The organism is Streptomyces sp. DH41, from assembly GCF_029813785.1.
Lineage (GTDB): Bacteria > Actinomycetota > Actinomycetes > Streptomycetales > Streptomycetaceae > Streptomyces.
The window spans coordinates 57,128-112,441 of sequence record NZ_JARVKY010000027.1 but is presented as its reverse complement, the minus strand read 5'-3'; the positions used below and the strand labels follow the sequence as shown (position 1 = coordinate 112,441).

The 55,314-nt window shown below is 70.4% G+C and carries 44 protein-coding genes, 1 tRNA gene and 2 pseudogenes (1 of these 47 running past the window's edge); 21 read left to right on the top strand and 26 right to left on the bottom strand.

The features are described from left to right. From QC283_RS33175 to QC283_RS33165, 3 genes and pseudogenes are all read left to right on the top strand, one after another. A pseudogene (locus tag QC283_RS33175) lies at nt 1–233 on the top strand (IS630 family transposase); the annotation flags it as partial. A gap of 10 nt (nt 234–243) precedes the next feature. Then, a pseudogene (locus QC283_RS33170) lies at nt 244–1,183 on the top strand (helix-turn-helix domain-containing protein). Nucleotides 1,184–1,200: 17 nt separating this feature from the next. Further along, on the top strand, nt 1,201–2,085 hold the full coding sequence (locus tag QC283_RS33165) for a hypothetical protein (RefSeq protein WP_279565452.1): 885 nt from the start codon (nt 1,201–1,203) through the stop codon (nt 2,083–2,085). Nucleotides 2,086–2,215: 130 nt separating this feature from the next. Here the strand turns inward: QC283_RS33165 and QC283_RS33160 are convergent, their stop codons facing one another. Next, entirely contained in the window at nt 2,216–3,064 is an 849-nt protein-coding gene (locus tag QC283_RS33160; protein ID WP_279565451.1) for a hypothetical protein, read from the bottom strand. Between the two features lie 257 nt (nt 3,065–3,321). Here QC283_RS33160 and QC283_RS33155 point away from each other — a divergent pair, with 257 nt between their 5' ends. Next, the gene (locus QC283_RS33155; protein WP_279565458.1) at nt 3,322–3,459 is read left to right on the top strand and encodes a hypothetical protein; all 138 of its coding nucleotides are present in this window, start codon (nt 3,322–3,324) and stop codon (nt 3,457–3,459) included. A 31-nt stretch (nt 3,460–3,490) separates the two neighbouring features. Here the strand turns inward: QC283_RS33155 and QC283_RS33150 are convergent, their stop codons facing one another. After that, nucleotides 3,491–3,880, bottom strand: coding sequence for a VOC family protein (locus tag QC283_RS33150; RefSeq protein WP_279565450.1), 390 nt, complete (start codon nt 3,878–3,880; stop codon nt 3,491–3,493). A 128-nt stretch (nt 3,881–4,008) separates the two neighbouring features. Between QC283_RS33150 and QC283_RS33145 the strand changes: the two genes are divergently transcribed. The 10 genes from QC283_RS33145 (at nt 4,009) to QC283_RS33100 (ending at nt 14,402) form a co-directional block, all read left to right on the top strand. Then, nucleotides 4,009–4,974 carry a helix-turn-helix transcriptional regulator gene (locus QC283_RS33145; RefSeq protein ID WP_279565449.1) on the top strand — a complete coding sequence of 322 codons (966 nt, stop codon included), beginning with the start codon at nt 4,009–4,011 and terminating at the stop codon, nt 4,972–4,974. A gap of 117 nt (nt 4,975–5,091) precedes the next feature. Beyond that, a complete protein-coding gene (locus tag QC283_RS33140) occupies nt 5,092–5,367 on the top strand; it encodes a hypothetical protein (RefSeq protein WP_279565448.1) in 276 nt (91 codons plus the stop codon). A gap of 447 nt (nt 5,368–5,814) precedes the next feature. Then, complete coding sequence (locus QC283_RS33135) at nt 5,815–6,873, top strand: ADP-ribosylglycohydrolase family protein (RefSeq protein WP_279565457.1); 1,059 nt, start codon at nt 5,815–5,817, stop codon at nt 6,871–6,873. Between the two features lie 185 nt (nt 6,874–7,058). Next, nucleotides 7,059–7,640: a hypothetical protein gene (locus QC283_RS33130; RefSeq protein WP_279565447.1), complete on the top strand. Its 582-nt coding sequence runs from the start codon at nt 7,059–7,061 to the stop codon at nt 7,638–7,640. Then, entirely contained in the window at nt 7,634–8,302 is a 669-nt protein-coding gene (locus tag QC283_RS33125) for a hypothetical protein (protein ID WP_279565446.1), read from the top strand. Before QC283_RS33130 ends, QC283_RS33125 begins: the two co-directional genes overlap by 7 nt. Next, the gene (locus QC283_RS33120; protein ID WP_279565445.1) at nt 8,302–10,041 is read left to right on the top strand and encodes a putative T7SS-secreted protein; all 1,740 of its coding nucleotides are present in this window, start codon (nt 8,302–8,304) and stop codon (nt 10,039–10,041) included. The genes QC283_RS33125 and QC283_RS33120 overlap by 1 nt, the downstream gene beginning before the upstream one ends. Further along, nucleotides 10,042–10,362 (top strand): YrhB domain-containing protein, encoded by a 321-nt coding sequence (locus QC283_RS33115; RefSeq protein ID WP_279565444.1) that lies wholly within the window; start codon nt 10,042–10,044, stop codon nt 10,360–10,362. Further along, the gene (locus QC283_RS33110; protein WP_279565443.1) at nt 10,349–11,647 is read left to right on the top strand and encodes a YrhB domain-containing protein; all 1,299 of its coding nucleotides are present in this window, start codon (nt 10,349–10,351) and stop codon (nt 11,645–11,647) included. Before QC283_RS33115 ends, QC283_RS33110 begins: the two co-directional genes overlap by 14 nt. A 153-nt stretch (nt 11,648–11,800) precedes the next feature. Continuing rightward, complete coding sequence (locus tag QC283_RS33105) at nt 11,801–12,748, top strand: LysR family transcriptional regulator (protein WP_279565442.1); 948 nt, start codon at nt 11,801–11,803, stop codon at nt 12,746–12,748. Between the two features lie 280 nt (nt 12,749–13,028). Then, nucleotides 13,029–14,402, top strand: a complete 1,374-nt coding sequence (locus QC283_RS33100; RefSeq protein ID WP_279565441.1) for a carbohydrate-binding protein — start codon at nt 13,029–13,031, stop codon at nt 14,400–14,402. Nucleotides 14,403–14,605: 203 nt separating this feature from the next. Here the strand turns inward: QC283_RS33100 and QC283_RS33095 are convergent, their stop codons facing one another. After that, nucleotides 14,606–15,838: a hypothetical protein gene (locus QC283_RS33095; protein ID WP_279565440.1), complete on the bottom strand. Its 1,233-nt coding sequence runs from the start codon at nt 15,836–15,838 to the stop codon at nt 14,606–14,608. 603 nt (nt 15,839–16,441) lie between these two features. Here QC283_RS33095 and QC283_RS33090 point away from each other — a divergent pair. Beyond that, on the top strand, nt 16,442–19,294 hold the full coding sequence (locus QC283_RS33090) for an AfsR/SARP family transcriptional regulator (protein ID WP_279565439.1): 2,853 nt from the start codon (nt 16,442–16,444) through the stop codon (nt 19,292–19,294). Nucleotides 19,295–19,693: 399 nt separating this feature from the next. On the opposite strand, the gene QC283_RS33085 is transcribed toward QC283_RS33090, so the two are convergent. Together QC283_RS33085 and QC283_RS33080 are read right to left on the bottom strand one after the other, a co-directional pair. Next, nucleotides 19,694–20,965, bottom strand: coding sequence for a trypsin-like serine protease (locus QC283_RS33085; RefSeq protein ID WP_279565438.1), 1,272 nt, complete (start codon nt 20,963–20,965; stop codon nt 19,694–19,696). Between the two features lie 74 nt (nt 20,966–21,039). Further along, nucleotides 21,040–21,582 (bottom strand): hypothetical protein, encoded by a 543-nt coding sequence (locus QC283_RS33080; protein ID WP_279565437.1) that lies wholly within the window; start codon nt 21,580–21,582, stop codon nt 21,040–21,042. Nucleotides 21,583–22,030: 448 nt separating this feature from the next. Between QC283_RS33080 and QC283_RS33075 the strand changes: the two genes are divergently transcribed. Next, nucleotides 22,031–25,411 (top strand): ALF repeat-containing protein, encoded by a 3,381-nt coding sequence (locus QC283_RS33075; protein WP_279565436.1) that lies wholly within the window; start codon nt 22,031–22,033, stop codon nt 25,409–25,411. Between the two features lie 39 nt (nt 25,412–25,450). Further along, entirely contained in the window at nt 25,451–25,849 is a 399-nt protein-coding gene (locus QC283_RS33070; protein ID WP_279565435.1) for a nuclear transport factor 2 family protein, read from the top strand. Between the two features lie 94 nt (nt 25,850–25,943). Here QC283_RS33070 and tuf read toward each other — a convergent pair whose 3' ends face one another. The 5 genes from tuf to QC283_RS33045 form a co-directional block, all read right to left on the bottom strand. Then, complete coding sequence (tuf, locus tag QC283_RS33065; protein ID WP_279565434.1) at nt 25,944–27,137, bottom strand: elongation factor Tu; 1,194 nt, start codon at nt 27,135–27,137, stop codon at nt 25,944–25,946. A 169-nt stretch (nt 27,138–27,306) separates the two neighbouring features. Beyond that, nucleotides 27,307–29,433: an elongation factor G gene (gene fusA / locus QC283_RS33060; RefSeq protein WP_279565433.1), complete on the bottom strand. Its 2,127-nt coding sequence runs from the start codon at nt 29,431–29,433 to the stop codon at nt 27,307–27,309. A gap of 39 nt (nt 29,434–29,472) precedes the next feature. Further along, entirely contained in the window at nt 29,473–29,943 is a 471-nt protein-coding gene (gene rpsG, locus QC283_RS33055; RefSeq protein ID WP_003974303.1) for a 30S ribosomal protein S7, read from the bottom strand. 2 nt (nt 29,944–29,945) lie between these two features. Beyond that, the gene (gene rpsL, locus QC283_RS33050; RefSeq protein ID WP_003948652.1) at nt 29,946–30,317 is read right to left on the bottom strand and encodes a 30S ribosomal protein S12; all 372 of its coding nucleotides are present in this window, start codon (nt 30,315–30,317) and stop codon (nt 29,946–29,948) included. A 336-nt stretch (nt 30,318–30,653) separates the two neighbouring features. Beyond that, on the bottom strand, nt 30,654–31,736 hold the full coding sequence (locus QC283_RS33045; protein ID WP_279565432.1) for a glycosyltransferase family 2 protein: 1,083 nt from the start codon (nt 31,734–31,736) through the stop codon (nt 30,654–30,656). 101 nt (nt 31,737–31,837) lie between these two features. Between QC283_RS33045 and QC283_RS33040 the strand changes: the two genes are divergently transcribed. Further along, nucleotides 31,838–33,130, top strand: a complete 1,293-nt coding sequence (locus QC283_RS33040) for a hypothetical protein (protein ID WP_279565456.1) — start codon at nt 31,838–31,840, stop codon at nt 33,128–33,130. A gap of 120 nt (nt 33,131–33,250) precedes the next feature. Here the strand turns inward: QC283_RS33040 and QC283_RS33035 are convergent, their stop codons facing one another. From QC283_RS33035 to QC283_RS32985, 11 genes are all read right to left on the bottom strand, one after another. Then, the gene (locus tag QC283_RS33035; protein WP_279565431.1) at nt 33,251–37,150 is read right to left on the bottom strand and encodes a DNA-directed RNA polymerase subunit beta'; all 3,900 of its coding nucleotides are present in this window, start codon (nt 37,148–37,150) and stop codon (nt 33,251–33,253) included. A 110-nt stretch (nt 37,151–37,260) separates the two neighbouring features. After that, entirely contained in the window at nt 37,261–40,746 is a 3,486-nt protein-coding gene (gene rpoB, locus QC283_RS33030; RefSeq protein WP_279565430.1) for a DNA-directed RNA polymerase subunit beta, read from the bottom strand. Nucleotides 40,747–41,383: 637 nt separating this feature from the next. Next, on the bottom strand, nt 41,384–41,773 hold the full coding sequence (gene rplL, locus QC283_RS33025; protein ID WP_189728713.1) for a 50S ribosomal protein L7/L12: 390 nt from the start codon (nt 41,771–41,773) through the stop codon (nt 41,384–41,386). 122 nt (nt 41,774–41,895) lie between these two features. Then, a complete protein-coding gene (gene rplJ / locus QC283_RS33020) occupies nt 41,896–42,426 on the bottom strand; it encodes a 50S ribosomal protein L10 (RefSeq protein WP_073725156.1) in 531 nt (176 codons plus the stop codon). A 329-nt stretch (nt 42,427–42,755) separates the two neighbouring features. Beyond that, complete coding sequence (locus QC283_RS33015) at nt 42,756–43,727, bottom strand: hypothetical protein (RefSeq protein ID WP_279565429.1); 972 nt, start codon at nt 43,725–43,727, stop codon at nt 42,756–42,758. An 89-nt stretch (nt 43,728–43,816) separates the two neighbouring features. After that, nucleotides 43,817–44,599 (bottom strand): hypothetical protein, encoded by a 783-nt coding sequence (locus tag QC283_RS33010; RefSeq protein ID WP_279565428.1) that lies wholly within the window; start codon nt 44,597–44,599, stop codon nt 43,817–43,819. Nucleotides 44,600–44,754: 155 nt separating this feature from the next. Next, nucleotides 44,755–45,480 (bottom strand): 50S ribosomal protein L1, encoded by a 726-nt coding sequence (gene rplA, locus QC283_RS33005; RefSeq protein ID WP_279565427.1) that lies wholly within the window; start codon nt 45,478–45,480, stop codon nt 44,755–44,757. Between the two features lie 84 nt (nt 45,481–45,564). Next, entirely contained in the window at nt 45,565–45,999 is a 435-nt protein-coding gene (gene rplK / locus QC283_RS33000; protein ID WP_003974315.1) for a 50S ribosomal protein L11, read from the bottom strand. A 182-nt stretch (nt 46,000–46,181) separates the two neighbouring features. Beyond that, complete coding sequence (gene nusG, locus QC283_RS32995) at nt 46,182–47,057, bottom strand: transcription termination/antitermination protein NusG (RefSeq protein WP_279565426.1); 876 nt, start codon at nt 47,055–47,057, stop codon at nt 46,182–46,184. An 80-nt stretch (nt 47,058–47,137) separates the two neighbouring features. After that, nucleotides 47,138–47,425, bottom strand: a complete 288-nt coding sequence (secE, locus tag QC283_RS32990) for a preprotein translocase subunit SecE (RefSeq protein WP_279565425.1) — start codon at nt 47,423–47,425, stop codon at nt 47,138–47,140. Between the two features lie 108 nt (nt 47,426–47,533). Beyond that, nucleotides 47,534–47,606, bottom strand: a tRNA-Trp gene (locus tag QC283_RS32985). Between the two features lie 315 nt (nt 47,607–47,921). Between QC283_RS32985 and QC283_RS32980 the strand changes: the two genes are divergently transcribed. Both QC283_RS32980 and QC283_RS32975 read left to right on the top strand, forming a co-directional pair. Continuing rightward, on the top strand, nt 47,922–49,148 hold the full coding sequence (locus tag QC283_RS32980; protein ID WP_279565424.1) for a pyridoxal phosphate-dependent aminotransferase: 1,227 nt from the start codon (nt 47,922–47,924) through the stop codon (nt 49,146–49,148). A 135-nt stretch (nt 49,149–49,283) separates the two neighbouring features. Beyond that, nucleotides 49,284–50,348 (top strand): adenosine deaminase, encoded by a 1,065-nt coding sequence (locus tag QC283_RS32975; protein ID WP_279565423.1) that lies wholly within the window; start codon nt 49,284–49,286, stop codon nt 50,346–50,348. 88 nt (nt 50,349–50,436) lie between these two features. Here QC283_RS32975 and QC283_RS32970 read toward each other — a convergent pair whose 3' ends face one another. After that, nucleotides 50,437–51,030, bottom strand: coding sequence for a TetR/AcrR family transcriptional regulator (locus QC283_RS32970; RefSeq protein ID WP_279565422.1), 594 nt, complete (start codon nt 51,028–51,030; stop codon nt 50,437–50,439). Between the two features lie 146 nt (nt 51,031–51,176). Here QC283_RS32970 and QC283_RS32965 point away from each other — a divergent pair, with 146 nt between their 5' ends. Continuing rightward, a complete protein-coding gene (locus tag QC283_RS32965; RefSeq protein WP_279565421.1) occupies nt 51,177–51,809 on the top strand; it encodes an NAD(P)-dependent oxidoreductase in 633 nt (210 codons plus the stop codon). A gap of 98 nt (nt 51,810–51,907) precedes the next feature. Here QC283_RS32965 and QC283_RS32960 read toward each other — a convergent pair whose 3' ends face one another. The 4 genes from QC283_RS32960 to QC283_RS32945 all read right to left on the bottom strand — a co-directional run. Beyond that, nucleotides 51,908–52,963 carry a UDP-N-acetylmuramate dehydrogenase gene (locus QC283_RS32960; protein ID WP_279565420.1) on the bottom strand — a complete coding sequence of 352 codons (1,056 nt, stop codon included), beginning with the start codon at nt 52,961–52,963 and terminating at the stop codon, nt 51,908–51,910. A gap of 104 nt (nt 52,964–53,067) precedes the next feature. Further along, nucleotides 53,068–53,241 carry a hypothetical protein gene (locus QC283_RS32955; protein ID WP_279565419.1) on the bottom strand — a complete coding sequence of 58 codons (174 nt, stop codon included), beginning with the start codon at nt 53,239–53,241 and terminating at the stop codon, nt 53,068–53,070. Between the two features lie 107 nt (nt 53,242–53,348). After that, entirely contained in the window at nt 53,349–54,812 is a 1,464-nt protein-coding gene (locus QC283_RS32950) for an MFS transporter (protein ID WP_279565418.1), read from the bottom strand. A 163-nt stretch (nt 54,813–54,975) separates the two neighbouring features. Then, nucleotides 54,976–55,314 carry the 3' portion of a TetR/AcrR family transcriptional regulator gene (locus QC283_RS32945; protein ID WP_279565417.1) on the bottom strand. The gene runs 234 nt beyond the window's last position, so the window shows 339 of its 573 coding nt (coding positions 235–573); the start codon falls outside the window, past its right edge; it ends in the stop codon at nt 54,976–54,978.

Here is a 55,314-nt window from a genome sequence, read left to right as displayed (position 1 = left end):
CGCCAACCAGCGCGTCCTGGCTGAACCTGGTCGAGCGGTGGTTCGCCGAGCTGACACAGAAGAAACTCAAGCGCGGCGTCCACCGCTCCGTCCAGGCCCTCGAACGCGACATCAGGTCCTGGCTCGCGGACTGGAACGAACACCCCAGGCCCTTCGTCTGGACGAAGACTGCCGACGAGATCCTCGACAAAGTCGCCGCCTACTGCCGACGAATCTCTGACTCAGGTCACTAGGAACTTCCCGATGGATACCCAAAACCCTAGCGCGCCCTCGCGCGCCCAGTCAGCCCCTGCCGCCGAATCCGACCCGTCCGCGCCGCCACGGCGGCGGCGTCATCCACGAGAACACCCGCCACACCACCCGCTTCCTGGTGATCGGCAACCACCTGGTCCAGCACCCGGACCTGTCGCTGCTCGCGATCGGCCTCGCCTGCCACATCCAGTCGCTGCCCACCGGCGCGGGCGCCGACATCAAGACGCTCACCGCCCGTTTCAAAGAGGGCCCCACCCGCATCGCGTCCGCCCTGCGCGAGCTGGAGACCCACGGCTACCTGCGCCGCGAGCGCGTACGCACGTCCACCGGCCGCATCGTCACCCGCACGGTCTCCTGCAACCAGCCGAAGACGCCCCGCCGCGAGCCGGCTGCCGACACCGGCTGCCCGGACCGCCCGACGCCCCGGCCCACCCGCCCGGCGGGACGGCCCCCGAAGCAACCGGAGCACTCAGCCCCTCCCCGCCCGCGCCACACCGGCACCGAAACGCGCCCCCGCAAGGCCCTCCCCGTACCCCAGCCCAGCTGCACGGCCCCGGCCCTCCTCAAGCAGGCCACCGACCTCCTCACCACCCTGCGCCGACACGACCCCCGCCTCCTCCTCTCCGCGACGGACACCGCCCACCTGGCCCCCGGCGTCGCCGCGTGGCTGGAACGGGACGTCACCCCCACCGCCGTACGCCACGCCCTGACCACCGACCTGCCGGACGACCCCCTGCGACGCCCCGCAGCCCTCCTCGCCCACCGTCTCGCAGCTCAGCTGCCGCCCCCGCCGCCGTACAGGCCCTCCGTCGGTCCGCCACCGCCCCGCTACGAGGTACGCAACTGCGACGGCTGCGACCGCGGCTTCCGCGCCTCCGAGACCGAAGACCGGTGCCGGGAGTGCCGGGCGTCAAACGCCACCCACCCCTGACCCACGAAAGAAGCCACATGGTCAGCTCGTCCCACGAGGCGATGCACCGCATCTTCCAGGACTACCCGGGGCTCTTCTCCCGCGTCTCCGAAGCGCTCAGAATCCCGTTTCCTCAGGCCACCGCGGTCAGCGTGCTACCCAACGACGTCACTGAGACAAAGCCTGTCGACCGTCGGATCGACACCCTGCTGCGGATCGACACGGAGGAGCACGGCCCCTTTCTCCTCGCGGTCGAGGCACAGAAGAGAAAGGACCCGGAGAAACCGGCCAGCTGGGGCTACTACCTCGCGTACCTGCGCAGCAAGTACCGCCTGCCGCCGCTGCTGCTCGTGGTCTGCCAGGACCGCGCCACGGCCGAGTGGGCGACCCGGCCGGAGCCCATCGGATTCTGTTCGTGGCCTTCTCTGACCGTACGGCCGATCGTCGCCGGGCCGCACAACATGCCGGTGATCACCGACCCCGTCGAGGCGCGTGCCGACCTGGCTCTCTCCGCCTTGGCTGCTATCACGCACGCCGCGGACCCGGATATCGGTGCCATACTGAAAGCCCTGTCCACCGCACTGCGGGACGTTCCCGAAGACGTAGCAGACCCCCTCGTCGAATTCACCGCTCAAGGCCTGGGAAACCGCCCGGCCCGATATCTCTGGAGGAATCTGGTGGCCGTGGACCTCTCGTTCTACAAGTCCTACATCTCCGAAGAGATCCGCGACGAAGGCCGCGAGCAGGGGCGCGCCCAGGGCCGGGCCGAGGACGTGCTGCTCGTCCTGGAGCAGCGCGGACTCGACGTCTCCGACGCTGTCAGCGAGCGCGTCACGGGCTGCGACGATCCCGAGGTCCTGCGCCGCTGGCTCGCCCGCGCCGTCACCGTGCCGAAGGCTGAAGAGATCTTCGAAGAGGAGTGAGCCCACGCGGCGGTCCCGAGCAGACCCCGGACGCCCTGCGAACCGCGCTCCGCGTCGTCGCCCCGGGGCTCCTGCCGCAGACGCAGCCGACCAAGGACGAGGTGTTCGCCCACGTCGGGAGCCGGACGGCTCAGGGCCGCGGCCGCTCGTCGGCCAGTCGTACGGCATCGGCACGGCACACCTCCACGCGCCGCGAGGTGCCTCCGCGCGGGCTCCATTCGACACTGACCACGGCCGGGCCGTGGCGGTGGTCGAAGAAGCAGCCGGATCCCGGGTGGACCGTGTCCAGTCCCATCCGGGCGTCGAGCCGGGCCAACGCCGCCCTCCCCTCGGCGAGGATGCCGCGCACCTCACCCGCGGAGGCGTCCTTGGCACGGTCGTAGGCGTCCAGCGCGAGCGAATGGTCCGCCACCTCCGGGTACGCCACCCCCGGCAGGCTCGCGTCGAAGGGGTGGGCACTGAGCAGCGCGCAGAACTCGGTGGTCGCCTGTTCCTCCCGCGCCGACCGGGGCGCGGACGAAACCGGGACGGCGGGGGCCGTACGCGGCGACGGGGCGTGCCGATTGGTCCGGCCGGCAGCACGTGCGGGCAGTTCCGTGCTGACATGGGTGGCCCAGAAGGCGCAGTAGCCGCCGTTGAGCAGCCAAATGACGAGAAGAGGCCAGAACGGCGAGCCGGACTGCGCGACGAGAGAGATGACGATGCTGAACGGTGCGGCCCACACCACTTGCCCCACCACCGATATCAGGCCCTGCCCGACGGCCCGTACCGGGCGGCGTCCGGCCACCGGTCTGCTGAAGAGCAGCGTGGCCAGGGCGGGCCCCGCCGCGAGGAGCAGGACCCAGGTCAGGGCCAGAGCCCAGGACAAGCCGTCGAAGCACAGCAGCGAGAAGGTCGCACCGAACGCCGTGACCAGGCCCGCCAGCGCGCCGTATCCGATCGCCACCCGGTGCGAGACCTCACCCGGCCACCCCCTCACCCGGCCACCCCCTCACCTCGCCGCGCGGGACCTCCCACCGCTTTCGTCCGGCATCCCCGTTCACGAACGCCCCCCTTGATCCGGCTGGCCCCCCAGCGGTTCGGACAGCAGCATGCCCCATACCTGCGCCGCTCGGGCACCCCGGGCCCGCTCGGGCGGCGAGGACAGGTCGATGACAGGGCCCGGGACCGATCGATGGAACAGGCGCGTCCGATTCGTTCGAGAGACCGTGCCGACGGCCCACTACCGTCACTGCCTTGAACAGCATGGGCAAGGAGTCACGCCACCTCGGCATCCACATCGACCGCACGGCCACCGACGCCGACTTCGAGCGCGGCGCCGGCACGGTCGCCGCCGACCTGGCCCGGCTCAAGGAACTGATGGAGTCCGGCTGACAGGAGGGCGCGCCGCCCGTGCCACTCGGTCTCACGCCACCGTGGACACGCAGAACGGATGCCCTGCGGGATCCAGCAGCACCCGCCAGCGGTCTGGGGCGGGCTGGACGTCGGGCTTGGTGGCGCCCAGGGCGATGAGGCGGGCCTCCGCCGCGTCCAGGTCGTCGGCGCCCAGGTCGATGTGGGCCTGCTTCTCCTGGGCGGGGTCCGGCCAGGTGGGGCGGCGGTAGTCGGCGAGGCGGTTGAAGCCCAGGCCGGCCGCGCCGTCCTGACCGCCGAGCAGGACGAAGTCGTCGGTGGAGAAGGCGACGGGCAGGCCGAGGGCCTCGCCGTAGAAGGTGGCCAGTTCGGCGGGGTCGGGGCAGTCGAAGGTGACGGCCGCATAGCGGAACGTGGGTGCCGGGCTGTTCTCCGTGGTCATGGGGAGCACGCTAGGACGTGACCAGGACAGGAGCGGTCCTGGTCACGCCCCGGGTCTGGTCGTGCCTGGCGAGCGGACTCGTGTGGAGGACCGCGTGTGGAAGACCTCGTGTGGAAGACTCCGAGAACATGCTCAGTACCTCCGCCCGGCTGCTGCGGCTCGTCTCCCTGCTCGCCGTCCGGCCCGCCTGGACCTGCGGTGAGCTGGCCGAGCGGATGGAGGTAACCGAGCGCACGGTGCGCCGGGACGTCGCCCGGCTGCGGGAGATCGGATACGCCGTCGAATCCGACCCCGGCCCGTGGGGCGGCTACCGACTGCGCCCCGGCACGCGGACGCCACCACTGGTCCTCGACGACGAGGAGGCCCTCGCCGTGGCCGTCGGGCTGCGGGAGGCCGCGCTGAGCGGAGCGCTCGGCGGGGACCAGGCCGCCCTGTCGGCGTTGCTGAAGCTGCGGCAGGTGCTGCCCCGGCGGGTCGCGGACCGGCTGGGTGACATGGACGCCGCCTTCGTGCAGACGCCGAGGGCCGGCGAGGCGCAGATCGGGCCCGGCATGCTGCTGGAGCTGGCCGCCGCCTGCCGAAAGGCCGAACGCGCCAGGATGGCGTACCGCGACTGGCAGGGGCGGGCCAGTGTCCGGGACGTCGACCCGTACCGCCTCGTACACACCGGGCAGCGCTGGTACTTCGTCGCACGCGACGTCGAGCGAGGCGCGTGGCGGACCTTCCGGGCCGACCGGGTGGAGCGACTCCAGCCCACGGGCCGGCCAGTGGACCTCACCGACCCGCCGCCCGACCCCGCGCTCCTCGTCTCCCGCGCCACCGCCACCGGGCCGTACGCGCTGTGTGCGACGATCCGCCTTCCGATGCCCATGGATCAGGCACTGCGGCTGATCCCTTCGTCCGTGGGGGTCCACCGTCCCGACGGCCCCGAGGCCACGATCGTCGACGTCGGCGGCCCGGACGCCGAAAGGCTCGCCACGTATCTCCTCGGCCTGGACGCGCCCCTGCGCGTGCTCTCCCCGGACTCCGTACGCGAGGCCCTGCTGCGCCGTGCGCGGGCGGTGATCGAGAGCAACGAGGGCCAGGAGTCCTGACGTACGGCCAGGAGGACGTGCTCCGGCGTGAGTTCCCGGCGTTGCGGTCGTGTGCGTAACATCGTCGCTCGAAAAGGCTGTTGACCAGCCGAAGCAGTTCAGTGTCAGGGTTGGGAAATGACGGACAACGGGGGTGGCGCCGGGGCGCCGGTACGGCGCTCCCGGCTCGCCGACTACGCGGAGATGCCCCGGCTGCCCGAACCACCGGAGACAGCCCCGGAGCCGCCTGAGCCCGACACCGCCGAGACGGCCGAGGCCGCCGGGGCACCCAGCTCGGGAGAGCCGGGCGAGAGCGTCGGGCCGTCCGCCGAGGAGGTAGCGGCCCGGCGTCGCGAGTTCGCCGGGCCGCTGGCGACATTCACGGGAATTGCCGTAGCAACCAGCCGGAAGTAGCAGACCTGCATGAGTTCCGAACACTCCGACCGCCGGATCAACCCCCGCTTCGCCCAAGACCTGGGCGGCTACATCGTGCCGGGAGGGCCGCCTCGCTACGCCCGTCACACCGGCCGACCCGTGCAGTACGTGGCGATCGCCGACTCCGACGATCAGGTGATCGGTTACGTGTGGGTGAACGACGAGGACGAAGCCGGGTCGGTGCGATCACGCAACGCTGCGGGGCCTGCCGCCAGCAACGAAGTGGGTATCTGGGGGAAACGCCTGCACAACGCCAAGGAACGCGGGCTCCGGCCCACTGAGGCACTGGCCGAGTTGCTGGCGACGCCGTCCACCAGCCCGAGGAGTCACATCCTGCCGGACACTCTCACCCAGGCCGAGAGCCTCGCCGTCCTGGACGACCTCACCGGGCGGACGTGGGGCAGGGACACCATCAAGGGCGGCGCCATGGCGGCGATCTACGGTCTCGCCATCGGTGACGCCCTGGGCTACCCCGCCGAATTCCTCGACATCACTCAGCTCACCAGCCGCTACGGCTCCTGGCGGCAGCTGGAGCTGCCCATCCGTTCCGGCATGGCCCGGGTCTCGGACGACACCCAGATGACACTGGCGGTGATCGAGGCGCTGGCGGACGTCGTGGACGGCGGCGGGGTGGCCTCGCTGACCGCCGCGACCGCCGAGCCGGCGCTGCGCGCGCGCTTCGTGGCCTGGCTTCGCTCGCCCGACAACAACCGCGCACCAGGGCGGACCTGCCTGGACGCGTGCGCGGCCCTGGAGCGCGGTGTGCCGTGGCAGGAGGCCACCGTGATGGCTTCGAAGGGCTGCGGAGCGAACATGCGTGTGACGCCCGTCGGACTGCTGCCGGGGCTGACGGCGGAGCAGCGCGCGGGGACGGCCCAGTTGCAGGCCGCGCTGACCCACGGCCACCCCACCGCGCTCGCGGCCAGCGACCTCACCGCACACGCCGTATGGCTGCTGACGCACAACTGCCACCCTTCCGAGCTGCTGCCGCGCCTGCGCCACTACGGCCGCTCCGCACGCCGGACGTACCACGGCGACTGGCTCGGCGACCTGGCGCGGCGGGCGGGCGCGGCCGACCCCGCCGACTTCATCGCACACGGCTGGGACGAGACCCTCGCGGCTCTCGACACCGTCTCGGCCGCCCTCGACCACCCGGACCCGGAGCGCGACCCCTGCGAGGTGGCCGGCGCGGGCTGGATCGCCGAGGAAGCGCTGGCCGCGGCCCTGTACTGCTTCCTGCTCTTCCCCGAAGAGCCCGTGGCGGTCGTCCAGCGAGCGGCGTTCTCCTCCGGCGACTCCGACTCCGTCGCCGCGCTGGCTGGGGCGTTCGCGGGGGCGTCGGTCGGCGGCTCGTCCTGGCCGGGCGACTGGCTAAGCGCTCTTGAACACCACGCTCAGATGCGTCCTCTCGTCGTCCCGTGGGACTCGGGAAACCCGCAGAGCTACCGGGGCACGCCTCCACCGCCGCCGGGACGCCGCGCATGAGCCGGCCCGTGCGGTACGAGGCCCCACCGCATGGTTGCTCAACTGCCGCTGCGTGGCGGCGGTCCTGAGGTACGGCCAGGAGGACGTGCTCCGGCGGGAGTACCCGGCGTTGCGGTCGTGTGCGTAACATCGTCGCTCGAAAAGGCTGTTGACCAGCCGAAGCAGTTCAGTGTCAGGGTTGGGAAATGACGGACAACGGGGGTGGCGCCGGGGCGCCGGTACGGCGCTCCCGGCTCGCCGACTACGCGGAGATGACCCGGCTGCCCGAACCACCGGAGACAGCCCCGGAGCCGCCTGAGCCCGAGGCCGCCGAGGTGGTCGGCGTGGCCGAGGTGGGCGGGACAGCGAGCCCGGGAGAGCCGGACGAGGTCGTCGAACCGTCCGCCGAGGAAGTCGCGGCCCGGCGTCGTGAGTTCATCTCGCTGCTGGAAGCCTTCCGGGACACCGCGGTGCTGGTTCCGCTCCGGAGTGACGGGTGGCTCACCGCCGACTTCGGTGGCGTGCGCTGGATCCTTGCCTTCTCCGACGAGTCGGCGTTGGCCCGGTACGCGGTCGCTCGCGACGAGGCGCACCTGGAGTGGACGTACCAGACGGTGCTCGGGGCGAAGCTGCTGGACGTGGCGGTGCCCGCGGCCGGTGTGCCGTGCGGGGTGGCGCTGGACGCCGCCGACGGTACCGAGCACGCGGTGCTCCTGCCGCCGGTTTCGGGCGTGGTGCCCGACGCTTTCGCCGTGGATCGAGGACAACGAGGGAGTGAGACGTGGTGACCGGGGGCGGCAACGGGAAGGACCTGGCGGCGATCGGTCTCGGCGAGATCGCCAACGGACTGACTCTGGCACTGGACGAGTTGCGGGAACTGGGCATGGTCGGGGAGGCCGGTGCGGGCCGGGGCTTCGGCGACATCGGCCTGTCGGGGCTCGAACTGGGCGCGGAGGGGCTCACGAGCACCTTCGGCTCCTTCTGCGAGCGCTGGGAGTGGGGAGTGCGCTCGCTGATCTACGAAGGCAACGGGTTCGCGCTCAAGACTGGGCTGGCTGCCGGGACCTACTACGAGACCGACCAGTACGTGGAAGGCGCTCTGAAGGTCGGCGTGAACTCCCTGATGGGCAATCCGCACGCCTCCGAGGACGAGATCACCGGCAAGGACTGGGGCGAGGTCTGGTCGAACAACCCGGTCACCCAGATAAGAGACGCCGACTACAGCAAGGAGTCCTTCGAGCGGGCCTGGGAGAACAGCGCCCAGGGCTGGCGGGACGCGGGCCGGGACGTCATGACCTCCGAGAACCTGGTCGGCATGGGAGTGGGGCCCGAGAGCCTTCGCGAGCGCTCGGGGGTCTCGGAAGAGACGTGGGAACGGATGCTGGACGAGCAGTTCGGTCCCTCGCCCGAGGAACGTGCCCGCACGCAGGGCGGCGGAGGTGAGGGCTGATGGGCGTCCTCGACGACATCGGCAGTGGCCTGGGCAAGCTGGAGGACGGCGTCAACCACGGCCTGAACCTCCTCGAGGACGGTGTCGACGCCGGTAAGAAGATCGTCGGTGAAGGCATCGACTGGGGCACCGACCGGCTCGGCGAGGGGCTCGACAAGGTCGGCCTGGAGGGCGCCGCGGACACGGTGGAGGACTGGGGCGACGAGGTCGCCTCCGACCTCGGGGCCACCCCCGGTGAGCAGCAGCTCGGGCAGACCGAAGAGGCGAACGAGCTCCTGCACGGCAATCCGGAGAAGATCCGGAGCAGCGCGAAACACCTGAGGGACTTCTCGACCGCGTTCGACAAGGTCGGCACCGGCATGAAGAAGGTGGACTCCACCAGCTGGCGGGGGGAGGGCGGTGACACCTTCCGCGAGAAGTTCGGCGTCCACCCTGCGAAGTGGCTGCACGCGGCCGACGCCTGCGAGACGGCGGCGACAGCGCTGGACTCCTACGCGGGCACCGTCAAGTGGGCGCAGCAGCAGGCTCAGGAAGCGATCGAGCTGTACAGGCGGGGCAAGCGGGCCTCGGAAAAGGCCATCGAGGACTACAACAAGCAGGTCGACGCGTACAACGCCAAGCTCAAGGCGGACCAGGACCCCGGGCCGGTGCCGCAGCCGTTCCACGATCCCGGCAAGGAGACCATCAAGCAGGCACGGGACAAGCTCGCCCAGGCCCGCAAGCAGCGCAACTCAGCCGCCTCGGAGGCCGAAGGAAGCATCAAGAAGGCGCTGGAGCACGCCCCGGCGGAACCGCCGCCGCTGGACCGCATCGGCAACAACCTGGTCGACGGCTTCGTGGCGACCGGCGTGGAGCTCAACCACGTCGCGGGCGGCGTGATCAAGGGCACCGCCGGCCTGGTCAGCTTCGCCCGTGGCCTCAACCCCGCCGACCCCTACAACCTCACCCACCCCGCCGAGTACCTGCAGAACGTCTCGATGACGCTCTCCGGCCTGGTGTCCACCGCGGCTCACCCGGAGCGAGCGCTGAACGCCGCGGTGGAGGGCTTCAAGAAGGACCCCTCCGAGTTCATCGGCCGCCTCCTGCCCGAGCTGATCGGCACCAAGGGCGCCGGCCTGGCGCGGGGCGGGCTGCGCATGGCGGTGAAGGAGGGGGTGGAGACCGGTGCCGGGAAAGCCGCCTCCGGCACGAAGCTCGCCGACGACGTCGCCGGTGCGGCCCCCAAGGACTGGAGTGACCTTGCGCGGTCCACGGACCACGTCAAGGAAAAGGCTGTTCACGCCGAATCGGTAGACCCTAAAAAGGCTCAGGAATTCCTGGACGATCAGTTTCCGTGGCTCAAGGACGTCAACAATACCGGCATGCCCGGGTACACGGACAACTGCAGTCACAACGTCGTCACGGTGGACCGCAGAATGGACGACATCGACGTGAGCGCGGCCCCCAGGCAGGCTGGTGGGCATATTCCACCGGAGCAGCTCGGCGCGAAGGACCGGGTGGCAGGCCAGTACGACTGGGTGAACAGCTACGATGACGTCATCCGGGACCTTCAGGGACGAGGAGAGGGTTCGAGAAGCGTCGTCTACATCGCCCGCCCCAACGGCTCGGCGCACGTCTTCAATGCTGTGAATACACCAGACGGCGTTGTTTTTCTCGACGGGCAGAGCGGAACTCTGGGATTGCTGGAACAAAACGTCACACACATCGGCCACATTCCATATCGTGATGGAGTAAAGTAAATGGTGACCAAGGACGAGGCAGTTGCTGCCGCTGCCCACTTCGTAAAGACCGGACCCTACCAAGAGCAAGCCGACTCCGTCGTCATGCTTCCGGACACGGCGGTCGAATTCACATATGGCTGGACCGTGTGTTTCGACCTGAAAGAACATATCGAGACCGGCGACTTCACGAAGAAGCCGTTCAGCCCGGTCGTTGTCGTCCCCCACGACGGCACGGCCGCCCACATGGCGCCGACCTTCCCCGCGACCGAGCAGTACATGGAGATGCGCGCATCCGGCGATTGGCCTCCGACCAAGGGACACTCGCGTGCCGGGTCCTGATGGGCAAGCGGCGGCCTGGCTGAACGCCACCTACGGCGGACTGGTTCAGCTGGCCACACCCCACCCCGTGCACGAAACTCCCGCCGCCTGGCTGATGGCCTGCCGCCCCCTGCCGCAGCCCGGTTACCCGGAGACGCCGATGATCGCGGCCTCCGTCGTGGTGCCCAAGAACGGCGGTGCCCCCTTCCATCCCGCACCGAGCGCTCCGCTCGCCGACCTCGAGCCCGCCCCGCCCCAGGAGTCGGCCGACCGGGCGGAGAACCAGTCCCGCCGGATCAACACCCGGGGCTGTGTGATCGCCCTGCACTCCGCGATCAACGGCGCCCCGGCCGTGGCGCTGCCCTGGAAGCCCGCGGACGAGGCGCCCGGCTGGTTCGACCGGCTGACGCGCCGGTACTTCCCCGAGTTCACCAGGGTCCCCGTCGGCGGCTGGGACGACGTGGTGCGGGCGGTCGCGGAGACGGGGCCGGACACGCGGGGCGTGGTGTGGGTGCGGCGCGCCGTCGCGGGCCACGAGGCGATGGGCAACCTGCTGTACGCGCACAACAACAAGGGGCAAGTGGTCCTGCTGGACCCCCTGTCCTCGTCCCTCGCCCGGCTCGATGACCCGCTGGTCCGCGAGCTGGTGCTGCTGCGTGCCCAACCGGGGGCGCTCACACCACGACGTGCTCCGTGGGAGCGCCCGGCAACCGATTTCGCGTCCGCCGTCGACAAGGCCGACCGCTGGCTCCGGAACGCCTACCGCGGCCAGGTCGAACTGCACGCGCCGACGGCGCGGGACGAGACCACGCGCGGCTGGGTCTTCTCCTGCAACACCACCCGCTTCCTGCGGGGAGGCGACTGGGCGGACGCGATGCTCGACTCGACGGTGGTCGTGCCGAAGGACGAGGCCGCGCCGTTCGGTCTGCCCAACACCGATCCATGGACCTGGCTCGCCCGTTGGGACGCGGGTGCCGTACCGGGGACGGCGGGTCTTGAGCAGCCGCCGCCTCCGGGGCACGCCGCGTGGTTCGAGCCGACGCTCGCCGAACTCGGGCCCGTGCTGTCGGTGACCGAGCACCAGGACTGGGAGGCGGCGCTCGCGGCCGTCGACGCCCTGCCCGTCGCGGCGCGCGCGTTGGTCTGGGCCCGCCGCACGGACGGCAGGGGTCGCGAGGCCGTCGGCCGGCTGGTGAACGCGCTCCGCCTGGAGAAGGGCGTCATGGTGGTCGACGGTTCGTCGGACGAGCCCGTCTCCTTCGATCCGACCGGAGTCCACCGGCTTCATGTGATCCGTTACCGCTGACGGCGGCGGGCGACGGGCTACGGGCGGCGAGGCGAGGGCGAGGACCGGCGGAGCCACCGCGTGCCGGACGTGGTTCATGTTCACGACACAACTTGTGCCACAGGTCCGGACCAACCTCTTGCCCCCGCCCCTCCCCCGCCGCAAGCTCCCCTCATGGAGCTGGAGTTGCGGCATCTCAAGACGGTCCGGGCCATCGCCGACGCCGGCAGCCTCACCAGGGCGGCGACGGCGCTCGGCCTCGCACAGCCCGCGCTGAGCGCACAGCTCAAGCGGATCGAAAGGGCCCTGGGAGGCGCACTGTTCGTGCGGGGCAGACACGGGGTGCGGGCCACCGCGCTGGGCGAACTGGTACTGGAGCGCAGCCGGATCGTGCTGCCCGCGGTGACCGAGTTGCAGCAGGAGGCGGCCCGGTTCGCCCGGGCCCCGCGCACCGCCGAGCGGCTTCGGTTGGGCGGCACCCACGGGCCCCTGCTGGGGGCCTTGGTCGACCGGCTGGCGGGCGTGGCTCCGGACGCCCGGATGACGACCTGTACGTCCTGGTCGGAGAGGGAACTGGCCGAGCAGCTGGCGGAGGGACGGCTGGACTTCGCGCTCGCCGGGACCTGCGGATCCGCCTCCCCGCCCGGCGCCGCAGGGCTGGTCTGGCGGGAGGTCGCCGTCGACCCGGTGTTCGTGATGATGCCCGCCGGTCACCCGCTCGCCCGGCGGACCGAGGTGGACCTGACCGAGCTGGCGGACGAGGAGTGGGCCTGCGTACCCGGTGACGGCTGCTTCGGCGACTGCTTCACCGCGTCCTGCGCCCGCGCCGGGTTCACCCCGCGCCGCGTGTACGAGACGGACACCGCGTCCCTGGTCCACCTGGTGCAGGTGGGGCGGGCGGTCGGGCTGTGCCGGGCGACCTTCCCGACCACCCCCGGCATCGTCACCCGGCCGCTCACCGGCACCCCGCTGGCCTGGCGGCACCTCCTCGGCTGGCACGCGGTGACGCAACGCCAGGACACCGCCGCGACCGTGCTCGCGCAGGCCCGCATGGCGCACGCGGGGGTGGCGGCGAGCAGTGACAGCTACACGGAGTGGATGGCTGCGCACCGGGTTCCGTGACAGAACAGGGGGCACGGAGGACGCAGCGGCGAGGGGCGCACCACCGGGCTTCGCGGCAGGGCGCACGCCAGGCTTCGCGACAGGGCCCGCCGGGTCCGCGACGCCGACCGTGGGCCTGGTCCTGGGCCTGGTCCTGGGCCTGGGCCTGGCCTTCCATAACGCCGGGGAGAGGGTCAGCCGACGTCTTATGGCCGCCGGTTGTCCCTCCCTACGGTTTCGGCACCTCCCCACCGGGACCCACCGGTCCCCGCCGGGCCCACCGAGACCGAGGAGATCCCCCATGCCCCACCGATACCGACACAGCAGAGCCATGGGTGCCGCCGTCGCGGCGACGGCCGCCCTGCTCGTGGCCGGGCTCAGCGGCTCCGCGAGCGCCGGGACGGCTCCCGCCGGCTCCGCACCCACCGCGGCCGAGACCCTCCGCACCGACGCCGCGCCCGTCGCCCTCCTCAGCGCCATGCAGCGCGACCTCGGCCTCGACCGGCAGCAGGCCGAGCGCCGCCTCGTCAACGAGGCCGAGGCGGGCGCCACGGCGGCCCGGCTCCGCGCCGCGCTCGGCGGTGACTACGCGGGCGCGTGGCTGCGGGGCGCCGAGTCCGGCACGCTGACCGTGGCGACGACCGACGCGGACGACGTCGCGGCGATCGAGGCGGCGGGCGCCGCGGCCACCGTCGTACGGCACTCGCTCGCCGACCTGGACGCGGCCAAGTCCCGGCTGGACCGGGCCGCCACCGGCCGGGACACCACCGACGCGCCGGTCCGGTACGTCGACGTACGGACGAACACGGTCACCGTGCAGGCCGTACGGCCGTCCGCGGCCCACGCCCTCCTCGACGCGGCCGGTGTCGACGCCGGACTCGCCCGGGTCGAGAAGACCGCCGAAAGGCCCCGTCCGCTCTACGACCTGCGGGGCGGCGAGGCGTACTACATCAACAACAGCGGACGCTGCTCGATCGGTTTCCCGGTCACCAAGGGCACCCAGCAGGGCTTCGCCACCGCCGGTCACTGCGGGCGGACCGGGGCGAGCACGAGCGGCGCCAACCGGGTGGCCCAGGGCACCTTCCAGGGCTCGATCTTCCCCGGCCGTGACATGGCCTGGGTGGCCACCAACTCCAGCTGGACGGCGACCCCGTACGTCAGCGGCGCCGGCGGCCAGAACGTCCAGGTCACCGGGTCCACCCAGGCCCCGGTCGGCGCGTCCGTGTGCCGTTCCGGTTCCACCACCGGCTGGCACTGCGGCACCGTCCAGCAGCACAACACCAGCGTGACCTACCCCGAGGGCACCATCAGCGGCGTCACCCGCACCACGGTGTGCGCCGAGCCCGGCGACTCGGGCGGCTCGTACATCTCCGGCAGCCAGGCGCAGGGCGTCACCTCGGGCGGCTCGGGCGACTGCCGCAGCGGTGGTACGACGTTCTTCCAGCCGATCAACCCGCTGCTGCAGAACTACGGCCTCACCCTGAAGACGACCGGCGACGGCGGCGAGGACCCGGGTGAGCCGGAAGAGCCCGGCGGCACCTGGGCGGCCGGCACCGTCTACCAGCCGGGCGACACGGTGACGTACGGCGGCGCGACCTACCGCTGCCTCCAGGGCCACCAGGCGCAGCAGGGCTGGCAGCCGCCGAACGTACCGGCGCTGTGGCAGCGCGTGTGAGCAGCTGACCACCGCACGGGGGACGACCGACGAGGGACGGCCCACGGGGGTGACTCGCGGGGGTGACTCGCGGGGGGTGACTCGCGGGGGACAGCCCACGGGGGGTGGCTCACGGGGGACGGCCCGCAGAGGCTGACTCACGGGGGACGGCGGGGGCGGGTCCGGGTGCGCTGAGGGAGAGCGCCCGGGGCCGCCCCCGTCGGTCATGTGCGGCTGACCCGCCCGCAACCTTGCGAGTCGGACTCCGTGAGGGGCCGGCTGCGGTCGTACGGGTCCGTCGCGGGGCCGGTGGCCGGCTCACCGCCGGGGCCGTCACCGGCGAAGCCGGGGTGCAGGTAGCCGTCGTGGACGCCGCAACTGGTGTTGTCATGCTCGGTGAAGTACTTCTCCAGCAGGAGCTTGCCCTCGGTCACGTCCCACCTGGCCGGGTCGTTCAGCGTCAGAGTGAGCGCGCGGCGCACGATCGTGCGCGCCACCTCCCCGTCGTCCCCGTCCTTTCGCACCAGCGGGTAGACGAAGGTGTAGTCCGCGTTCACCTTCACCACGCCCGGCTCCCCGGCGGCCAGGGTCATGTGGCCGCGGACCTTGACCACGTCGCCGGCCAGACGGGTCTCGTCCGGGTCGAAGCGGGTGAAGAGCAGGAGCGGGTCGTGCTCCTCGTCCGGTGCGCTCAGCGACCGGCGCAGCTCCGGCAGCAGCTCCGGTTGCTTCGGGTCGAGGACGGCCAGCGCCTTGTCCGGCCGCTCCCCGCGCAGTACGCCGGGGTCGAGGTTGGCGGCGACCAGCAGTTCCTTGGTACGGCGCAGCGCGAACGCCACGTCGTCCGCGCTCACGCCGGACAGTGCCTTCGCCTCCGGCACCTCGATGGCATCGGCACCCTCGGCCCACCGCTCGGCCGGCGAGCCGCGGAAGGGGTGCTCGCGCGTGGCCTGCCCGAACCGGGCGGGGTCGCCGGGAGCGCCGGTCGGCAGCGCGGTCTCGGCCGCCAACGGCTTCTCGGGGCCGCCGTCCCCGCCGGGCAGCCGGTCCAGGACCAGAGAGGGCCGTACGGCGACGACCGCGAGCGCCGCCAGCACCACCACGCCGACGATCGCGCCCGAACGACGCCGACGGGAGCCGCCCCCGTTTCCCTCCTGCCACGCCGGGCCCGTACGCCAACCCGGCGGGGTGCTGTGCGGCGCCCCCTGCACCCCCCGCGCCTTCCGGTTCCGGCCCGGCCCTCGGCCACCACGGCCGCCACCCGCCTCCGCGCGCCGCGCCGCCTCGTCCTGCTCCCGCAACCGCCGGGCCACCATCCGCGCCCGCGCGGACGGCTCCTTGGGCGTGGAGGTGCCCCCGCCCTCGGCGGCTTCCCGCAGGAACGACTCCAGCTGCTCGTCGGACAGGGAGGAGGCCGGGTCGTCGTCGGAACGGTCGGGAGGCGGAACGGTACTCACGGACTCACTTTCCGAGCGGCGGGCAAGTCGATTTCGACGGTCAATCATGCCGCTGTGTGAGGGAGAAGTGCGGTGTCATGAGGGAGCTGTGACGAAACCGCTGCCCCTGCGAAGCCCCGTGATCCGACACAGCCGCCGAGCCGGCCGGATCAGGCCCGCACTGCCGTGGGCGACGATCGGCGCGGTCGTGGCCGCCCACGCGTTCCTCGCGGCACTCGCCTCGGTCACTCCCGCAACCCTGGCTCCGCGCCGCGGCCCGCACCGCAGGACGGCGATAGCATGTGCAACCAGATTCGACCACCCCGGGCGGGCAGCCCTCCGGCCGACAGCTTCCCGCCCCGGGAGCGCCACGCACGTACCCCCGGATTCACCGCGACGGCGGATAAAACAGGCCGCGGCGAGTTAACACCCGGAAAACTTCGACCGACCATCAAGTTCCGCACCGGAATTCGGTGACCACAAGCCGGATCACCCCTCGAACACCAGCCATAACCGGGTTATCGTTCAAACGACCGAATCCGTGCTGACGTGCGAGGAAAGGGCTGGAAGAGCCGAACGGGCGGCACGTGTGCGGCATGGCATGGACGATATCGGGGGGAGATCATGGCCGAGGAATCAGCAAAGGCGGAACCAGGAAGAGAACACCCCGCCTTCACACTTCTCGGGCCACTGCAGGTGCACGGACCCGATGGTCCGCTGCACGTTCCGCCGGGACGACAGGAGATCATCCTCGCCGGGTTGCTCCTGCGCGCCAACCAGGTGGTCGGCACGGAGCACTTGGTGGATCTCATCTGGGGGGATGATCCACCGAAGACAGCTCGTACACAAGTGCAAATATGCATTTCCCGTCTCCGGAAGCTCCTCGACCGGGCCGCCCGCCCCGCGGCCATCGCCACCCGGCCCCCCGGCTACGTCCTCACCACCGAGCCCGGCAACGTGGACGCCGCGCTGTTCACCGACCTCGTGGGCCGCGCCAGACAACTCGGCCGGCAGGCCCGGCGGGAGGAGGCCGTGGGCTTACTGCGTACCGCCGCGGCCCTCTGGCAGGGCGACTGCCTGAGCGGCCTCGGCAACCACCGCCTGGCCAACAGAACCCGCCACCTGGACGAGGAGCGGCTGACCGCCACGGAGCTCCGCATCCAGCTGGAGCTGGAACTGGACCGGCACGAACAACTGGCGGGCGAGCTGGAGATGCTCGTCGGCGAGCATCCGCTGCGGGAGAAACTGCGCGGGCAGCTGATGACCGCCCTGTACCGGTCCGGAAGGCGGGCGGAGGCCCTGAGAACCTACCGCCTGGGCCGGGACCTACTGGTCCGGGAACTGGGGCTGGAGCCCGGACCGGAGCTCCGGGAGCTGGAGGCGGCGATCCTGGCCGACCGCCTCTCCCCCGACGCCGCGATCGGCTCCCCCACGAGGAGCACCGAGGCACCCGCGCCGCGGCCGACGGCCGACGAGCAGGCGCCGGCCACCGCCACACCCCCGTCCGGACCTGTCCTCGTCGTCCCACGCCAGCTGCCCGCGGACATACCCGACTTCGTCGCCGAACCCGGCCTGCCGGCCGCGCTGGAGAAGATCCTGACCGGAGGCGGGGACCCGGAAGGCGGCGGGCCCGTCGTGATCACCGGGAAGCCGGGCACCGGCAAGTCGTCCCTGGCCGTGCGGGTGGCCCACCGACTGGCCGCGGCGGACTTCCCCGACGGCCAGCTCTACTGCGACCTGCGCGGCACCACCGGCTCCCCCGCGACCCCCGCGGAGGTGCTCGGCCGGTTCCTGAGAGCGCTCGGCATACCCGGCCAGATGATCCCCAAGTCGCCGCACGAGCGGGCCGAGATGTACCGCACGCGGCTCGCCTCCCGCCGCATCCTGGTGGTACTGGACGACGCGGCGGGCGAGGGACAGGTCCTGCCGCTGCTGCCCGGCAGCGGCGACTGCGGAGTCATCGTCACCAGTCGGTCCAGGCTGACCGCGCTCCCCGGCGTGCACCGGGTGGAACTCGACGTCCTCGACGAGGACCGGGCCCTGGAACTGCTCGCCCGTATCGTGGGCCGGCAGCGGGTGGAACGGGAACGGCCCGCGGCCGAGGCACTGATCCGCACGGTGGGACGGCTCCCCCTGGCCCTGCGCATAGTCGCGGCCCGGCTGGCCGCCCGCCCCCACTGGACACTGGCCTCGATGGTCTGCCGGCTGGCCGACGAACGGCACCGGCTCGACGAGCTGACCCACGGCGAACTGACCGTGCGGGCCAGCCTGTCGCTGACCTACGACGGACTCGGGGAGAAGGAACGGCGGCTGCTGCGCCTGCTCAGCATGGCCCGGACCCCCACACTCCCCGGCTGGCTGGCCGGTGCGCTCGCCGACGACCACCGCCCGTTCCTCCCGGACCTCCTCGACCCCCTGGTCGGCGCCCAGATGCTGGACGTCGTCGGGGTGGAGAGCTCCGGTGACTTCCGCTACCGGTTCCACGAGGTCATCCACGTCTACGCCCGGGAGCGGCTCGCCGCCCAGGAAAGCGCGGAACTGCGCGGCGCGGCACTGGCCCGGATGGCCGGCGGCTGGATGTACCTGGCCCAGGAGGCGCACCGCCGGGTGTACGGCGGCGACTTCACGGTGCTGCACGGCGATGCCCCCCGCTGGTGCCCGCCCCAGCCGTACGTGGAGCGGCTGCTGACCGATCCACTGGCCTGGCTGGACGGGGAACAGACCGCCCTGTGCCGGATGGTGGGCCACGCGGCGGACGAGGGACTGCACGACCTGAGCTGGGACCTGGCCACCACCCTGGTCACCCTGTTCGAGGTGCGCGGCCACTACGACCTGTGGGAGCGGACCCATCTGCGGGCGCTGGAAGCCGTGAGCCGGGCGGAGAACCTGCGCGGCATCGCCGCCGTGCGCGCATCCCTGGGATCGCTGTACATGCGCCAAAACCAGGCCGCTCCCGCCCGGCAGGCCCTGGAGTCGGCGCTCAGCCTCTTCCTGACGCTGGACGAGCCCAGAGGGAAGGGCCTGTGCCGCCGGGACCTGGCGCTCATGGCCCGGCGGGAGGGCGACCACGCCACGGCCGGCGCGCTGTACGCCCAGGCCATGGAGGACTTCACAGCGAGCGGCGACGCGGTGGGACGAGCCGGCGTCCTCACCCAGAGCACCCATGTCCTGCTGCACCAGGGCCGCAAGGACGCCGCCCAGCGGCAGCTGGAGGAGGCGTTCCGCATCTACGAGTCCCTCCGTTACACCGGCGGGCAGGCGCGGACGCTGCGCCGGTCGGGACAGGTCCTGCTGGAGCAGGGCGAACCCGAGCGGGCGCTGATCGCCCTCACCGAGGCACTGGAGTTCTGCCGTGGCTCCGGCGACGTCATCGGGGTGGGACACCTGCTGCACGACCTGGGCCACGCCTTCACCGCCCTCGGCCGGACCGGGTTGGCGCGGGAACACTACGAGCAGGCCCTGGCGGCCCGGGAGTAGGTCATGGACCTGAGCGGCAGCGCCCTGCTCCGGCCGGACCGCGGGGGCCGTCCGGCGTCCTCCGCGTTCAGTCCCAGGGGTCGTTGAGTCCCCGGCCCCTCACAAGCACGCGGCGCCCCGCCCGAGGGGCCGCCTCGCCTGCGGCGTGACCCACCGGGGCGGGGAGCCCGGTACGTGCGTGACGTGCGGTGCTGTTCCGGGACATGATGTCTCCTGGGCGCGGGCTGGATCCGTCGCGGTGCGCTCCACACGCTAGGAACAGCGGGATTCCCCGAACCGCCCCCGTCCTTATCACCGCGCTATCCCGGGCGCCGGCCGCCTGCCCGGTCCCCGTCACTGTGGACCGGACCGTGCGGCACCCCGAACGCCCGCCGGCGTCCGGGGTGCACCGTACGGAGGTCAGCCCAGCGGCAGCGGAGCCGGCGCCGCCGGGGCCGAACCCACGACCTTGAAGTTGTCGGCGTGCGTCAGCGTGAAGCGCTCCCAGCCACCGGTGACACCGGCCGAGCGGGCGCGCAACTGCCCCGCGTCCTCCCCGGTGTAGCTCGCCTCGGTCGCGACGTACTTACCGTTCGCCCGCGACTGGAGGGCGTACTTCTGGTCTCCCTGGGGCACCAGCGTGAACAGCTCCCATCCTCCGGTGACGGACTCGCTGCGGGCACGCAGCATCCCCTCCAGGTCACCGGTCCGGTTGAGCTCGGTGGCGACGAAGAGACGGCTGGCCTCCGACCGCAGGGCCACGGACGCCCCGTCGTCACGGGTGTGGAGGGTGAACTGCTCCCAGCCCGCCACCGTGTCGGCGCGTGCCCGCAGCCTGCCCTGGTTCTCACCGGTGGTGGTCACCGCGGCGGACACGTACGTGTCGTTCGCCTGCGCCTTCAGCGACCAGCGGGCCACCCGGGCTCCGATCCAGCCCGTGATGTCGTCCAGCCGAGTGCTGACGGCGTCGGTGCTGGTGACGCTCTCGTCCACGCCGAAGCAGCCGCCCTGCGCGGACCGGCTGTTGATCGCGACGAGTTCGACGCCCTGACCGGTCTCGCGCAGCACCGGGCCGCCGGCGTCACCGGCGCACACCGAGCCGCCGTCCTGGCCGGTGATGCCGACCTCGGTGGCGGCGACCGACTCGACGTCGAAGTCACCGGCGTGCAGGCTCAGGGGCGCCCACTCGTCGGCGGTACGGCCGTAGCCGGTGACCCGGAGCTCCTCCCCCGCGACGGGCTCCGCGGAGGCGAGGGAGACGGGGGTGACCGTGGTGACCTGCGAGGAGAGCTTGGCGAGGACCAGATCACGGTCCGGGTGGGGGACGAGTTCGACGACGTCTCGGACCTGCCCTCCCGTCCCGGTCAGGTCGGCACGGCCGATGGTGGCGGTGGTGGCCAGGTCGGGCGCGCCGGCCGGCACCCGCAGGCTCACGGCCGGGTCGTCGGCGAAGCAGCTGGCGGCGGTCAGCAGCCACTGCTTCTCGACCAGGGTGGCGGAACACGCACGGGCGCCGTCGCCGATGTCGAGGCGGGCGGTGAACGCGTAGGGGGTCTCGCCGGCGGGAAGCGGAGGAAGGTCGGGGAGCTCGGTGACGGGACGCCAGCCGCCCGCGTTCGCGGGGGCGGTGAGCGTGCCGACGGTGAGGACGGCGGTCAGCAGGCCGAGGAGAGCGGGTCTGATACGTCGCATTCGGTTTCCTTGGGCGGGAACCGCCGGGGCAGGCCCGGCAGGAGGACTGGAGGGGGACAGGGCGGCGCCGGCGGTCACCGGGAGGTCCGGATCTCCACGAGCGTGTGGGGGCCGCTCTCCGGGTCGGCGGTCTCGCCGACGGGGGTCCAGGTGTTCTCGGTGATGTCGAAGGTGCGTTCCTCGCCGTCGACGGCCATGTCGACCTGGGCCTGGTAGTCGTTGCCCCGTACGCCGTACACGGCGGGCATCTCCAGGGCGAGGTAGCCCTCGTCACCGGTGACGCGGAAGCAGAACGGGGCGCTGTGATCGGTCGCCCAGACCTGCAGCGGATTGTCACCGGAGTCGCAGTCGACGAGGACGATGTGGCCGTCGCCGCGCTTGAGCAGGATGCCCCGCTCCTGAAGGATCCGGTCGGCCTGCGGGTAGTCGAACGTCTCCACGGCGTAGCCCGGGACCTCGTCCGCCACCGGGGCGGCGACGGCGCCGCCGTCCTGGCCGACGGCGGACCCCACGGCGAGGAAACCGGCGACGGCCGCCGCCAGGGCGGTGACACCGATCACCCGCCGCACTCCTCCGCCGGCCCCCTGGCGCTTCGTGAGCAGTCTCTTCACGGACATTCCTTCTCCATCCTGATGCGGAAAGGCCGGTGGTGGCCCGCGGTTGCCCGGCCACGGGTCCGGAAACAGCCCGGACCCCGCTGGTGCCGCACATTCATCAACAGGTCGCTATCCACCGGGCGATCACGCCGCCAACTCCCCTCTTTCACCTGCGCGTGCGGGATTCCGCGATCCGGCCGGCCGGCCATGTCCGTGACAGCGGCGGAATAGCGCCGGAGCCGGTCCCGTGAAGGGCCCGCCTCCTAGCTTGCGGGGCGACGAGACGCCTGCACCGGCGGGGCGGGGAGGAAGCAGCCGACGCCGAAGGAGCCCGAACGACGTCTGCCACCGGCCCCCTGAAGTCGGCTCGGCGACCGTTCCGGCCCCGCGGCGCGCGTCCCTTCCGGTTCCGCGGTGCACGGCTCCGTACGCAGTCAGGTGCCCCGACCGAGGAGTGGGTCAGCGAGCCATGAGCACGAACCTGTGGAACCGAAGAAGATTCCTGCAGACCTTGATGGCCGGCACCGCCGGCGCGGTGGTCTATCAGTCACTGGGCCCCGCCTCCGCGCGCGCCTACGCCACCGACGCGCCGGGAAGCGTCCTTCCCGACACGGACCGGGCCAGAGCGGTGGAGGCCTGGCAGACCGGCGGCACGGCGATCCGTGAGGCCGCGGCGGCGGCGCTGGTCGGTTCGGACGCGGACGTACGTCAGTTCCTGGACGTGGAGCTGCCCCGCCGGAAGGCCGAGGACCACCGGATGGCGGTGCTCCGGTTCATGACCGTGGCCGGGGCCTCCGTACGGGCGGCCGCGAACACGGCCCTGTCCGGCACCGACGCCGATGTCGAGGCCTTCATGACATCGGGATACCGGACGCCCCAGGCCGAGGACCTGCGGATCGCCACGCTCACCGCCATGGACAACGGCGGCGCGGCGGCGAAGCGGGCGGGGCAGGCGGCGATGGACGCCGGCACCGCCGAGGCGCTGGAGACCTTCCTGACCACGGGCCTGGAGACCGCCCGGGCCGAGGACGACCGTATGGAAGCCCTGCAGATCATGGCGCAGGGCGGTCCCGAGGTGCGGACCTACGCGACCCGGGCGCTCGACGGCGACGCCGAGGACGTGCGCTGGTTCCTGGAGACCGGTCAGCACATCGCCCGTGCACGCGACCAGGAGTCCCTCACCATCACCCAGCTGGTGCAGGCCGTGGAGACGGCGGGCAGGCGCGCCAAGCGGGAGACCGACGAGGCGGTGGAGGCGTCCGAGCGGGCGAAGGCCGCCGCGGCCGCCGCCAAGGCCGCCGCCCAGACGGCCGCCCGGGAGGCCCAGGCAGCCCAGGGCGATGCCCGGCAGGCCGGTGCGGCCGCGGGCCGGGCGGCCAAGGCGGCCCAGGGCGCCGCCGCCGCGGCGCGTACCGCGATCGTCGCCTCCAACACGGCGGTGGCGGCGTCCCACCGCGCCGCGGAGGCGGCCCAGTCCGCCGCCGCCGCGGCCGCTGTCGCGGGCCGTGCCGCCGCGGGCGCCTACAACGCGGCGATCGCCGCGTCCAAGGACGCCTCGAAGGCGAAGGCTGCCCGGACCGCGGCCGAGGGCGCCCGCAACGCGGCGGCCGGTGCCCGCAAGTCCGCGGTCGCCGCGAACGCCGCCGCGGCCGCTTGCGCACAGTCCAAGCTGGCCGGTGCCGCCGCGGCCTCCGCCGCGCAGAACGCCGCGGCCGCCGCGTCGGCCGCCGCCACCGCCGCCGCCGCGTCCGGCGTGGCGAGCCACCAGGCGCAGCGGGCCCGGGCCGCTGCGGCCGAGGCCAACGCGGCCGCCGCGCGGGCCACGGCTGCCGCCGGGCGCGCCGAGCGCCTCGCGTCCACCGCCGCCACCGCCGCCCAGCAGGCGAGGGACGCCGCCAACCGGGCGGCGGAACACGCGGAGAAGGCCGCGGCCGCGGCCGACGAGGCCGCCGACCACGCCGGCGAGGCCCTGGACTACGCGAACAAGTCCACCGCGCACGCCAACGCCGCGGTGGAGGCCGCGGGCGAGGCCTCCACGGCCGTCGCGCGCGCCCAGGAGGTCGAGCGGCTGGCCCGCGAGGCGGAGGCCGACTTCATCGCCGGCGACATGGAGACCGGCATGGCGGACGCCCGTCTGGTCGCCGAGTCCGAGGCGGCGTACGTACAGGACTGGGAGCGGCTCGCCACCCAGGGCGGGGCGATGCGGGAGGACAGCGCCGGTCACCTCGACCAGGCGGCGGCGGCGCTCGCCGCCGGCCGGCAGACGGCGGCCGTGGACCACGGGCGCCGGGCGGCGGTCGGCCTGCTCGGGGCCACCGGCACCTGGTCCCGCGACGCCGCCGCGTTCGCGCTCTCCGGCAGCGACGCGGACGTCCTGGCCTGGCTCGACGCCGACCGGGAGCTGGCACAGGACCAGGACGACCGCGACTCGGTGCTCTACACGGCGCGGATCGGTCCCTCCGCGTTCGGCGAGGCGGCCCAGGCCGTCCTCGCCCAGGACGACCCGGCGGCGGTGCGCAGGTTCCTCACCGAGGACGCCCACCAGGTACTCCTGGAGGACTACCGGGTGCGGGCCCTGCGGCTCCTGAACGGCAGCGGCCCCTCCGTGACCGCCGCCGCTTCCGCCGCCCTCGACGTCGGGACCGCACAGGCCCTGCGGGACTTCCTCTACGACGGATACCGCCTGGCCCAGATGGAGGACGACCGGGTCGCCACCCTGGCCGTCATCGCGAAGGGCGGCGCGTACACCCGGGCGGCCGCCCAGGTCGCGATGGACGGCTCGGCCGGCATGCGCCGCAGCTTCGTCCAGGAGGTGCAGTACCGGGCGGCGCAGGTCGACCACGACGCCGCCACCCACGTCGCCGCGATCCGCGCGGCCATCGCCCACGCGGCGAGCGTCGCGGCCAAGGCGCAGGAGAACGCCGCACTGGCGAGCAAGACGGCGGCCGAGGCACGGGAGGCCGCTGACGAGGCCGCCCAGTGGGCGGACCGGGCCCGCACCTCCGCCACGGAGGCGGCCAACCACGCCCAGCAGGCCAAGGACGACGCGGACGCCGCGGACCGGTCCGCGGCACAGGCCGCCGCCTCCGCCCGGAAGGCGCTGGAGGCCGCGGCCACCGCCCGGCGCGCCGCCCGCAGCGCGAACCACTCGGCCAACTCGGCCGTCGCCTCCGCCCGGCAGGCCGCCGCGTCGGCACAGAGCGCCCAGCGGTCCGCGACCGTCGCCCGCGCCGCCAAGCTGCAGGCCGAGCAGGACGCCGCCGCGGCGGCCGCCGCGGCCACCGAGGCCAGGCAGATCGAGAGCAGTCTGCGCCGCAAGGAACAGGCCGCCGCCGCCCGTGCGGCGGCCGAGGAGGCCCGCCGCCGCGAGGGGGCGGGAACCGACCCGACGAACACCCCGGACAACGACCGGGCCGACGTTCCGGGAAGCAGCAAGGAGGACTGGGCCGGCCACGCCGACGAACTCCAGCGCTACTCGCAGTACCTGGGCCTGGCCGCAGGCGGCCTGGGCCTGGCGGCGGCCGGCGCGGCGCTCATCCCGGGCGGCCAGCCCGTGGCGGCCTTCCTCGGTGCCACCGCCATGGGGCTGCAGGTCGCCAGCCTCACGCTCGACGTGGTCGCACTGGGCATGACCGCGTATGCCGAAGGCATCACCAGCAAGGAATTCTGGATGGACGCCGGCATGACCGCGGTCAACGTCTTCGGAGGGGTCAGGTTCCTCAATGCCTTCGGAGGCCTCGCGGCCACCGGAGAGGGCGTCCTGAAGGCGGGAGCCAGCGCGGTGGGAGAAGTGGCGTCCACGACGTTCGGCTTCTTCGAGGACGAGGTGACGGACTTCTTCGGCTTCTAGGAACGGCGTCACCCGGCAGTCGCGGACGCAGGAAGCTCCATGGACGACCGCATTCCCGTACCGCCCGAACCGCTCCGGCCGAGCAGCCTGGTCATGGCGGTCGGGGCCGAACACGTACGGCTGATGTACCACTTCCTCGACCGGGGCGACCTCGATGCCTGCGCGTCCCTGCTGGACGAGCAGGTGAGGTTCGATTCCCCCGGCAAGGCGGCCGTGCACGGGCGGACGGCCGTGGACCGGGTACGCCGTGAACTCCTCGGCGACGGCCTCCCGCACCACATCGAGCGACTCGTGGTGCGGGGGGCACGCGTCGTCGCGGTGGGCCGGCTCGCCCCCGCGGGCCGGCCGGAGCCGGTGCACTTCGTGGACGTCCTCACGCTCTCCCCGCACGCGATGGTGCGCGGTTGCACCCGCTACTACCGCGCACCACCGCGGTGAGCCGGACGGCACACGACAGAGGGCCCGCACGACCGAAGTCGTGCGGGCCCTCTCAGGCGCTCGCGGAAGGAGCTACCAGGTCAGATCAGCAAGCTTACTTGTTGATCTTCGTGACCTGGCCGGCGCCCACGGTCCGGCCACCCTCGCGGATGGCGAACTTCAGGCCCTCTTCCATGGCGACGGGCTGGATGAGCTCCACCTTCATCTCGGTGTTGTCACCCGGCATGACCATCTCGGTGCCCTCGGGGAGGGTCACGACGCCGGTCACGTCCGTCGTACGGAAGTAGAACTGCGGACGGTAGTTGTTGAAGAAGGGGGTGTGACGGCCACCCTCGTCCTTCGACAGGATGTAGGCCTGGGCCTCGAACTCGGTGTGCGGCGTGACCGAACCCGGCTTGATGATGACCTGGCCGCGCTCGACGTCCTCGCGCTTGATGCCACGGAGGAGCAGACCGACGTTCTCACCGGCCTGGCCCTCGTCGAGCAGCTTGCGGAACATCTCGATGCCGGTGACCGTGGTGGTGGTCTTCTCGGTCTTGATGCCGATGATGTCGACGGTCTCGTTGACCTTGAGGACACCACGCTCGATGCGGCCGGTGACGACCGTACCGCGACCGGTGATGGTGAAGACGTCCTCGATCGGCATCAGGAACGGCTTGTCGACGTCACGCTCGGGCTCCGGGATGGCCTCGTCCACGGCCTTCATGAGCTCGAGGACCGAGTTGCCCCACTCCTTGTCGCCCTCGAGGGCCTTCAGAGCGGAGACCTTGACGACCGGCAGGTCGTCGCCCGGGAACTCGTACTCGGAGAGGAGCTCACGCACCTCGAGCTCGACGAGCTCCAGGATCTCCTCGTCGTCCACCATGTCGGCCTTGTTCAGGGCGACGACGATGTACGGAACGCCGACCTGGCGGGCCAGGAGCACGTGCTCCTTGGTCTGCGGCATCGGGCCGTCGGTGGCGGCGACCACGAGGATGGCGCCGTCCATCTGCGCGGCACCCGTGATCATGTTCTTGATGTAGTCCGCGTGACCGGGGCAGTCGACGTGGGCGTAGTGACGCGTCTCCGTCTGGTACTCGACGTGCGCGATGGAGATGGTGATACCGCGCTGGCGCTCCTCGGGCGCCTTGTCGATCATGTCGAAGGCCGAGGCCTCGTTGATGTCCGGGTACGCGTCGTGCAGCACCTTGGTAATGGCGGCCGTGAGGGTCGTCTTACCGTGGTCGATGTGACCGATGGTGCCGATGTTGACGTGCGGCTTAGTCCGCTCGAACTTCGCCTTCGCCACTGGGGTCCTCCTGTGGAGTGGTTCTGTACGCCTTACTCATCGGCGCCAGGTGATCTTTGCTGGAAAGCCCGGGTGCCGGGGGCATTCCACCGGTTCACGGCGGAATGCCCCATGCAGGCTCCGGGGTCAAGCCTAAAGCGTGAGAACGCGGTCCGTTGAACGGAGTCCGTTACTCGCCCTTGGCCTTCGCGATGATCTCCTCGGCGACGTTCCGGGGAACCTCGGCGTAGGAGTCGAACTGCATCGAGTAGCTCGCGCGACCCGACGTCTTGCTGCGGAGGTCTCCGACGTAGCCGAACATCTCCGACAGGGGCACGAGCCCCTTCACGACGCGGGCACCCATCCGCTCCTCCATGGCCTGAATCTGACCACGGCGGGAGTTGATGTCGCCGATGACCTCACCCATGTAGTCCTCGGGCGTGGTGACCTCGACGGACATCATCGGCTCCATGAGGACGGGCGAAGCCTTGCGCGCGGCCTCCTTGAAGGCCTGCGAACCGGCGATCTTGAACGCCAGCTCGGAGGAGTCCACCTCGTGGTAGCCACCGTCGATGAGCGTGACGCGGACGCCCGTCATCTCGTAGCCGGCCAGGATGCCGAACTGCATGGCCTCCTGGGCACCGGCGTCCACCGAAGGGATGTACTCCTTCGGGATGCGGCCACCGGTCACCTTGTTCACGAACTCGTACGAGGTGTCGCCACCCTCGATCGGCTCGATCGCGATCTGCACCTTGGCGAACTGACCGGTACCACCGGTCTGCTTCTTGTGGGTGTAGTCCACGCGCTCGACGGCCTTGCGGATCGTCTCACGGTACGCGACCTGCGGCTTGCCGACGTTGGCCTCGACCTTGAACTCACGGCGCATACGGTCGACCAGCACCTCGAGGTGCAGCTCGCCCATACCACCGATGATGGTCTGGCCGGTCTCCTCGTCGGAGTGGACCTGGAAGGACGGGTCCTCCTCGGCCAGGCGCTGGATCGCGACGCCGAGCTTCTCCTGGTCGCCCTTCGACTTGGGCTCGATGGCGACCTCGATGACCGGCGCCGGGAAGTCCATGGACTCCAGGATGACCGGGCTCTTGTCGTCGGACAGCGTCTCACCGGTGGTGGTCTGCTTCAGGCCCATGACGGCGACGATGTCGCCGGCGCCCACCGACTCGATCTCCTCACGCTTGTTGGCGTGCATGCGGTAGATCTTGCCGATGCGCTCCTTCTTGCCCTTGACGGAGTTCAGCACGGCGGTGCCGGACACCAGGCGGCCCGAGTAGACCCGGACGAAGGTGAGCTTACCGAGGTGCGGGTCGCTCATGATCTTGAACGCGAGCGCGGCGAGCGGCTCGTCCTCCGACGGCTTGCGCTTGACGACGACCTCGGGGTCCTTGACGTCGTGGCCCTCGATGGCCTCGACGTCGAGCGGGGTCGGCAGGTAGCGCACGACCGCGTCGAGCAGGGGCTGGACGCCCTTGTTCTTGAACGCGGTGCCGCAGAACACCGGGGTGACCGTGGTGCCGTCGGACTTGCCGGAGGCGATGGTGACGCGGCGGATCGCGGCGTACAGCTGCTCCACGGTGGGCTCCTTGCCCTCCAGGAACAGCTCCATGATCTCGTCGTCGTTCTCCGCGACGCCCTCGACCAGCTTCCCGCGCCACTCCTCGGCGGCCTCGGTGTGCGTGGCCGGGATGTCGACGGTCTCGTACATCTCGCCCTTGGCGGCATCGGCGGACCACACGAGCGCCTTCATGCGGACCAGGTCCACGACGCCCTGGAAGTCGGCCTCGGCGCCGATCGGGAGCTGCATGACGAGCGGCTGGGCGCCCAGGCGGTTCGAGATCATCTCCACGCAGCGGTGGAACTCGGCGCCGGTACGGTCCAGCTTGTTGACGAAGCAGATGCGCGGCACGCCGTAACGGTCGGCCTGACGCCACACCGTCTCGGACTGCGGCTCTACACCGGCGACACCGTCGAACACGGTCACGGCACCGTCGAGCACACGCAGGGAGCGCTCCACCTCTACGGTGAAGTCGACGTGCCCCGGGGTGTCGATGATGTTGATCGTGTAGTCGTCGTCCTCGAGCGGCCAGTGGCAGGTCGTCGCAGCGGACGTGATCGTGATGCCACGCTCCTGCTCCTGCTCCATCCAGTCCATCGTGGCGGCGCCGTCGTGGACCTCACCGATCTTGTACGACACGCCCGTGTAGAACAGGATCCGCTCGGTGGTGGTCGTCTTGCCCGCGTCGATGTGGGCCATGATCCCGATGTTGCGGACCTTGGCCAGGTCAAGTGAAGTGGTAGCCATAAGGCTTCAGTCTTCTCTCGGTCTCGATGTGGGTAGCGACTACCAGCGGTAGTGCGCGAAGGCCTTGTTGGACTCGGCCATCTTGTGCGTGTCCTCGCGCTTCTTCACAGCGGCACCGAGGCCGTTGGAGGCGTCGAGGAGCTCGTTGAGCAGACGCTCGGTCATGGTCTTCTCGCGACGGGCGCGGGAGTAGCCGACGAGCCAGCGCAGCGCGAGGGTGTTGGCGCGACCGGGCTTGACCTCGATCGGCACCTGGTACGTCGCACCACCGACACGGCGGGACTTGACCTCGAGGGTCGGCTTGATGTTCTCGAGAGCGCGCTTCAGCGTGATGACCGGGTCGTTACCGGTCTTCTCGCGCAGGCCCTCCATGGCGCCGTAGACGATGCGCTCGGCGGTGGAGCGCTTGCCGTTCAGCAGCACCTTGTTGATCAGGGAGGTCACCAGAGGAGAACCGTAGACCGGGTCGATGATGACCGGGCGCTTCGGGGCGGGGCCCTTACGAGGCATTCTTACTTCTCCTTCTTGGCGCCGTAGCGGCTGCGGGCCTGCTTGCGGTTCTTCACACCCTGGGTGTCAAGCGAACCGCGGATGATCTTGTAACGAACACCCGGCAGGTCCTTCACACGGCCGCCGCGCACGAGCACGATGGAGTGCTCCTGCAGGTTGTGCCCCTCACCCGGAATGTAAGCAGTGACCTCGATCCCGCTGGTCAGACGCACACGCGCGACCTTACGCAGGGCCGAGTTCGGCTTCTTCGGGGTGGTCGTGAACACACGCGTGCAGACGCCACGACGCTGGGGCGAACCCTCGAGTGCGGGCGTCTTGTTCTTCTCGACCTTGTCCTGCCGGCCCTTCCGGACCAGCTGCTGGATCGTAGGCACTACTTCTCCGGTTTCTGTGTGCCGAATGGTGAAGCTAACCTGGAACGTCACCGACCCACGCGGTCGGGTGTGTCGAAGCCGCGGATCCCCGCCGGAAGACGAAGGGGGCGCGGATTGCGGTGGCCGGTGACGACCCTCACTGCGGTTGAAGGCACGCACGAGGGCCAGGGCACACCCCAGGCACAAGGTCTGAGCGTACCTATCGCATTCGCTGCGGTCAAAACAAATGCGCGGGACCGGCAGCGCCACCCGCCTCGCCCGGGTTCCTCCCGGTCCATTCCGGGCGCCCGAGGCCGGCTTCCGGCGCCGGCTCCCGGGCACGTGGCCGAGCGCGCCTCAGGCCCGCGGGACCGGAACCCGCGGGACGTCCGCCGCGCCCCCGGCGGCACGCGCGGACGCGGAGCCCTGCGCCGCGCCGCCGCCTCCCGCGGAGCCCTGCGTCGGCGTCGGCGCCGCCGTGTCGTGGCGGACGAAGTACGTGGGCCGGTTCTGCACCGCCGTGTATATCCGGCCGACGTACTCGCCGAGCAGGCCCACGCAGATCAGCTGCACGGCGCCGATGAAGACGATGCCGGTGAAGAGCGACGTCCAGCCGGGCACCGTGCGCCCCAGGGCGAAGGCGGCCAGGGTGTAGACCAGCAGCCCCAGGCAGACGACGAAGGCACCGGCGCCCAGCCAGGTGGCCAGCCGCAGCGGGGCCGCGGAGAAACCGGTGACACTGTCGACCGCGAGCCGGATCATCCGGCCCAGCGGGTACTTGGTGCGGCCCGCGGTGCGCGGAGCGCGCTCGTACGTCACCTGCCCGCTCGGGAAGCCCAGCCACGGCACCAGCAGGCGGTACACCCGCTGCTGGTCCGGCAGCGCCTTCAGCGCGTCCACGGCGGCCCGGCTGAGCAGCCGGAAGTCGCCCGCCTGCGCGGGGACCGACGGACCCGCCAGGCGCCGCATCAGCCGGTAGTAGACGCCCGCCGTCCACCGCTTGAACCCGGTGTCGCTGCTGCGGTCGGCCCGGACGCCGTAGACGATGTCGAGGCCCTCGGCGCGGGCCAGCGCCAGCATGTCGGGGATCTTCTCCGGCGGATCCTGGAGGTCGGCGTCCAGGCTCACCACGTACGCGCCGCACGCCCGGTCCAGGCCCGCGGTGAGGGCGGCCTGGTGGCCGGAGTTGCGCCGCAGCGCGACCACGCGCAGTTCCGGCCAGCCCAGCCGGAAGGCGGCGAGCAGCTCCGCCGTGCGGTCGCCGCTGCCGTCGTCCACGGCGACGACCTCGTGGGCGACGCCCAGCTCCGCCAGGACCGGACGCACTCTGCTGACCAGCGCGGGAAGGGCCTCTTCTTCGTTGTACATCGGGATGACGACCGACAGCACGACCGGTTCGTGCCGTTCCTCGTCCGGTCCCTCGTTCCGTCCCTCGGGCACCGCGCCTCCCCTCCCCCGAACACCGAGCACAGATGTGCGACTCTTGTGCGATCTTATGGCAGCAACTGACGGTTGAGGGTGGACTGAGGGGGATGACAGCCATGGACACGGCTGCCGACGACACGATGACCGACGGGTCGGCGGGCGCACCGGAACGGCTGCCCGACGAGCCACGAAAGCGCTCCTGGAGGACCTGGCCCCCGGCCCTGCCGCCCGCCGCGCGGCCCTACCTCGCCCCGCTCGTCCTGTACGGCGTCACGAAGCTCGTCGGCCTCGCGGTCTTCGCCTCCCTGCTGGAGTACGCCGGGGACTACAAGGAGAAGAACCCGCGCTTCGGCGGCGGCGCCCACTGGTGGGACGTACTGGCCACCTGGGACGGCTGGTGGTACCTCCAGGTCGCCGAGCACGGCTACAGCCCCTCCCTGGTGCGGCTCGACTCGGAGGGCCTGTTCACGGTCCAGCAGAACTCGGTCGCCTTCTTCCCGCTCTACCCGGCCCTGATCCGCGTGGTCTCGGAGACCACGGGCCTCGGCCTGTACGGCTCCGGGATCCTGGTCTCCGTCGTCTTCTCGTTCGTCGCCGCGGCCGGCATCTACGCCGTGATCTCCCTGATCGCGGGTGCCCGCGCGGGCACCATCGCCGCGGGGCTGTGGGCCGTGGCCCCCGGCGCGGGCGTCGAGTGGGCGGTGTACTCCGAGTCCCTGTTCGTCGCCATCGCCGCCTGGGCCTGCTACGCCGTGATGACCAAGCGGTGGGTGGCGGCCGGCCTGCTCGCCTTCACCGCGGGCCTGAACCGCCCCACGTCAGCCGTCCTCGTAGGCGCCGTGGGACTCGCCGCGCTGGTGACCCTCGCCCGCCCCGCGACCCGGCGCGAACACGGCGTACGCGGCCCGGTGTACGCCATGATCGTCGCCCCGCTGGGCCTGCTCGTCTACATCGCCTGGGTCGGCTACAGCATCGGCGAACCCACCGCGTACTTCACGCTCCAGCGCGAGGGCTGGGCGCACTTCTTCGACTACGGCGCCCACACCCTGGACGTGCTGCTCAACCTCGCGGTGGGCCGCGGCGACTACCCCTTCGCCTTCTACACCCCGGACCTGCTCTCCGTCCTGCTGGTCCTGGCGCTGCCCTTCCTGATCGCCCTGATGCTGCGCAGGAAGCCCCCGCTGGTGCTCGTCGCGTACACCCTGGCGACGGTCATCACCGTCCTCGGCACCCAGCAGATGTTCGGCAATACCATGCGCTACCTGCTGCCCGCCTTCCCCCTGCTCCTCGCCCCGGCCGCGGCCATGAGCCGCCTGAAGCTCCCCAGCCTGGTCGTCTTCTTCACCACGACCGCCCTCGCCTCCGGCTGGTACGCGCACTACGTCCTGTTCGAGCTGGGCGTGCCGTAGGAAGCACCTCGCCGGGTGCGGGCCGAAGGGCCCGTGAGCACCTCGCGAGTACACGCCGAAGGGCGGCCACCCCACGGGGTGACCGCCCTTCGGTCGTAGCGGCCTTGTCAGGCGACTCGCTTACTGGTTGTACGGACCGTAGTCGTAGTCCTCCAGCGGAACGGCCTGGCCGGAGCCCGTGCCGAACGGCGAGTAGTCGATGTCGTCGTAGCCGACGGCCGAGTACATCGCGGCCTTGGCCTCCTCGGTCGGCTCGACCCGGATGTTGCGGTAGCGGGACAGGCCCGTACCGGCCGGGATGAGCTTACCGATGATGACGTTCTCCTTGAGGCCGATCAGGGAGTCGGACTTGGCGTTGATCGCCGCGTCCGTGAGGACCCTGGTCGTCTCCTGGAAGGACGCCGCCGACAGCCACGACTCGGTCGCCAGCGAGGCCTTGGTGATACCCATCAGCTGCGGACGACCGGAGGCCGGGTGACCGCCCTCCTGGACCACACGACGGTTCTCGGTCTCGAACTTGGTGCGCTCCACCAGCTCGCCGGGCAGCAGCTCGGCGTCGCCGGACTCGATGATCGTCACGCGGCGCAGCATCTGCCGGATGATGATCTCGATGTGCTTGTCGTGGATCGACACGCCCTGCGAGTTGTAGACCTTCTGGACTTCGCCGACCAGGTGGATCTGCACCTGGCGCTGGCCCAGGATGCGCAGCACGTCGTGCGGGTTGGTGGCACCCACGGTGAGCTTCTGGCCCACCTCGACGTGATCGCCCTCGCCGACCAGCAGACGGGCACGCTTCGAGATCGGGAACGCCGTCTCGTCGCTGCCGTCGTCCGGGGTGACGACGAGCTTCTTCGTCTTCTCGGTCTCCTCGATCCGGACGCGGCCGGAGGCCTCGGAGATCGGGGCGACACCCTTCGGGGTACGGGCCTCGAAGAGCTCGACGACACGCGGCAGACCCTGGGTGATGTCGTCACCGGCCACACCACCGGTGTGGAAGGTACGCATCGTCAGCTGGGTACCGGGCTCACCGATGGACTGGGCGGCGATGATGCCGACCGCCTCACCGATGTCGACCAGCTTGCCGGTGGCCAGGGAGCGGCCGTAGCACATGGCGCAGGTGCCGACCTGGGACTCGCAGGTCAGGATCGAACGGGTCTTGACCTCCTCGACACCGTGGCGCACGAGCTGGTCGATGAGCACGTCACCGAGGTCGACGTTGGCCGGCGCGATCACCTTGCCGTCGATGACGACGTCCTCGGCGAGCATGCGGGCGTAGACGCTGGTCTCGACGTCGTCCGTCTTGCGCAGCGTCCCGTCGGCCTCGCGGACGGCGATCGGCAGCTTCAGACCGCGCTCGGTGCCGCAGTCCTCCTCGCGGATGATGACGTCCTGGGAGACGTCGACCAGACGACGCGTGAGGTAACCCGAGTCGGCGGTACGCAGAGCGGTGTCCGCCAGACCCTTACGGGCACCGTGCGTGGAGATGAAGTACTCCAGCACGGACAGACCCTCACGGAACGAGGCCTTGATCGGACGCGGGATCGTCTCGTTCTTGGCGTTCGACACGAGACCACGCATACCGGCGATCTGACGCATCTGCATCATGTTGCCTCGTGCGCCCGAGTTCACCATCATGAAGATCGGGTTGGTCTTCGGGAAGTTCTCGTTCATCGCCTCGGCGACCTCGTTGGTCGCCTTGGTCCAGATCGCGATGAGCTCCTGCGTGCGCTCGTCCTTGGTGATCAGACCGCGCTCGTACTGCTTCTGGACCTTCTCGTCCTGCGCCTCGTAGCCCTTGACGATCTCCTTCTTCGCCTCGGGAACGACGACGTCGGAGATGGCCACGGTCACGCCGGAACGGGTGGCCCAGAAGAAGCCGGACGCCTTCAGGTTGTCGAGCGTCGCCGCCACGATGACCTTCGGGTAGCGCTCGGCGAGGTCGTTGACGATCTCGGAGAGCTGCTTCTTGCCGACCTCGTAGTCGACGAACGGGTAGTCCTCGGGCAGCAGCTCGTTGAAGAGCGCGCGGCCCAGCGTGGTCTTCAGGGTGAAGGTGTCACCCTGCTGCCACTCCGGCTCACCCTCCTCGCGGGCCGGGGGCTCCCAGCCGCGGGGCGGGATGGTGCCCACCGGGAAGCGGATGTCGACCTTCGACTGGAGCGACAGGTCGCCCGCGTCGAACGCCATGATCGCCTCGGCGGCGGACCCGAAGGCACGGCCCTCGCCCTTGAGGTCGCGGCCCTCGCCGTCGGTGGTGAGGAAGAACAGACCGAGGACCATGTCCTGGGTCGGCATCGTCACCGGACGGCCGTCGGCCGGCTTCAGGATGTTGTTCGAGGACAGCATCAGGATGCGGGCCTCGGCCTGCGCCTCCGCGGAGAGCGGCAGGTGCACGGCCATCTGGTCACCGTCGAAGTCCGCGTTGAACGCGGTGCAGACGAGCGGGTGGATCTGGATGGCCTTGCCCTCGACCAGCTGCGGCTCGAAGGCCTGGATGCCGAGGCGGTGCAGCGTGGGCGCACGGTTCAGCAGAACCGGGTGCTCCGCGATGACCTCTTCCAGCACGTCGTACACGACCGTGCGGCCGCGCTCGACCATGCGCTTGGCGCTCTTGATGTTCTGCGCGTGGTTCAGGTCGACCAGGCGCTTCATCACGAACGGCTTGAAGAGCTCCAGCGCCATGGCCTTGGGCAGACCGCACTGGTGCAGCTTCAGCTGCGGGCCGACGACGATGACGGAACGCGCGGAGTAGTCCACACGCTTACCGAGCAGGTTCTGACGGAAACGACCCTGCTTGCCCTTGAGCATGTCGCTCAGGGACTTCAGCGGGCGGTTGCCCGGACCGGTCACCGGGCGACCACGACGACCGTTGTCGAAGAGGGCGTCCACGGCCTCCTGGAGCATGCGCTTCTCGTTGTTCACGATGATCTCGGGCGCGCCGAGGTCGAGAAGCCGCTTCAGGCGGTTGTTGCGGTTGATCACACGGCGGTACAGGTCGTTCAGGTCGGAGGTCGCGAAGCGGCCACCGTCCAGCTGCACCATCGGACGCAGGTCCGGCGGGATGACCGGCACGCAGTCCAGCACCATGCCCTTGGGGCTGTTGCTGGTCTGCAGGAACGCGGAGACGACCTTGAGGCGCTTGAGCGCACGGGTCTTCTTCTGGCCCTTGCCGGTACGGATGATCTCGCGGAGGCGCTCGGCCTCCTCGTCGAGGTCGAAGGACTCCAGGCGCTTCTGCAGCGCGGCGGCGCCCATCGAACCGTCGAAGTAGGTGCCGAAGCGGTCGCGCAGCTCGCGGTAGAGCAGCTCGTCGCCCTCGAGGTCCTGGACCTTGAGGTTCTTGAACCGGTTCCACACCTCGTCGAGGCGGTCGATCTCGCGCTGCGCGCGGTCGCGCAGCTGCTTCATCTCACGCTCGGCACCCTCGCGCACCTTGCGGCGCACGTCGGCCTTGGCACCCTCGGCCTCGAGCTCGGCCAGGTCGGTCTCGAGCTTCTTGGCCCGGGCCTCCAGGTCCGAGTCGCGGCGCTGCTCGACCTGCTGACGCTCGACGGAGACGTGGGCCTCCAGCGAGGGCAGGTCGCGGGTGCGGCGCTCCTCGTCGACGAACGTGATCATGTACGCCGCGAAGTAGATGACCTTCTCGAGGTCCTTCGGGGCGAGGTCCAGCAGGTATCCGAGGCGCGACGGGACGCCCTTGAAGTACCAGATGTGGGTGACGGGGGCGGCGAGCTCGATGTGGCCCATCCGCTCACGGCGCACCTTGGCGCGCGTGACCTCGACGCCACAACGCTCACAGATGATGCCCTTGAAGCGGACACGCTTGTACTTGCCGCAGTAGCACTCCCAGTCCCGGGTCGGACCGAAGATCTTCTCGCAGAAGAGTCCGTCCTTTTCGGGCTTGAGCGTGCGGTAGTTGATCGTCTCGGGCTTCTTGACCTCGCCGTGGCTCCACTGACGGATGTCGTCAGCGGTGGCCAGACCGATCCGGAGCTCGTCGAAGAAGTTGACGTCGAGCACTATGCGTCAATCCCTCTCAGGGTTGTAAGTCTTGGGGTCTGAAACGGGGGTCCTGGGGCCGGCCGGAGGCTCAGGGATCTTCATCGCTGAACCTCCGGACCGGACTCCCGTCAGACCTCTTCGACGCTGCTCGGCTCGCGCCGGGACAGGTCGATGCCGAGCTCCTCCGCTGCGCGGAAGACGTCCTCGTCGGTGTCACGCATCTCGATGGACATGCCGTCCGAGGACAGCACCTCCACGTTGAGGCACAGGGACTGCATCTCCTTGATGAGCACCTTGAAGGACTCGGGGATGCCGGGCTCAGGGATGTTCTCGCCCTTGACGATGGCCTCGTAGACCTTCACGCGGCCGGTCACGTCGTCGGACTTGATGGTCAGCAGCTCCTGGAGGGCGTACGCGGCGCCGTAAGCCTCCAGCGCCCACACCTCCATCTCACCGAAGCGCTGGCCACCGAACTGGGCCTTACCACCCAGCGGCTGCTGGGTGATCATCGAGTACGGGCCGGTCGACCGGGCGTGCAGCTTGTCGTCGACCAGGTGGTGGAGCTTGAGGATGTACATGTAGCCGACCGAGATCGGCTCCGGGAACGGCTCGCCGGAGCGGCCGTCGAACAGCCTCGCCTTGCCGGACGGGAGCACCATGCGCTCGCCGTCGCGGTTCGGGATGGTGTGCTGGAGCAGACCGGCCAGCTCGTCCTCACGCGCACCGTCGAAGACCGGGGTGGCGACGTTGGTGCCGGGCTCGACCTTGTCGGCGCCGATGACCTGGAGGCGCTCGGCCCACTCCTCCGCGAGGCCGGAGACGTCCCAGCCGCGGCTGGCGAGCCAGCCGAGGTGGATCTCCAGGACCTGTCCCGGGTTCATTCGGGACGGGACACCCAGCGGGTTGAGGATGATGTCGACCGGGGTGCCGTCCTCGAGGAACGGCATGTCCTCGATCGGGTTGATCTTGGAGATGACGCCCTTGTTGCCGTGGCGGCCGGCGAGCTTGTCACCGTCGGTGATCTTGCGCTTCTGTGCGACGTACACGCGCACCAGCTGGTTCACACCGGGGGGAAGCTCGTCGCCCTCCTCGCGGTCGAAGACGCGGACGCCGATGACCTTGCCGATCTCGCCGTGCGGCACCTTCAGGGAGGTGTCGCGCACCTCGCGCGCCTTCTCACCGAAGATCGCGCGGAGCAGGCGCTCCTCCGGGGTCAGCTCGGTCTCACCCTTGGGCGTGACCTTGCCGACGAGGATGTCGCCGGCGACGACCTCGGCACCGATGCGGATGATGCCGCGCTCGTCGAGGTCGGCGAGGACCTCCTCGGAGACGTTCGGGATGTCCCGGGTGATCTCCTCGGGGCCGAGCTTGGTGTCACGGGCGTCGACCTCGTGCTCCTCGATGTGGATCGAGGAGAGGACGTCGTCCTGCACGAGGCGCTGCGACAGGATGATCGCGTCCTCGTAGTTGTGACCCTCCCACGGCATGAACGCGACCAGCAGGTTCTTGCCGAGCGCCATCTCGCCGTTCTCGGTGGCCGGACCGTCGGCCAGGACCTGGCCCTCGATGATCCGGTCACCCTCGGCGACGATGACCTTCTGGTTGACCGAGGTTCCCTGGTTGGACCGGGAGAACTTGGCCAGGCGGTACGTGATGTACGTGCCGTCGTCGTTGGTGGTGGTGATGTAGTCCGCGGAGACCTCCTGGACCACACCCGCCTTCTCGGCCTTGACCACGTCGCCGGCGTCGGCGGCGGAGCGGTACTCCATGCCGGTGCCGACCAGCGGGGACTCGCTCTTGATGAGCGGCACCGCCTGACGCATCATGTTCGCGCCCATGAGGGCACGGTTGGCGTCGTCGTGCTCGAGGAACGGGATCATGGCGGTCGCGACCGACACCATCTGGCGCGGCGAGACGTCCATGTAGTCGACGTCGTCACCGGGGACGTAGTCGACCTCGCCACCACGGCGGCGGACCAGGACGCGCGCCTCGGCGAACCGCAGGTCGTCGTTGAGCGTGGCGTTGGCCTGCGCGATGACGAAGCGGTCCTCCTCGTCGGCGGTCAGGTAGTCCACGTCGTCCGTGACCTGGCCGTCGACGACCTTGCGGTACGGCGTCTCGATGAAGCCGAACGGGTTGATCCGGCCGTACGAGGCGAGCGAGCCGATCAGACCGATGTTCGGGCCTTCGGGCGTCTCGATCGGGCACATGCGGCCGTAGTGCGACGGGTGAACGTCGCGGACCTCGAAGCCGGCCCGCTCACGGGAGAGACCACCCGGGCCGAGGGCGTTCAGACGACGCTTGTGCGTCAGCCCCGACAGCGGGTTGTTCTGGTCCATGAACTGGGACAGCTGGCTGGTGCCGAAGAACTCCTTGATGGAGGCGACGACCGGCCGGATGTTGATCAGGGTCTGCGGCGTGATCGCCTCGACGTCCTGGGTGGTCATGCGCTCGCGCACGACACGCTCCATACGGGCGAGACCCGTACGGACCTGGTTCTGGATCAGCTCGCCGACGTTGCGGATGCGGCGGTTGCCGAAGTGGTCGATGTCGTCGGTCTCGACGACGATCTCCCGGCCCGACTCGCCGATCGTCTCGGTCTCACCGGCGTGCAGCTTCACCAGGTACTTGATGGTGGCGATGACGTCGTCGGTGGTGAGCACGCCGGCGTCCAGCGGCTCGTCGGCGCCGAGCTTCTTGTTGACCTTGTAGCGGCCGACCTTGGCGAGGTCGTAGCGCTTCGGGTTGAAGTAGAGGTTCTCGAGCAGCGTCTGCGCGGCCTCACGCGTGGGGGGCTCGCCCGGACGCAGCTTGCGGTAGATGTCGAGCAGCGCGTCGTCCTGGCCCTGGGTGTGGTCCTTCTCCAGGGTGGCGCGCATGGACTCGTACTGGCCGAACTCCTCGAGGATCTGCTCGGTCGTCCAGCCGAGCGCCTTGAGCAGGACGGTCACGGACTGCTTGCGCTTGCGGTCGACGCGCACGCCGACCATGTCGCGCTTGTCGATCTCCATCTCCAGCCAGGCACCCCGGGACGGGATGATCTTGGCGGAGAAGATGTCCTTGTCGGACGTCTTGTCGATGGAGGAGTCGAAGTAGACACCCGGCGAACGGACCAGCTGCGACACCACGACACGCTCGGTGCCGTTGATGACGAAGGTGCCCTTGTTGGTCATGAGCGGGAAGTCGCCCATGAAGACCGTCTGGGACTTGATCTCGCCGGTCTCGTTGTTGGTGAACTCGGCGGTGACGAAGAGCGGGGCCGCGTACGTGAAGTCGCGGTCCTTGCACTCGTCGATGCTGTTCTTGGGGGGCTCGAAGCGGTGGTCGCGGAACGTCAGCGACATCGACCCGGAGAAGTCCTCGATCGGCGAGATCTCCTCGAAGATCTCTTCCAGACCGGACTTGGTGGGGACGTCCTGACCGGACTCCAGCGCCGACTCGACGCGAGCCTTCCACGCGTCGTTACCGAGCAGCCAGTCGAAGCTCTCGGTCTGCAGCGCGAGGAGGTTCGGAACCTCGAGGGGCTCCCTGATCTTTGCAAAGGAGATGCGCAGCGGGGCGGTGCTGGCAGCGTTGTTCGTATTCGCGGTCGAGGCATTGCGCGAGGCGGCCAAGAGGGGGTCCTTCCGAGGGCTCGGACTCACTACGCGCGTACCGGCCCCTCTTCCGTGCACGAAGACAGGGGGCGCCTGATGTGGCCGAAAAGCCAGGTCAGGCATGCTCTGGTCGTCGGTGCTCGGGCGAGGGCAGACCCCTGGTGACGGGCAGGGGGCAACTAACAGGCAGCGCAAAGGGTCAGTGTAGCCACATGGCACACTGATGTCCAGTGCGGGTCTCGATGACCGTGTTCGCTCCTCGTTGTTCTCACCACCTGCGGCAAGGCCTCGCCCTCAACGCACCGTGATACTGCCCTCTTCGCCGTGGATCCATGCCTCGGATTTCGGATCCTTGTGACGACGCGTCCTGAGAATCGCGCGCCGCGTGCGGTTCGTCAAGGCCCCCTTTGCCCGAACCGCCTGCCGCCGGAGGGCCCTCGGGGCCCCGGCGACGGCACGACGAAGATCACCATACTCTCCGGCGTCGCACGTGCAAGGCAGCCGCCGCGGGACTCCGGATACGCCGAAGAGCGACCACCCGGATGGATGATCGCTCTTCGGCGCTGAAGCGTTACAGGTCCTGTGGGATCTCTTGGAATCGCATGATCCGCGGGATCAGCGGCATCCGTGAGGGCCCCCGGAGACCTGTGAGGTGTTACTTGACCTCGACCGAGGCGCCGGCGCCCTTGAGGGACTCGGCGGCCTTCTCGGCGGCGTCCTTGGCGACCTTCTCGAGGACGGGCTTCGGGGCGCCGTCCACGAGGTCCTTGGCCTCCTTGAGACCCAGGGAGGTCAGCTCGCGCACGACCTTGATGACCTGGATCTTCTTGTCGCCGGCACCGGTGAGGATGACGTCGAACTCGTCCTGCTCCTCGGCGGCCTCGGCGGCGGCGCCACCAGCGGCACCACCGGCGACGACGACCGGCGCGGCAGCGGCGGCGGTGACGTCGAACTTCTCCTCGAAGGCCTTCACGAACTCGGAGAGCTCGATGAGGGTCATCTCCTCGAACTGGGCGAGCAGGTCGTCCTGGCTGAGCTTCGCCATGATGGCGGTCCTTCCACTAATTCGGCAGGTGCCGGATGTACGGGGTGAGGCGGGCGTACGTCGGGCCCGCGTCGACCCTCACCTCATGCGGTTATGCGGCGAGAATCGGAAAGCGAGCCGAATTACTCGGCACCGCCCTGCTCGTCCTGCTTGGCACGGAGCGCGTCCACGGTGCGGACGAGCTTCGAGGGCAGCGCCTGGAAGACAGAGGCAGCCTGGGACTGCTTGCCCTTCATGGCACCGGCCAGCTTGGAGAGCAGAACCTCGCGGGACTCGAGGTCCGCGAGCTTCTTGATCTCGTCGGCGGACAGCGCCTTGCCGTCAAGGACACCGCCCTTGATGACGAGGTTCGGGTTGTCCTTGGCGAAGTCGCGCAGACCCTTCGCCGACTCCACCGGGTCACCGGTGACGAAGGCAACGGCCGTCGGACCAGCGAAGAGCTGGTCGTCGAGCGTGATCCCGGCCTCGTTGGCCGCAATCTTGGTCAGCGTGTTCTTCACCACGGCGTACTGGGCGTTCTCACCGAGCGACCGGCGCAGCGTCTTGAGCTGCGCCACGGTGAGACCGCGGTACTCGGTCAGCACAGCGGCGTTCGAGCTGCGGAACTTGTCCGTCAGCTCGGCAACCGCGGCAGCCTTTTCGGGCGTCGCCATAGAGCCTCGGCCTCCTTCCGGGTGATTCGGACCGCGCGGACCCGAAGGAGGACTGGGAAAAACGAAACGCCCCGGCGCAGGCGCACGGGGCGTGGCTCGACCTTTCGTCACGCACGAGGCGCGATCCCAAGGGAGCTCATCCACAGTCACCTGCGCGGGTCGTCCGCAGTTCAGCGGATCCTTCGGCCACCGTGTCTCTCGCGAGAACACGGCAACGACCAGCGGTCTTTGGCTTCTGGGGAATCGTACGTGAACGGTGGAGTGTCAAGCAAATCCGCCCGGTGAGCCGGCGCGCGAGCACGCGCTCGGCCCCCGCGGGCGCCGCGGACTCAGACCCCGGAGCCGCTCTCCAGCGCCTCCAGCTCGGCCATCTCCTCCTCGAAGGTGGCCTCGTCGCCGGACATCTCGCCCAGCTGCTTGAGCATCTCGAAGAGATCGAAGGTGTCGGCGGCCGGCGGCACCTCGACCTCGGCCTTGGCCCCGTAGTCGGAGAGCTTCATGCTCATGTCGACGTTGCCCTGGGGGGTCTCCATCCCGACGTCCATGCGGACCGGCAGGTCGTCGTCGTTGACCCAGACCTCGGTGTCGTAGCCCTTGATGCCGGACTTCTCGACGTTCTTCAGGAGCTGCTCGCGCTCCTTGGGCTCGAGCACGTCCAGAGTCTCGTTGCTCTCCATCATTTCCTTGACGGTGAGCGTGCCCTTGTAGTGCTGGGCCGTGACGCCGCCGACCTTCTCCTCGCCGACACGCTTGAGGTTGGGCGACTCCAGGAGCAGGGCGAGCTGCTCGACCGGGCTCTGGTTCATGTTCTCCAGACCGGAGAGCATCTCGCCCCCGGCCTCGGCGCCCGCGGACTCGGCGGCGGCCGCCAGGTCCATCTTCATCCAGCGCTTGCCGTCCATGTCCTTGGCGGCCGCCTCGCCCATGTCCATGTACATCACGTTGTCGCGCCAGACCATCCGGACCTGCTCCGGAGCATCCGGCTCGGTGGCCAGCATGGAGCCCTTCATCGTCATGTCCATGACCGTCGGGTCCCAGCCCATGACGCCGGACATCGTGACGTCACCGCCGCCGTCCAGGGCGGCCGGCATCGACATGGTCATCTCGACGTTGGCGGACTTGGCCTCGGACGTCTTCTCGTACGCCGCGGTCAGGACCTGCTGGACCGACCGGTCGGCGCCGGACGCCCCGTCCTTCTCGGCACCGCAGCCGACGGCTCCGCCCGCCAGCACCAGAGCCGACACGCCGGCGAGCGCCACGCCGCCCCGCCGCGAAGACCGCGCGTACACAGAAAGCCTCATCGATTCCCCCCAAGGAAACGCGACGAACGTATTGTTGAATTCGAAACCCATCGTGAGCCTAACCCAAGGTTTCGATCGGCTGCCTCGCATTACCGGCCCGCTCCCCGCAGCAGTTCCGTGAAGTCGGCGGTGTCCCCGGCCGGAGGGCGCTCGGCGGAGACGGCGACGCCGTAGTCGCTGTAGTACGCGGTCTGGGTCAGCTCCCCGGTCTCCGTGCGCCCCCGCTCGACCTTCTTGACCAGCAGGTCCCGGTCGTCGACCCAGATGTCGACGGTCTGCTCGGTGGCGCCGCCCACCGTGCCGGACCAGTGCGTGGTGCGCCGGCCGCGGGTCGTCTCCTCGCCGACCTCGCGTACGTCGTCGGAGGCCAGCAGCAGCTTCACCGCCTGGTGGGGCGTGGTGTCGCGCATCCGCTCCGCGAATCCGGCGCCCGTGCCGTCGCCGAGTTTCTCCAGGTCGGCGTAGAGGTACTTGATCCAGTGCCTGCCGCCCGCCCGGTCGGCGAACTCGTCGCCCATCCTGGCGTAGTAGGCGTCGGGCAGGTACCGGGCCTCCATGGCGGTGGTGCCGAGCCGGCGCATGGTCTCGGCGGTCGTGCCGCCCGTGTACGTGATCGTCAGGGTGCCGGTGAGGCCGTCGCGCCAGCCGAGGGTGCCGACGGCGTCCAGGGACAGCTCGCGCCCCATGACGGTCGTGGACTCGACCCGCGCCGAACCCGCCCGCCCGGTGGCCCGCTCCACGGAACGCAGGGGCTCCGTCGACGGGCCGGCGGAGTCGGTGGCGCCGTCGGCGGAGGTGCAGGCGGTGACACAGGCCAGCGCGGCCGTCACCGCGATCGAGACGAGAGTGCGGCGTGCCGTCGTGCCCGTCATGCGTCCCACCCCCGTGCGAGTCCCGTGCCCGCACGCTAACCCAGGCCACTGACACCCGTACGGGAAACGGAACCGGGAAGGGAACCGGGAAAAGGGGACGGGCCCCGCACCTCGGAAGGTGCGGGGCCCGTGAACCGGTTGGGCGAGCCGTTGGCTCAGACCGCGGCCGGGTCCTCCTCGACGAGGAGGTTGCGGGTGCGGTTGGAGTCGATCGGAATGCCGGGGCCCATCGTGGTGCTGATGGCGGCCTTCTTGATGTACCGGCCCTTGGCGGCGGACGGCTTCAGACGGAGGATCTCCTCCAGCGCCGCGCCGTAGTTCTCCACCAGCTGGGTGTCGTCGAAGGACGACTTGCCGATGATGAAGTGCAGGTTCGAGTGCTTGTCGACGCGGAACTCGATCTTGCCGCCCTTGATCTCGGTCACGGCCTTGGCCACGTCCGGGGTCACGGTGCCGGTCTTCGGGTTCGGCATCAGTCCACGCGGGCCGAGGACGCGGCCGAGGCGGCCGACCTTGCCCATGAGGTCCGGGGTGGCGACGACGGCGTCGAAGTCCAGACGGCCCTTCGCCACCTCGTCGATCAGTTCGTCGGAGCCGACGATGTCGGCGCCCGCGGCGGTCGCGGCCTCGGCACGGTCACCGGTCGCGAAGACCAGGACCCGGGCGGTCTTACCGGTGCCGTGCGGGAGGTTCACGGTGCCACGGACCATCTGGTCGGCCTTGCGCGGGTCGACACCCAGACGGAAGGCGACCTCGACGGTGCCGTCGAACTTGGTCGTGGAGGTCTCCTTGGCGAGACGGACGGCCTCAAGCGGGGCGTAGAGCTTGTCCCGGTCGATCTTGGCGTCCGCAGCGCGGAGAGACTTGCTGCGCTTGCTCACTACTGCTCCTGTTGGCTTCTGAGGAGTCGTGGTGCGGGCCGAGCAGGCCCTGCCACTACTACTACTGTCTTACGGGGGTGGAGGTCAGCCCTCGACCGTGACGCCCATGGAACGCGCGGTACCGGCGATGATCTTCTCCGCCTGGTCCAGGTCGTTGGCGTTGAGGTCGGGCATCTTGGTGGTGGCGATCTCACGCACCTGGTCACGCGTGATCTTCGCGACCTTGGTCTTGTGCGGCTCGCCGGAGCCCTTCTCCACGCCCGCGGCCTTGAGGATCATCTTGGCGGCCGGCGGCGTCTTGGTGATGAAGGTGAAGGAACGGTCCTCGTAGACCGTGATCTCCACCGGGATGACCCAGCCACGCTGCGACTCGGTCGCGGCGTTGTAGGCCTTGCAGAACTCCATGATGTTGACGCCGTGCTGACCCAGCGCGGGGCCGACCGGCGGAGCCGGGTTCGCGGCACCGGCCTGGATCTGGAGCTTGATGAGCCCCGTGACCTTCTTCTTCTTGGGAGGCATAGCTCTCCGGGTCCTTTCGATTCGGGTCCTGCCGGCGTCCGGGGGCGACCCGGACACAGGCATACCGCACAACGATAACGGGTATGGATGTGCGGCCAAAACCGAGCAGGTCAGGCACACGCTCTCGCGTCTGCCTGACCTGCTCGGAAGCAGTGCGTCCAGAGAAGTACCGGTGAGAGGTACTAGTTCTTCTGGATCTGGTCGAAGCTCAGCTCGACCGGGGTCTCGCGGCCGAAGATCTCGACGAGGCCCTTGACCTTCTTCGAGTCGGCGTTGATCTCGTTGATCGTGGCCTGCAGCGTCGCGAACGGGCCGTCGGTGACGGTGACCGAGTCGCCGACCTCGAAGTCCAGGACCTGGACCTCGACCTTGCGCTGCGGAGCCGGCTTGCCCTCGGCCTCGGCGGCCTCGCGGGCGGCCTTCTCCTCGGCCTCGGGGGCGAGCATCTTGACGATCTCGTCCAGCGTCAGCGGGTACGGGTCGTAGGCGTTGCCGACGAAGCCGGTGACGCCGGGGGTGTTGCGGACGACACCCCAGGACTCGTTGGTCAGGTCCATGCGCACGAGGACGTAGCCGGGCAGCTTGTTCTGCCGGATCGTCTTGCGGTCGCCGTTCTTGATCTGGACGACCTCTTCCTGCGGCACCTCGGCCTGGAAGATGTAGTCCTCGACGTTGAGCGAGACGGCGCGCTGCTCGAGGTTGGTCTTCACACGGTTCTCGTAACCGGCGTAGGTGTGGATCACGTACCACTCGCCGGGGAGAACGCGCAGCTCCTGACGGAGCTTCTCGATCGGGTCGAGCTCGGGCTCGGGCTCCGCGGCCTCGGCGGTCTCCGCGTCGGCGTCCTCGGCCTCCGCGTCGTCGCCCGCCGGCTCGGCGGTCTCGCCCTCCGCCTCGGGAGTCTCGTCCTCGTCCACGTCCGCGACGACCGCGTCGTCGGCAGCCTCGGCCTCGACGGAGGCCTCGGTGTCCTCGTTGTCGGCGCCCTCGACGGTGCCGGGCTCGTCCTCGACGGACTCGACCGGCTCGATGGCGTCGTTCACGTTCGGGTCAGACACTGTGGCTGCTTCTTCCTGGATACATAGGGGTGGAACACGCGAAAGGGGCGCCGGGTACCTCGGCGCCCTTCGCTTTCGAATCAGCCGAAGACGTACTTGGCGGCGTTACTGAAGCCATAGTCAATCAGAGTCACCAGGCCGATCATGATGACCACGAAGATGATCACCACGGTGGTGTACGTCGTCAGCTGGTTACGACTCGGCCAGACAACCTTGCGCAGTTCCGCGACGATCTGGCGGTAGAAGAGAGCGAGGCGCTTCAGCGGACCCTTCTTGGCACGCTTGCCGCCCTTGCGCGACTTCTTCTTGGAGTCCGGCGCTTCGTCCTCGGCATCAGGCATGTCGATGGAGCCCACGGCGTCCGTCACTCGTCCTCACCTGATTCCGGGTCGTGGCCGTGCCGCGCCCGGTCTGAGCCGCACGGCGGTGCATTGCTGTACGTACATGCGCACACATCCTGGCGAAGGTGTGTGTAGCAGGGCCGGAGGGACTTGAACCCCCAACCGCTGGTTTTGGAGACCAGTGCTCTACCAATTGAGCTACGACCCTTTGTGTGTCCCCAACGTACCGCATCCGCCCGGATGCTTGGTGTGCACCGAGTGAGCGCGGGCCGCTGAGGGCCAACGAGGTGAGAGTGTACGTGCTCAGGGGCCGGGCGTCGAACAGAAAGGACGCGTGGCATCCCCCGCCGTGCCGTGCTGGCCGAAGATCGCCCTGGCCGCGGGGCGGATCCGGACTGTTGTTCCGGCGTTTGCTCCGTCCTGTCCGTCGCCCTGCGCGCGGGTTGTCCCGCGGTCCGTCCCGTCCTGCTCAGTCCGTGAACCCTCGTGCCCGGGAAGTCGCCGGTCTGGAACGATGGGCCCCATGAGCGCTGCAACCCCTCCCACCGAGCGCCGGGTCTCCGCCCGAGTCGGTGCGATCTCCGAGTCCGCCACCCTCGCCGTGGACGCCAAGGCCAAGGCCCTCAAGGCCGCCGGACGTCCGGTGATCGGCTTCGGCGCCGGTGAGCCCGACTTCCCGACGCCGGACTACATCGTCGAGGCCGCGATCGAGGCCTGCAAGAACCCCAAGTTCCACCGGTACACGCCGGCCGGCGGCCTGCCCGAGCTGAAGGCCGCGATCGCCGCGAAGACGCTGCGCGACTCCGGCTACGAGGTCGACCCCTCGCAGATCCTGGTCACCAACGGCGGCAAGCAGGCCATCTACGAGGCGTTCGCCGCGATCCTCGACCCGGGCGACGAGGTCATCGTCCCGGCGCCGTACTGGACGACGTACCCGGAGTCGATCCGGCTGGCCGGCGGTGTCCCCGTCGAGGTCGTCGCCGACGAGACGACCGGCTACCGGGTGAGCGTGGAGCAGCTGGAGGCCGCGCGCACCGAGAAGACGAAGGTCGTCCTCTTCGTGTCGCCGTCGAACCCGACGGGCGCCGTGTACAGCGAGGCCGAGACCGAGGCGATCGGCCAGTGGGCCGTCGAGCACGGCCTGTGGGTGCTGACCGACGAGATCTACGAGCACCTCGTCTACGGCGACGCCGCCTCCGTGTCCATGCCGGCGCTGCTGCCCGAGCTGCGCGACAAGTGCGTCGTGGTCAACGGTGTCGCGAAGACGTACGCGATGACCGGCTGGCGGGTCGGGTGGGTCATCGGCCCGAAGGACGTCGTCAAGGCCGCGACGAACCTCCAGTCGCACGCCACGTCCAACGTGTCCAACGTGGCCCAGGCGGCGGCGCTGGCCGCGGTCTCCGGTGACCTGGACGCCGTGGCGAAGATGCGGGAGGCCTTCGACCGGCGCCGTCGGACCATCGTGCGGATGCTCAACGAGATCGACGGCGTGCTGTGCCCGGAGCCGGAGGGGGCGTTCTACGCCTACCCGTCGGTCAAGGAGCTGCTCGGCAAGGAGATCCGCGGCAAGCGCCCGCAGGACACGGTCGAGCTGGCCGCGCTGATCCTGGAGGAGGCCGAGGTCGCGGTGGTGCCCGGCGAGGCGTTCGGCACGCCCGGGTACCTGCGGCTGTCGTACGCGCTCGGGGACGAGGACCTCGTCGAGGGCGTGAGCCGGATCCAGAAGCTGCTGGCGGAGGCCAGGGACTGACCGTCGCGGTTTCGGCAGTTCATCGGCACGACCACCGCGTAACGTTACGCGGTGGTCGTGCTTTGTTTGTGCGAGCAAGACCACGTACGGGGAAAGTGCTGTCGGGCCGGGCGTGTCGTACGGCAGGATCACGGAATGCAGCACTCCTCACGGGAACACCCCCCGCACCCCCCACGTGTACGTGATGTCTCCGCACTGCCGAAGGCCCATCTCCACCTGCATTTCACCGGGTCGATGCGCCCCGCGACCCTGCTTGAACTGGCCGACAAGCACGGTGTGCGGCTGCCCGAGACGCTGACCGAGGCGCTGGGCCGCGGGGAGTCGCCGAAGCTGCGGGCGACGGACGAGCGGGGCTGGTTCCGCTTCCAGCGGTTGTACGACGCGGCGCGGTCCTGCCTCCAGGAGCCCGAGGACATCCAGCGCCTGGTCCGGGAGGCCGCGGAGGAGGATCTGCGGGACGGTTCGGGGTGGCTGGAGATCCAGGTGGACCCGACGTCGTACGCGCCGCGGCTGGGCGGGCTGATTCCGGCGCTGGAGATCATCCTGGACGCGGTGGAGACGACGGTCCGGGACACCGGGATCGGGATGCGGGTGCTGGTCGCCGCGAACCGGATGAAGCATCCGCTGGACGCGCGGACGCTGGCCCGTCTCGCGGTGCGGTACGCGGACCGGGGTGTGGTCGGGTTCGGGCTGTCCAACGACGAGCGGCGGGGCATGGCCCGGGACTTCGACCGGGCGTTCGCGATCGCGCGGGACGGGGGGCTGCTGTCCGCGCCGCACGGGGGCGAGCTGACCGGGCCGCTGTCCGTGCGGGACTGCCTGGACGACCTGGAGGCCGACCGGATCGGGCACGGGGTGCGGGCGGCGGAGGATCCGCGGCTGCTGAAGCGGCTGGCGGACCGGCAGGTGACGTGCGAGGTCTGCCCGGCGTCGAACGTCGCCCTGGGCGTGTACGAGAAGCCGGAGGACGTGCCGCTTCGGACGCTGTTCGAGGCGGGGGTGCCCATGGCGCTGGGCGCGGACGATCCCCTGCTGTTCGGGTCCCGGCTGGCCGCCCAGTACGAGATCGCCCGGCAGGACCACGGGTTCACGGACGCGGAGCTGGCGGAACTGGCGCGGCAGTCGGTGCGGGGATCGGCCGCCCCGGAGAACGTGAAGCGGAAGCTGCTGGCGGGAGTGGACGACTGGATGGCGGCGTAGGCCGCCGCTCGAGCGAGGCCGGGCGTGGGACAGGCGGCAGGCACGCCGCGCGCCGTGTCATCCGGCCCGCCCGCACTCGACACAGCGTTCAGCCGATCCCCGCGAGCAACGTCCGGGTCAGTCGCCGCGCGAAGTCGTCCGCCGGCGGGACGCCGCCGCGCGTCGCGTCGTACGCGAACGCCCGCTGCGCGCAGGCGCCCAGCAGCAGCGACGCGGCGGCGAAGGTGTCCGCGTCGGCGCGGACGCGCCCTGCGGCCTGCTCGGCCCGCAGGTAGGCGTCGAGGCCCTCGATCGGCAGGTGCGGCCCGGTGCCCAGTTCCCGCATCGCGTCGTCGTGCCGTCGCTTGAGCTCCGTCTGGGCGTAGAGCGAGGCGGCGATCGGGAAGCTCTGCTCGTAGAAGAGGGCGGCCTGGCGGGCGATCTCCGTGACGTTCTCTTCGAGGGAGGCAGTGCCCGGCTCGGCGGCGAGGCCCCGGAGCAGGGGGGTCAGCCGCGGCAGCCGCTCGGAGAGGACGCCGATGAACAGCTCCTCCTTGCTCGCGAAGTGCTTGTACAGCGCGGCCTCGGAGCATTCGGCGCCCCTGGCGATCTCCTTCGTGGTGGTACGGGCGAGCCCGACGGTCAGCATCAGCTCATGGGCGGCGTCCAGGATGCGCTCCCGGGCCGGCTTGTCGGACGGCATGGCTGCTCCCGTCGGGGCTTGACTAGTGGGTGAGTACTTACTCACTCTAGAGGAGGGGTGGGTGAGTGAGCACTCACCCACCCCGTCATCCCTGCGCGCTCGCTCACCGGAGCGCGGCCAAACCGCCGTGCGGAACGGAGTACGCCATGAAGATCACCGTCTTCGGTGCCACCGGGGGCATCGGCCAGGAGGTCGTCCGGCAGGCGCTCGACGCCGGGCACCGGGTCACCGCCGTCGTACGTGATCCCGCGCGGCTGTCCGTGACCGGCGAGCGGCTGGAGGTGTTCCGCGCGGATCTGAGCGACCCGGCGGCGGTGCGGCCGGCGGTGGCCGGGCGGGATGCCGTGCTGTCCGGGCTCGGCGCCCGCCGCCGCGCCGACGCCGGGGTCGCGACGCGGCTGACCCGGACGGTGCTCGGCGCGATGGAGGCGGAGGGCGTGCGCAGGCTGCTCGTCGTCAGCGCCGCTCCGGTGGGGCCCGAGCCACGGGGCGCCGGACTGCTGGACCGGGGGGTTCGCGGAGTCGTCTCCGCCGTGCTCAAGGACATCTACGACGATCTGCGCGCCATGGAGGCCGATGTGGCGCGCAGCGCGACCGACTGGACGGTCGTCCGGCCGCCGCGCCTGCAGGACAGGCCGGTCTCCGGCCGGTATCGGACGGAGACCGGTGGTTTCCCGTCCAAGGGCCGTTTCGTGGGCCGCGCGGACGTGGCCCACGCGATGCTCGCGATGACCGAGGACGCGGGGACCGTGAAACAGGGCGTGGGCATCGCCTACTGACGCTCCGGCTCCGGCTCCGGCTCCGGCTCCGGCTCCGGCTCCGGCTCCGGCTCCGGCTCCGGCTCCGGCTCCGGCTCCGGCTCCGGCTCCGGCTCCGGCTAGAGGGTGACGCCGACCGTCACCGGTTCGTTGACCAGCGTGACACCGAAGGCCTCGCGGACGCCGGCGACGACCTCGCGGGCCAGGGCGAGCAGGTCCTCCGTGGTCGCCTCGCCGCGGTTGGTGAGGGCGAGGGTGTGCTTGGTGGAGATGCGGGCGGGCCCGGTGCCGTACCCCTTCGTGAAGCCGGCCTTGTCGATCAGCCAGGCCGCGGAGGTCTTGAGGCGGCCCTCCCCGGCCGGGAAGGCGGGCGGCTCGGTGCCGTCACCGAGTCGCTCCTCCACGCGCGCACGGAAGGCGGCGAACTCCTCGTCCGTGAGGATCGGGTTGGTGAAGAACGACCCGGCCGACCAGGTGTCGTGGTCGTCGGGATCGAGGACCATGCCCTTCCCGGCACGCAGCTTCAGCACGGTGTCGCGAGCCGCCGTCAGCGGTACCCGCCCGCCCGCCTCGACACCGAGGGCGCGGGCCGTCTCGGCGTAGCGGAGGGGCGCGGAGAGCCCGTCGGCGTCCTCCAGCTCGAAGCGGACGCGCAGGACGACGTACCTCTCGGGCTCGGCCTTGAAGCGGCTGTGCCGGTAGGCGAAGCCGCAGTCGGCGTTCGTGAGGGTGACCGTCCCGCCGGCTCTGCGGTCGTACGCGATCACCTCGGTGATCGTCGAGGAGACCTCCTGGCCGTACGCGCCGACGTTCTGGATGGGCGTCGCGCCCGCCGAGCCGGGGATGCCGGCCAGGCACTCGACACCGGCGAGTCCGGCCTCGACGGTGCGGGCGACGGCGTCGGTCCAGATCTCGCCGGCCGCCAGCTCCAGCGTCGTGCCGTCGAGGGAGAGGCCGCGCGTGGCGATGTGCAGGGCGGTGCCGTCGAAGCCCTTGTCGCCGATGACCAGGTTGGATCCGCCGCCGATGAGCAGCAGGGGCGTGCCGGTGTCGTCGGCCTCGCGGACGGCGGCGATCACCTCGGCGTCGGTCGTGGCCGTGACCAGCCGGGTCGCCGGTCCTCCCAGCCGGAAGGTGGTCAGCGGGGCGAGGGGGGCGTCATGGAGTTCCTGCACGCGCCCAAGAGTACGAGACGGCACCGACAACCCCGGGCAGCGGGAAACGCCCCGACCGGCCGGCCGGGGCGTTCCTCTTCCACATCCGCTGTCCCGTACCGGCCTCACGTCAGACGCCGTCGTACCTCCGCCCAGCTCACCGGTGGCTCATCGCTCGACGCCGGCCAGGAGGCGAACTTCGAGCCCCGCATCTGACCGGCCAGCCCGCGGGAGGCGGGGGCGTGGACCTGCGTGGCCTGTGGCGGCCGGTTCGGCATGGTCCAGGGCAAGGCGGGCATGTCGGGCTCCTTCGGGTCTCGTACGTCGCTGCTCGTGCGCGTCGGCTCTCATGCGCCGCTGCTCCCGCGCGTCACCACTCGTGCGCCACCACTCGGGTATCAGGCGGTCAGCGGGAGGCCTTTCCCCCGGTCGGGACGAGCGCCGGTCCGGCCGTCGGCTCCGACCCGTGCTCGTCCGCCGCCGCCTGGCCGTCCCGGCGGCGGGAAGGGATCAGCAGGGCCGAGATGCCCCCGAGGGCCACCAACCCGGCCCCCACCGCGACAGCGGGCCGCAGCCCGTCGACGAAGGACTGCCCCGACTCGTAGCCGCCCTGCGCCGCGAAGATCGAGGACATGACCGCGATGCCGAGCGCGCCGCCGACCTCGCGCAAGGCGTTGTTGGCGCCGGAGGCGATGCCCTGCTCCTTCGGGACGACGCTGGACATCACCAGGGCGGAGGCGGGAGCGAAGAACAGGGCCATGCCGATCCCGCTGAGGATCAGACCGGGCAGCTGGACGGCGTAGGAGGCGTCGGCCGTGATCACCAAGGCGAGGTGGCCGAGGCCGGCCGCCTGGAGGAAGAGCCCGGTGGCGACGACGGGGCGCCCGCCGATCCGGTCCGACAGGATGCCTGCGATCGGAGCGACCAGCATCGGCATGCCGGTCCAGGGCAGCATGCGCAGGCCCGCCTCGGTGGGCGTGTAGCCGAGTACATGCTGCATGTACTGACTGAGCAGGAAGATCGAGCCGAACATCCCCAGGAACATCAGCAGACTCGCCGCGTTGATGCCGGAGAAGGCCCGGGAACGGAAGAGCCTCATGGGGAGCATGGGGTTCTTGTTGTTGATGCCGTGATGGACGAAGCCGGCCAGCAGCGCGGCGCCGGCGAACAGGGCGGTCAGCACGACGGGGCCGGTCCAGCCGTCGACGGGTCCGCGGACCAGACCGTAGACGATGCCGAAGAGTCCGCCGCTGGCGAGCAGGGTGCCGACGAAGTCGAGCGGGGCACCGGTGCCGTACGACTCGGCGAGGCGAAGACGGGCGAGCGGCAGCAGGGCCAGCCCCAGCGGAACGTTCAGCCAGAAGATCCACTGCCAGGAGATGTGCTCGGTGAGGCTGCCGCCGACCAGCGGACCGGAGGCCACGGCGAGCCCGTTGACGGCGCCCCAGATCCCGTACGCCATTCCGCGCCGTTCGGCGGGTACGGCTGCCGTCAGCAGGGTCAGTGTCAGCGGCATCATGATCGCCGCACCGACGCCCTGGACCGCGCGGGCGGCGATGAGCGAGTCGATCCCGGGCGCCAGGGCCGCGGCGGCGGAGGCGCCGGTGAAGACGGTGAGACCGACCACGAAGAGCCTGCGGCGGCCGAAACGGTCGCCCAGGGCCGCGCCGAACATCAGCAGCACGGCGAAAGTGAGCGTGTAGGCGCTCACGGTCCATTCCAGGTCGTGCAGCCCGCCGCCCAGATCCTCACGGATGGAGGGCAGCGCAGTGGTGACGACGAGATTGTCCAGGGCCGCCATGAAACCGGCGACGCTGGTGATGACGAGGGCCCAGCCTGCTCCCCCGCGACGTGCCTTCCGCTGTGACATCTCTCCCCCAGAGGGTGTCCAGTGCTTTCGGTTCGCTGTAGTCGGTGCCTGCTGGTGCTGGGTCGGCACGTCGATTAGTAATTGATGACTAACTTCTGCGGCCAGACGAGAGCGGAGCGCTCACCCCCGACCCCCGATCCTCTGCCCCCTGCCACCTGCATCCCTACGCGTCTTCGCGGCCCTGCTTGACCCGCGCCGAGATGTAGAGCCCCTCCCAGACCCGGTGGTCAGGAGGGAAACCCATGGCGGCCAGGGCATTGACGAGCATGCCGAACGCCATGAAGGTCGTCGTCTCCTCGAAATTACCGCCCAAGGGCAGGTGTACGGCGTCCCAGAGCTCCATCCAGCCCTTGCGGACCATCTCGCCGAACTCGTGGTCCCCCGCCGCCTCCGCCGCCGCGACCGTGCCGTACACCTGCAACTGCATCTGCAGTTTCTCGGGCTGGTCGGCTATCAGCTGCGTGTAGCCCTCGGCCATGGCGTGCAGAGCCTCTTCGCCGCG

Bases quoted from the DNA above. Each gene is read 5' to 3' on its own strand.
- QC283_RS32970 (WP_279565422.1), bottom strand. From the start codon at position 51,030: ATGCCGTCCGACAAGCCGGCCCGGGAGCGCATCCTGGACGCCGCCCAT.
- QC283_RS33080 (WP_279565437.1), bottom strand. From the start codon at position 21,582: ATGTCCGTGAAGAGACTGCTCACGAAGCGCCAGGGGGCCGGCGGAGGA.
- QC283_RS33130 (WP_279565447.1), top strand. From the start codon at position 7,059: ATGACGGACAACGGGGGTGGCGCCGGGGCGCCGGTACGGCGCTCCCGG.
- QC283_RS33015 (WP_279565429.1), bottom strand. From the start codon at position 43,727: ATGAGGCTTTCTGTGTACGCGCGGTCTTCGCGGCGGGGCGGCGTGGCG.
- fusA (WP_279565433.1), bottom strand. From the start codon at position 29,433: ATGGCTACCACTTCACTTGACCTGGCCAAGGTCCGCAACATCGGGATC.
- rplK (WP_003974315.1), bottom strand. From the start codon at position 45,999: ATGCCTCCCAAGAAGAAGAAGGTCACGGGGCTCATCAAGCTCCAGATC.
- rpsG (WP_003974303.1), bottom strand. From the start codon at position 29,943: ATGCCTCGTAAGGGCCCCGCCCCGAAGCGCCCGGTCATCATCGACCCG.
- QC283_RS32955 (WP_279565419.1), bottom strand. From the start codon at position 53,241: ATGCCCGCCTTGCCCTGGACCATGCCGAACCGGCCGCCACAGGCCACG.
- QC283_RS33150 (WP_279565450.1), bottom strand. From the start codon at position 3,880: ATGACCACGGAGAACAGCCCGGCACCCACGTTCCGCTATGCGGCCGTC.
- rplL (WP_189728713.1), bottom strand. From the start codon at position 41,773: ATGGCGAAGCTCAGCCAGGACGACCTGCTCGCCCAGTTCGAGGAGATG.
- QC283_RS32975 (WP_279565423.1), top strand. From the start codon at position 49,284: ATGCAGCACTCCTCACGGGAACACCCCCCGCACCCCCCACGTGTACGT.
- QC283_RS32950 (WP_279565418.1), bottom strand. From the start codon at position 54,812: ATGTCACAGCGGAAGGCACGTCGCGGGGGAGCAGGCTGGGCCCTCGTC.
- QC283_RS33105 (WP_279565442.1), top strand. From the start codon at position 11,801: ATGGAGCTGGAGTTGCGGCATCTCAAGACGGTCCGGGCCATCGCCGAC.
- rplJ (WP_073725156.1), bottom strand. From the start codon at position 42,426: ATGGCGACGCCCGAAAAGGCTGCCGCGGTTGCCGAGCTGACGGACAAG.
- QC283_RS33085 (WP_279565438.1), bottom strand. From the start codon at position 20,965: ATGCGACGTATCAGACCCGCTCTCCTCGGCCTGCTGACCGCCGTCCTC.
- QC283_RS33075 (WP_279565436.1), top strand. From the start codon at position 22,031: ATGAGCACGAACCTGTGGAACCGAAGAAGATTCCTGCAGACCTTGATG.
- QC283_RS33115 (WP_279565444.1), top strand. From the start codon at position 10,042: ATGGTGACCAAGGACGAGGCAGTTGCTGCCGCTGCCCACTTCGTAAAG.
- QC283_RS33040 (WP_279565456.1), top strand. From the start codon at position 31,838: ATGGACACGGCTGCCGACGACACGATGACCGACGGGTCGGCGGGCGCA.
- QC283_RS33120 (WP_279565445.1), top strand. From the start codon at position 8,302: ATGGGCGTCCTCGACGACATCGGCAGTGGCCTGGGCAAGCTGGAGGAC.
- QC283_RS32965 (WP_279565421.1), top strand. From the start codon at position 51,177: ATGAAGATCACCGTCTTCGGTGCCACCGGGGGCATCGGCCAGGAGGTC.
- QC283_RS33140 (WP_279565448.1), top strand. From the start codon at position 5,092: ATGACGGACAACGGGGGTGGCGCCGGGGCGCCGGTACGGCGCTCCCGG.
- QC283_RS33090 (WP_279565439.1), top strand. From the start codon at position 16,442: ATGGCCGAGGAATCAGCAAAGGCGGAACCAGGAAGAGAACACCCCGCC.
- QC283_RS33070 (WP_279565435.1), top strand. From the start codon at position 25,451: ATGGACGACCGCATTCCCGTACCGCCCGAACCGCTCCGGCCGAGCAGC.
- QC283_RS33010 (WP_279565428.1), bottom strand. From the start codon at position 44,599: ATGACGGGCACGACGGCACGCCGCACTCTCGTCTCGATCGCGGTGACG.
- QC283_RS33145 (WP_279565449.1), top strand. From the start codon at position 4,009: ATGCTCAGTACCTCCGCCCGGCTGCTGCGGCTCGTCTCCCTGCTCGCC.
- QC283_RS33135 (WP_279565457.1), top strand. From the start codon at position 5,815: ATGGCGGCGATCTACGGTCTCGCCATCGGTGACGCCCTGGGCTACCCC.
- QC283_RS33100 (WP_279565441.1), top strand. From the start codon at position 13,029: ATGCCCCACCGATACCGACACAGCAGAGCCATGGGTGCCGCCGTCGCG.
- QC283_RS32980 (WP_279565424.1), top strand. From the start codon at position 47,922: ATGAGCGCTGCAACCCCTCCCACCGAGCGCCGGGTCTCCGCCCGAGTC.
- QC283_RS33165 (WP_279565452.1), top strand. From the start codon at position 1,201: ATGGTCAGCTCGTCCCACGAGGCGATGCACCGCATCTTCCAGGACTAC.